A 49029-nucleotide genomic window follows, 5' to 3' on the forward strand; every position below is an offset into this window, starting at 1 on the left:
GCTATGGACCTACAACAACGAACGTCCCAATATGGGCATCGGCGGCGTAACGCCCGCACAGAAACTGAAAATGGCCGCGTGAATTCTACTGACGAGCCCCGTTAAAAACGGGGGGATTACCCCGGCTTTGGGATCGAGGCAAGCGTACAGCAAGGAGATAGTGCGGCTCCAGCGACTCCGTTTTAACCAGAACCGCTCCAGCGGCATCTCGTCAACGCGGTGCGTTACCAGGCATCAGGATTTGAGCTTGCGGTACAGTCACGCTGTCGAGCGCTTCGAGTGCAATCTTCATCAGTTCCTGCTCCAGCAACTGCGCCTGCTCGCTTTGTGTATCTGCAAAAGTGTCGCCGATCCGGATGAGAAGGTCTCCCCAGAGACCCTCCTGCAACGCCACTATCTTGTCCGCAATCCCAGCTTTGCCGAGCAGTTGATCAAGATCAAATATCGACCAGACCCCGGTTTCTTCATCACTGTCATCGAGCAGCGGGTCGATCAGTGCAAATTCGCAGTGCTCAATGTCGATGTCATAATATTGCCGTGCCAAACGGGCCCATGCCGACGGCAGGGTCGCGACTTCATTGCGCCATTGATCTAGCGCGTCTTTATGCATGCTGATGCAATAGATCATACTTATTATCCGCAACGCTTTCTTTTCAGCATCGTAATGCACCAGATCAAAAGCGTACGGTGCGTTCTTGGGCAATGCCGAAGTCGCAGTCGCAAGGATAACTTCACCCGGTGCAGATTTCCGGTCAACCGAACTGGCGACGCGATTAAGAATATCGCGTGTAATTGGCATCGCACGTGTCGGTGCCGTATCACCAGAAACCTTTGCCCGCGCCGATGCTTCTTCAATAAGTGCGAAGATTTTCTCACCCTCGTTCCAGATCGCCCACCGTAGAAGAACGTCACGAACGGCGCATTTCTGCCTGACCCGATCTTCAGCGTGGGCAATACTGTTAAACAGCCATGCCACGTTTTGCGACGCATGCAATTCTCGTCCGACATTACGGATCGGGATTTTGTGTTCTATCAAGTCAATATAGCCGACGACAGTTTCTGCAAACATAAGTCCTCCTTCCCCGAAGCGATGCAATCGCCGGAGCAAAATAGTGTGAAAAGTCGGCCGCGCTTGCCCTTGCAAGCAGCGTCAGATTTTGAAGACAGCAAAGACCGCGACGTTGCGCGCGAACGCACACGACCAGAGCGTCAAAAGGGAAATTGGGAGTTCGGGCGTTAAAGAGCGCCGATCGCGTTGAGAGCGGAAATTATTTCCGCTGTCGAGCCGCCATGCCGACGAGGAATTCAGGGCGCAGATCTTTTAATTGCGAACGAATAGCGATAATGCTCAGCATAGCTTGGCTCCTGTTGTTGGCAGGCTAAGTTAGTCTCCATTCTGGTGTTCCAGCACCGGAATGGAGACGTCTGATCAATCAGACAAGGTGACTATTGCAGGATCTCAAACGCGCTGCAAGGATCCAAAACGAAAAAAGATCCCAATCGAGCATTTTTATCTAAGTCCCGGATATCACCGGCTTTTTCCGTTTCACGAAAATAGTGAAAAAACGTAGTGGCCATCAGACTTTTGCGCTGTGATGAACACCTGAGGAAGCCTGAATGTGGAGCTTGAAAGTTATCCACAGGCTGGGCCGTAGAACCTGTTTCAGCAGCAGGCTGACCTGCACATGTGCCATGAAAAACGATGCCGCGACCACGGATGATCCCAACAATGGGCTGTTTGCTTGCACAGCCTTCAACGATCCCATGTCGCCGCCAATCTCGAGAAATCCGATTCATCCGCAAACGACGTTTCACGAAGTAATGGGGGGACAACAGACAAAAAGCACAAACTACGTTTGTAAAATCGACAGGTTGAATTCCCCTGTCGACAATCTAGCGCTGTTTTTGTCATCCAAGGATGCTACACTGTGGGTTGGCCCTACACTATCGCGCAACCAGTCCGAGGAGCGCGACGTAATCGGCGGCCTTGTGCGAGTTGGCAAAGGCTAAGCAGCTGCCGTCATAGTGCATGAGCGCGCTCAACATGGCCGAGAAGCCGGGCTGTGCAAATTGCCAAACGCGCAGGTGTAAACGCGTGCGATGACAGCTTTGGCAAGCCAGCTTGACGTTCGTATCAGAAGTATGTCGTTGGCATCTGTTTAAGCGCCGACCTTCGAGGCCCCAACCAAGACACCGTTCCGATGATGACCGCCGTCAGACTGGCTTTACGAAAGCGCGTAAGCCACCCAACGTATCTTTTGTCAGTGTGATGGGCGATTTTCCGTATGAATCATGCGGGGAGTCCTATGAATGACGATATGAATCATTCCCAGATATTTGAGATATTGACGGCGGAACCCGTGCGAAGCAGACGGCGGTCGCGTGACTGGTCGGATGACGAGAAGGTGCGGATTGTTGCCGCGTCATTGCAGCCCGGGGCCAACGTCTCGGCGATTGCACGGTCTGAAGGTCTGGATCCTTCGCAGCTTTATGGAAGGCGTCGTAAGGGGTTTGCATCTGGTGTTATTTCGCCAGTAACAGCGGGAACGGACAGCCTGTGTTGAGAGTGTACGCCAGCCCATTGACAACCTCGTGCCTACAACCAGCGTGCTTGGCGGCCAGATCAAAGGATCGATCAGTTCCCATTCTCCCGCCCATCAGATCACTCGGATAGCACAATTCAGCGCGCGTGTATTTCCCACGGTTCGACGCAAAGCGTTTTCCTGCGAGCCATTCGCAAACGCCGTTTACGGCTGAATCGGGAAAATTGCCTCGGATAACGCTTTTCTCGAGTTTTGAATCGGATGACTGCAAATTGTTGCGATTTGAAACGCATTGCCGACAAATCGAAAGGACGTGCCTGCACATTGTACGCCCCGACCGGCCTGCCAGTTCAAACGCGAGATTTCCGATTCAGCTGCAAACGGCGTTTTATCAAGTAATGGGGGGAGAACAGACAAAAAGAATAAACGCCGTTTGTGAAACGAACCAGTGAAATCAGGTGGCCGCAGCTTTGGAAGCCACCTTCATTGTTCCGGGTCGTCAGTACCTTCATGAGGCGTCAAATGCACTTTGCGTCGGAAATCCCAACGCCGCTTAGTGTATCTGACAATGAGATCATCAATGACATCCAATGAAGCATCTTTATCGAAGCCCTGATCTGCCAGCCCGTCAAGCAGCATATCAATCAGCTTCTCCACCCCATCCCGATTACCAGACTTCACCGCTTTGACAATCATAAAATGCAGCAACACCCGAGCAACATCGTCTCGTGTCGGTTTGCGCTCTGCTCTCAGACGAGCCCGATATTCTTTCTGCCGCTCACGCTGCTTGCGCAAGCGTTCTGCCTGCTGCTTGCTCGATGCCATTCCCCCTCCCAATTTCCTACTAATGATTAAAGCATGAGTTCAAAACCTGACGGCGCAAAGCGTTTTTCCTTCATCCTCGCCTGCCCACAAACGGCGTTTGTGCCTGAATCGAAAATCTCGGGTTCAGCAACGTTCGCCCGTAACTCTGCAACGCTCTTCCCAAGTTTTGAATCGGATTACTACAAATCAGACTAAATCTACGTGACTTGCCCGCGATCTCGATTGATGTGTCAACACGTCGTTTTGCCAGCCCCGCAATTCCAGATACAGTGCCGGAAATTCATTGCAACCTATATATCGCTCGAAGGCGGCCACCACATCCACAACGGAATTGACCAATTGGTTCATGAGCAGGGTTTTGCCTGCCATGAATTGGCAATTGCGAAAAATGATCCTGGAACATTGCGATTAAGGCACCCTGTGCAACCGGTTGAAGCAATCATTCCGAATATCGTACCCATCATCAAATCGGACCCGAGAGCAACGGCGAGTTACCCAGACGATATTGATGCCTTCGGCTATGCTCTGAACCATGCTTTCCATGAAACAACGAATGACTCCAACCCCATTTTCAGATCATATCGATAAAAATGCCGCCCCGTTTATGGCAGGGCGGCATGATTAAGTGCGAAATTATCTCAGACTATTCATAGAGATCGCATATTTGGGCGCAATTTCTATATCAATTAGAACTTCACGTTAAACGAAGCATTGAAGCCATTCTGGGTGGTTCCATTGCCGAACTGACCAACATAGCTCACACCCAAGGTCGAAGCTTTGGTAATAGCCACATCAAAGCCTGCTTCCAACAAAGCTGCATCTTTGGCGATTGGCACGCCCTGCACGGTGAATGCATTGCCTCCAATAAAGGCTTGCGTGGATTCCGGCGTGATATCGCCGTATGCATGCCGCCAACCAATGGTGCCGTTAAGATTAGCAGTGGTTGCACCAAGCTGGAACGGCGTAGATGCGCGCACGCCCAGAGTCGTGAATGTCGTATTGGTCGTTTCGCTTTCAACCGCAAGCACGGATGAACCACCCTTTTCGGTAAACCCGTCGGTGCGCAATCTTACATGCGACAGGTTCGCGAATGGCTCTTTGCTTAGTGCAAATACCGTTTAATGTGGAATGTTGAATTCGTGGATACCGGAAGAACGACAATTCTCGTGACAGGCGGAGCTGGCTATATCGGCTCGCACACTTGTGTTCAGCTGATTGAAGCTGGTTATGACGTCGTGATCGTTGATAATTTTGCCAACAGCCATCCGGAAGCCTTGCATCGCATAGAAAAAATCACCGGACGCGCACCACGCCGCGAAGCTGGCGATATTCGTGACCGCGCTTTTCTGGAACAGGTTATACGACAGAATAAATGCACCGCAGTTATTCACTTTGCGGGCCTCAAGGCGGTTGGTGAATCGACCGAAAAGCCCTTATTTTACTATGACTGCAATGTCGTGGGCACCTTGCGCCTGTTGCAGGCTATGGAAGCCACTGGCATCAAGACATTGGTGTTCAGCTCCTCGGCAACCGTATATGGCGAGCCGCAAAAATTGCCGATTGTCGAAAACGAGCTTCTCAATGCGACCAATCCTTATGGCCGTACTAAGCGGGTCATTGAAGACATCCTGCGCGACCTTTATAACAGCGACAATAGCTGGAAGATTGGCATTCTACGCTATTTCAACCCCGTCGGCGCACATGAAAGTGGCCTGATTGGGGAAGATCCCAAAGGGCTTACCAACAATCTTATGCCTATCATCGCGCAGGTCGCGACCGGACATCGCGAAAAGCTCAGCATATGGGGCAACGATTATCCTACCCCTGATGGTACCGGGATTCGGGACTATATTCATGTGGTCGATCTGGCGGCGGGCCATCTCAAGGCGCTTGAAAAACTTGATGAACCACAATGTTTTTCGGTCAATCTGGGTACCGGGCAAGGCCATAGTGTTCTGGAAGTCATTAAGGCATTCGAACATGCCTCAAATCGTGAAATCAAATATGCAATAGCCCCTCGCCGCCCGGGTGACATAGCCGCATACTATGCTGATCCAAGTTTCGCGCGTGATTTTCTCGGATGGTCGGCTGAAAAGAACCTGCGCGAGATGTGTCAGGATATGTGGAAATGGCAATCAAAGAATCCGAACGGGTATGAGTGAGCCCCTTTAAGATCGCATCCGCCGTCTCGGCTTCTCTTTTTCTTTTTTAAACCAAGGCGCAGGTTCTTTTGCCTCGACGTACGGCAGCAAGCGTAAGGGCTGCGGTTGCAGATGGCCCGTAATGACCGGATACACGGAGATTGCTTTTTTCATCACGGTCAAGCTGGCAATATTCGTATAACGTGTCTCTCCCTCCGTTCGACCCAGATGCCCGGTAATGTCTTCCATGATCGACATTTCTATCCCCTTCTGTTTCAGCGTGTTGCTGAAACCATGCCGCAAGGCATGGATTGCGCTACCCCAAAGCTGATCACCAAGCCCCGTTTCCGCTTTCAGCAAAGGGACAAAGCTCTTGTAGAAACGATCACCGGTATCGTTTTTGCGTCTTGGAGCGACCAATTCCGGAAATAAACATCTGTGTCCGAGTTCCTTCAAACGCTTTGCGTAGTCGATAAAACCCAGTCGGATAAGCTCATCTGGCACGGGGAGATCGCGGACTGATTGGAGGTTCTTCAGTCCTCGGAGCTCATTTTCCCGAATTTTGATGGACCAGATACCTTCATCCTTTGCGTAAACCACATCATCGACCATGAGGCCCGTAAATTCGGCGCGTCTTGCGCCCAGATATGCGTAAAGCATTGGCACATAATAAAGGGACGAATGATATACGGTCTGCCCGAACTCCCGCATTTCCTGCGATATGGGCCCGGCACAACCGGTGAACACCGGAATCTGGAAGATCGGTTCAACCTGCTCAGGGCCGGGTTTAGCAGTCAGCGCCCGAACGGATGCGAGGCTGCGTTTCTTCGGCTTGATCCCTTTGAACGTGAACGCCCGTAACATGAAACCTGACGCGACAAGATGGTTCAGGAACTGTTCGAGATTGCCGAGGTGGCGTCTGATGGTCCCGCTAGACAAACCAACCTTGGGTGCTGGCAGGTTGAGCTTTTGCGCGCGGATTACTTCCCGTTCTGTCGCCTCGCGCAATTGCACAGTTGTCATTGCCACGTAACGCGAACTGCTTCCCCATCTGGCAAGGATGTTATTGAAATGCTGGCGCAACGCCGCCAAGTGGGTCTGATTAATGGCACTGCTCGTGAGAACATTGTGCTCGCCCAGAATACCGCAGAAAATGCGAACGACTGTCTTGACGTCCTTTGCCGTGCCTTCGTTCCAGTTCTCACGGTTGTTGGCAATCAGAAGGTCGCACTGCTTCATGAATTGCTTCACTGGCAGGTCCTCCCCAGCAAGCCCCAGCATGTCAGATTCTGATGCAAGAACAGGATTTTCCACTACCGGCTGTGGCTGTGGCTGTGGCTGTGGCTGTGGCTGTGGCTGTGGCTGTGGCTGTGGAATGATATCCGGCACAGGTTCCACATTTACAACCGGAACAATTGGTGCTGGCCGGGCAGGTTCTGGTTCAGCCTGCTCGTCAGGATAATCAATGAGATAGCGATCATCGGTATCGAGAAGAACGTCTGCACGCGCTTTGAAATATTCAGCCTTGGCCTTCTCGAAATTAAGGATCGAATAAGACAGACCATGCTCTTGCATGAGAGCACGCATTTCGTCGACAAAACGCGAAGATTCTGCATCCTGGCGTTCAGCACGATAAGATATCGCGATGCCGTGATGGAGGCTCTGCGGTACCTTCGATTGCTCAAGAAAACGCCACCCCTGACAGCTTTCTTCTTCAAACAAGACACGACGGGTGCCAAATTTTTCCAGAAGCCTGTAAGCCCACCCGACTTCCAGATCGGCGGCCAGATTATCGATCTGATGGAAACCTGTCGGGGTGCGCTGGCCTGCAAATTGCAGGTTCTCCATATGATCATTCATCCGCGCGATTTCGGACTGAAACAATCGTTCGAGGGCTTCTTTCGACATCAATGCACTTCGCGGATTTTCTGCTATTTCAAACAGCATCAGATTAAGCTTGCGGGCCATACGACCCGCCTGCCGATGATCTGATTGTTTAAGGCTGAATGCAAGATGACGCGCGCCGATATGCTCACTCATCCGTGCTGGAAGACGCGGACGCCAGTAAAAAATATTTCCGCGCCGCTGAAGATTTTGGACCTGATGTCTGACTGCCATAAGAAGCTCGCCGTTTGGAGCCACGAGACAAACCGACCAAGGCGAATCGGCATGTGTCATAGCTCTGTGTCACAGTTTCGTGCACATTCGGCGAAATGGAGAAAAGCTTGAGGATTCCCACCGGGGAAAACATTAAGTAAAATCAATAAGTCATTGATTTTACGCATGATTCATGGCTGGGGCGCCTGGATTCGAACCAGGGAATGGCGGTACCAAAAACCGCTGCCTTACCGCTTGGCTACGCCCCAACAAATCAAACCGAAGCAATCGGTTGCGCGGCCTTATAGCCGCTTCGAAACCGGAGCGCAATCGCCTAATCACGAAATCCCGCGCAAGCTTACAGCCCCCGTGAAGTACGTTTTCAACACCAAAGCATGTCGCGCTTTATCCTATTCAAGTGCATGCTTCAAACTCCAGTTTTCACGCATGTCTTTATCCCGAAACCGGTTCCTACTTTCGGGAGACATGCTCCAGGACCCCTGGCCTTCACATAAAGCGAAGCCGTCGATTTGCGTCCCGCTTCAAAGCTGCTACTTCCTATGAAAACTGTGTTCTCGGTGTTCGCTATGCTGTTTCTGTTGATCTCATTTCTCGTGAGCGCCGCCTTGTGCGGCATCGGTCTCTACCTGCTGAACCGGCTCTTGCCCGAGCGATTTCTTGCGGCCCGCATGAGTTCGCGTTCCAACCATACCACGGTGGCCCGCCAAATCGGCGGGCTGGCGCTCATTCCCGCAATCATTGCGACGTTGCTGATCTTCGCCCCGGACCTGGAAGTCAACGCTCAACTGGCGCTCTGTCTTTCGGGAGCATCGCTATTGCTCTGGATCGTAGGAGGGCTGGATGACCGCTACGAGCTCTCGGAAATTGTCCGGCTGGGGTCGCAGTTCACCGCTGCCGGGGTCGTGGTTTACGGTTTGGGACCGGATTTCCGGCTGTTGCCGGAGCTTTTGCCGCACGGGCTGGAGGCTGCGCTCATCGTCATTGCGCTCATGGTAGCGATCAATGTGACCAACTTCATGGATGGTCTCGACCTGATGACCGCCGCGGGCATAGGGATTCCGCTGGCTGGCATCGGCATTCTGGCCGCCCTCGGTCTCGCCGGGCTGGAGAGCGGCGGCATCGCAATTATCGCGGCGGGCGGAATTCTGGGGTTCGCGCTGTTCAACCGCCCGCCAGCCACGATTTTTCTGGGTGATTCAGGAAGCCTGCCGCTTGGGTTGATTACAGGCACGGCGCTGATCCTGCTCGCGCGCGAAACCCATATTGTCGTCGCGCTGATCCTGCCGCTTTATTATATTCTCGACGCAGGCACGACCATCGTGATGCGGTTGAGCCAGGGCGAGAATATCTTGAAAGCGCATTCCAAGCATGCTTACCAGACAGCGAAGCGCTCAGGCTGGAGCGTGCTGAAGGTCGTCGGTCATGTGGCGCTGCTTAATCTGGTTCTCATCGCCTGCGCCGTTGCGTTGCTCGCTCTCGACAACACAATCACGCAGGTCGCCTTCCTGCTCGTGGTAGTCGTCGCGACGCTGGTTCTGCTGCTGGATTTCCGCGGACGCTTCAGGAAGCTATAACGTCGAACAGAACCTTCCGGACCGCATCGATATCGCCGCTTTCCATCGCAATGCGCAGTGCGGCAAGGCTGGCTGGAACATCCACGGCTGCCTTGTTGCCTTTCGGCGCGCGCATGATCTTTGGATGGCGCGTCGGCTGCGCCAATGACGGATCGTAGAAGAGTTCCTCGTACATCTTCTCGCCTTCGCGAATTCCCGTCACCTCGATGGCAATATCGCCATGCGGGTTCTCTTCATTACGAACGGTCAGCCCTGCCAGCAGGATCATGTTCTCTGCCAGATCGCGAATCCTGACCGGTTCGCCCATCTCAAGCAGTACCGTGTCGCCGGATGCGGCGATGCCACCGGACTGCACGATTAGCTCGGCAGCCTCCTTGATCGACATGAAATAGCGGGTCATGTCGTCATGGGTCAGGGTAATCGGACCGCCACTGGCAATCTGCTCGCGGAAAAGCGGAACAACCGAACCGTTCGATCCGAGCACATTGCCAAAACGGACGGAATAGAACGCCTTCTTCTTTCCCGACTGCTCGGCGAGCATACCGCAATAGTATACGACCAGTTCGGCCCAGCGCTTGGTTGCGCCCATCACATTGGTTGGCCGCACTGCCTTGTCGGACGAGATGAGGACCATGCGTTCGACGTCGGTCTCAAGAGCCGCCTGGGCCACTTCCAGCGTGCCGAAAACATTGTTGAAGATGCCGACCAACGGGTTCTTTTCGACAAGCGGCACGTGCTTGTAGGCCGCGCAGTGATAGACCGTATCGACATTGTGGTCGCGAATGGCCTTCTCGACGCATTCGCGGCTGCTCACCGTACCGAGAATCGGCACGATCTCGCAACCGGCTATCTGTCTCAGTTGCCTGTCGATGTTGTAAAGCGCGAACTCGCTTGATTCGAAAAGGACGATGGAGGCGGGGTTCCATTGCGCAATGGTGCGGCAAAGCTGGCTGCCGATCGATCCGCCGGCCCCCGTCACCATGATGCGCCTCCCCTCGACCACTTCACGCAACAGGGCCGCGTCCGGCGGCACCGGCGAGCGTCCGAGCAGGTCGTCGATTTCAACATTGCGCAGCGAGCTAACCAGATACTTGCCTGCCGTCAGATCGGCAATCGGCGGAAGAATGCGCGTATTGACTGGGAGGCGCCCAAGAAGCCGCGCAAAATCCTGACGCTGCTTCTGTTCCAGCCCCGGTTCCGATACGACCACCTGCTTGATGCCGTAGTTTTCGATCAGGGCGGGAATGTCTTCCACACCGTAGACACGCAGTCCCACGATATCCATGCCATTGAGCTGGCCATTAGGATCGACAAAGCCGACAACCAGTGTGTCGCTATGGCTGCGAAGCGCGGTTGCGAGCTGGCGGGCGGGTTCGCCCACGCCAATGATCAATGCGGAACTCGTATAACGTTTGTCGGATTCAGCGCTTCGCAAAAGCCACTTCGCACCGAACCGGCTGGTCGAGATGAAAACAGTGCTCAAAAGCCAATAGAGCAGCGGAACCGAGCGCGGCAGGCCCGCGCTGCCGTAGAGTTCCATGAGGAACACCAGCGCAACCCAGAACAGCGAGGCAATGGCCGTGGCCTGAAAAATCGGCCAGATCGCACGTTCCGCCAGATAGCGGATAATGGCGCGGTAGAGGCCGAAGCGAATGAAAACCGGGATTGCCAGAACGGGCGCGATGAAAATCAGGAACGTTTGTCCCTCGTTCGGCACGAAAACGAAGCCGAGCCGGATGACGAACGCGATATAGGCACTTAGCAACAGCAGAGCGCAGTCGCTCAGCATCAGAATGATCTGTTTGCTGGCGCGGGGCAAAAGCGCCAGTCTCTGCCATGGATATTTCAAACTCATACGCGTGTAATCCCGCTCTCCACGGAGAGAAATACCGGAACGATTCCAGCGCCATAAGGCTATTCATACTACTATTGGGGACTAAAATTTAGTCAATCCCTTCGCGGCTTGCCGCACGTCGTAGCTTCGAAGCATTCAAATTTCTCGCCACCGTTATCATGAGTCCTCCGGCAGGACTATATCAATTGCCGTTTCAGGCGCTTAACAAACATCTTTGGCCAAATTGGGGCCATGTTCCGTCTCGCGGGTTTCTGCATGTCCTGGTCCCAACCCGGTCGCCGCTTTCGGGAGGCCGCCAGAGCGGATGCGCTCACACAGGTTCGCGCTTTCGCTCCATCGCTTTGATTTACCGCATTTGTACGACGCCAGATAATTCCGGCTGACAGCAAAATGCCCTAGGCAATTATCGTACCGCTGCGAATGCTTCGCCAGTTCGTGCCATCCGAATAGGCCATTCCCGCGCCGGAAGGGCGTTCGTTACAAAGACCAGCGCACCAGCGCCAGTGCTCCGGCAGAGGGCAACGCCGCGGCCGCATAGGACGCGGGACAGATCGGACAGTCAACACTAAGCTTCGTCTGCGGCCAGACCGAGCCGATGGCAACATTGCCTGTGGCGTGATCGATCTTGATCGCCTCTCGCCATTGTCCTGCATCGCTGCTCATCTTCACACCGAATCGTTGCTGCCATTCAGCCCCATTTCGGCAAAACCGGCCCAATTGGTCTGATACAGAAGGCTTGCGGTATCGCTAACCGCCTGCTTGTTCACCTTCACCTGATGGCCTGCACCGGCATTGTTGGATAAGCCGGTATCCGACGAGATCGCAAGCCGGTTGACCGCATCGGCAGTGGCATGAACACCCAGCATCGACAGGGACACGTTTTCCGGAACCGATGAAACCCCTTCCAGAGAGGGCCATCAAAAACCATCAGGTGCGCTTCGTCCTCGACATAAGCCTGCCAGCCGATAGCAGGCCTCACGAATAACCATCCGCCATAAATGAAAGATGCTATTGCACCGCCTTTTCCTGCCCATGCCCCGGCAGCAGCCGCAGCCAGGAGATAGCCATCTCCACTGACAGGTGTTCCAGCGCTTCGGCTCGATTCCGCGACTTGACGCTCAGATGCTCGACGGCATCGAGTTGCCGCCATGCCTCATTATGAGGTGACATGTTTGTGCACCTGACTGGGCAGAATATAGGGCATTTTCAGATTTGGGGTTTGGTCCATGAACAGCTCCTCGCAATGGATAATGCGAAGAGCCTAGTTCGTCTGCCCGAAAAGAGGATAAGTCCGGATCAGCTTCCGCGATAGGTGGAATAGGACCACGGGCTGACAAGCAGCGGCACATGGTAGTTTCCATCAACATCGGCGATTGCGAAGCGGATCGGAATTAGGTCAAGAAACGGCGGATTGGCTTGTTCTGCACCGCGTCCCTCAAAATATTCGGCAACATGGAACTGCAACTCGTAAGTGCCGGTGCGCAATTCATCACCGGAAAGCAGAGGCGCGTCCGTGCGTCCGTCGAGATTGGTCACCGTCCGCTTGATGAGTTCAGAAGCGCCGTTTGTGGCAATACGATAAAGCTCGATTCGCATCGCCGCCGCTGGACTGCCGTGGGCAGTGTCGAGAACATGTGTGGAAAGTTTACCCATAATATCCCTCGATAAAGCTCAGGCAGGTTTCGTCGTTTCAATGCGGTAGGCGGCATTGGAGAAGAAAAACTCCTCCAGATTGTCTTCCTTGCCTGCCCGGTCGACAATCAGAAAATCGGATTTCTGCTCAAGCGCCAGTAGCGGGTGGTGCCACACATTGCGCAGATAATTGACGCCCTGATCACCGCGCGCAAGGAAAACACGCGGACGTGCAGGCTTGCCTCCGTCATCCTCGGCGACGATCACAAGGAACGGCCTGCCGTTCAATGGAACGAATGCCTGCGAGCCGAAAGGATGACGTTCCATCATGACGATGTCGATTGGCGCTTCAAACGATTGTCCGCGGAAAATATTGACAAGAACCCTTGCTTCGGTACCAGTAGCTTCGACACGCGCGAGATCGTGGTATCGCTCGGTCGTTCCGTTGTTGATCAGACGAAGCTCAGCTCCTTCTGTCTCGATGACATCACCAAATGGCGCAAAAGCGTCTTTTGTCAGCGGCTCGACCACCAGAGTTTCGACGTGCAAATCATCCTCCCCGTAAAAGCAGATTTCTTCTAACGACAAAGCTTGTTGAAGAGGTCTCTGTCAATTGCGAAGCAGTTTCAACCGAAACAAGAAAAAGCCGGGCCAACGACCCGGCTTTCAACATGCAGAACCGATAAAAATTCAGCGCTTCAAAAGTGACATCACCGCAGGGACACCGCATGCGGCAAGTGCGAGTTTCACGAGATCGCCAACGATAAAGACGCCGAACCCGAAGGCAATCGCCTTTTCCAGACCGAAAAGATAAGCCATCCAGCCTGCACCCATCAAAAGAATGACCGCTTCTGCGAGTAGCATTGCACCGCCGAGAGCGAGAGGGTTACGCGCCAGTCCCTTGTCGGCAGCACGTCCGACGATCCAGGCAGCGGCAAGGTAGGAGAGCAGATAGCCACCTGTCGGACCAACCATATAGGCAAGACCGATGCCCTTCTCCGGCGTTCCGGTGAAAACCGGCATGCCAAGCGCACCTTCGAGCAGATAAAGAGCGACAGTCGCCACGGCGAGCCGCGAACCGTAAAGCGCTGAAATTGCAAAGAGAGCAAAGGTCTGCATCGTCACATTGACATATACCAGATCGACTTTGATCTTGGCAGAAATGGTGAGAACAGCCGTTCCGATCAGCGCAAGCCCGACAAACCAGAAAGCACGGGCCAGTTGTCTTGTCGGCAGATATTCTGCTGCGAGAGAGGCGGTGGCGACGCGAGATTTTGCTCTATGAGGCATATCCAACTCCACTTTTGACGCGGCGACAGACACCAAGATCTGAAATTCTCGGGAACCTGTCCGCTGACGCGATTGTCAGCCCGCGTGACCGTTCACGTTTGCAACCCGACTATATAAGGCCTATGCCGTTTCATCAATCAAACCAAAGAAGAATGGAAGCCGCTTCAATGGCGCTTGTTTTCGACAGCAGTTTCACGCCCCAATATGGGAAGCCGGTTGAACTGAGTAAAGGCATCTTGCGCCTCACCGTCAATAATCCGAGCGCTTTCACCTTTCACGGCACCAACAGCTATCTTATCGGCACAGATACGCTGGCGATCATCGATCCCGGCCCTGAAGATGAGGCGCATTACAACGCCTTGATCGCAGCTATTGCCGGTCGTCCGGTCAGCCATATCTTCGTCAGCCACACCCATCGCGATCATTCACCTTTGGCCCAGCGTCTGAAGGAAAGCCTTGGCGCTCGCACCGTTGCCGAGGGATCGCATCGCCCTGCCCGCCCCTATTATGCGGGCGAAACAAACATGCTTGAGGCAAGCGCCGATACGGAGTTCGTTCCGGATATTGCACTGACCGACGGAAGCACGATCGAAGGTGATGGCTGGGCTCTGGAAGGAATTCATACTCCCGGACATGCCGCCAATCACATGGCGTTCGGCCTGAAAGGAACCGGCATTCTTTTCTCCGCAGACCATGTCATGGCCTGGGCGACGTCCATCGTCGCACCGCCGGACGGCTCGATGAATGACTACATGGTCTCGCTCGAAAAACTGCTGACACGCGACGACAAGGTCTATCTGCCGGGGCATGGCGGCGCCGTGACCAAGCCTGCCGCCTTCGTTCGTGGCCTGCGTGCCCATCGCAAGATGCGTGAACGTGCCATTTTAGAGCGTGTTCTACAGGGGGACCGGACAATCGGCGACATGGTGACAGTGATTTATCGCGAGACTGATCCGCGATTGCACGGTGCGGCAGCGCTGTCCGTGCTCGCACATCTGGAAGATCTGGTCGGGCGTGGGGAAGTCACGACAGATGGCCATCCGTCGCTGGGTAGCATCTATCTTCCCGGCTGATTATTCCACGTCGGCTGGAGCCTTGTTGACCTCGCCTTCCAGCGCCCCCAGAAAATCGGTAATGAAACCGGCATTCTGCCCCATATCGCGCTTGCCATAGCGTGACAGCGAGCGCACATCGACATAGGTAGTTTCGCCTTCGTCGAGCAGGCGGATGACGATATCGCTTTTCAGACCCAGTATGAAACTATGCGCGGTCACGGCAAATCGCGTCGCGTTCTGTTCCGGCGAAGACACATTGCGCGCGATCTCCTGCCACCCGAAAGTCCTCAGAACCGTCTCGACCCCCTGCGCAACGCGGTCCGGTGCGGCTTCATAGCGGCGTCCGACCACATCGGGATAGGCGGTCAACTGGGTCAGCGCATCGCCACTCACGGCCACGGTCAGCGGATTCATCCATTGCAGGCGTGGTGGCATATTGGACGGGAATTGCGGCGGCGTCTCGAAATCCGTGGATATGTCGTAGAGGGGTGGAGAGAGATACCACAGTGCCGTGACCAGTCCGACTGGAAGCAGCACGGCAAAAGCGAATATGCCGCCCCAGAAGGAGCGTGCGCCACCCTTGTCGCCATTGACCCAGAGATTGCGAAAACCTTTAGCCGAGCACAGAAGGGCCAGAGCGGCAAGACCAGTGCTCAATCCGGCAAGCAGCACCAAATCCGGTGTCTCCAGTGTCCAGAAGCGATGCAGAAGAAACGCCATCGCAAGCAGCACGAGCGCAAAAACACCAAGCCGAAGCGCCCATACTGCAGAGCGCGACTGACGCCGCTGGTAGCGAAGTTTTCTCATGCAGTCTCCGAGAACATTTCCAGCTTATACTGAATCATTGGAGCCGCTCTGTCTCTCTGTTTTCACACAGTATGAATAGCAGAGAGATTTTCGATCGGCAAAACTTCGGCGTAGAAATTCAAATGCCCCACCTGGCTTGGACATGGCGGGGCACTTTTCCTGGCGATGTCATTGAGAGCAGCTCCGGTCAAAACTGAGTTGCCGGAACCGCCCGAACTATTTGTTTCGTCGCATTGTCCCACGCAAAACCGCTTCGCACTTTTGCTGGAAATGCTCTAGTAACGCGCATCTTTCGGCTTCTTCATGTTGGGCCAGTCCTTCACCTTGCCTGCGAAGTCGGGACGCGGCATGTGGGTGAAATATTCCGACACATCAATGGCTTCCTGATCGGTCAGCACACAGCCTTGCCCGATGGGCAGATTGTAGTTCTGGGCTGGCGGCATCGCATATTTGACGAACTGCGCCGCCTTGTAAGTCCGGGCCAGTCCGGCTCCGATGTTGAAGCTTTCATCCCCCCAGAGCGGCGGGAAGATATAGTCACCGGCCTGGTCCTTCATGCCTTCGCCACCCGCGCCATGACAGGTCGAGCATTGTGCGGCATAGATTCTGGCGCCATTGACTGGATCGGGAACAAGGCTTTCATCGATGGGACCGGCATTGCGGATCGCCACTTTGGTGCCCTTTTTCACATCCTGCCGCAGCCAGTCCATATAGGCGACCATCGCCTTCATGTCGGCCCCCTCAGGCGGTAGCGGTTTGCCGTTCATCGAACGCTGGAAGCAGCCATTGATGCGCATCACCAGATCGACTTCCTTGCCTGCACGGGGCATGACGGCGGGATAGAAGTTGCTGCTGTTGATATAGGAAGCGACATTATCCATCTTGCCCTGCCCCATGTGGCAGGAGTTGCAGTTGAGGCCATTGCCGACATTGTCGGGCAGAAGCCGCGCGGTTTCGTTGAGCAACCGCTTGCCATGCATGATTTCAGGCGCGTTCGGTTGCTTGAGAATGTCACGGTCCGGCGGGATGACATAGGTTCCGACCTGATTTTTATCCTTGTCCAGAACCGCATAGGCTTTGGGAGCCGGGGCATCCAGCGAAGGCCGCAGGTGATTGAAGAGGAATGCGCCGCCCGTTACTGCCACGGCAAAACTGGCACCAAGAACGACAATCGTACTGGTTTTCATTGCTTGTTCTCCGGAACGTAATGGACGGGCTTGTGAGCGATTTCACGCCGCATACGCGCGATATCCTGCTCCGTTATGGCAGCGCCGTGGTTGCCCCAGCCGTTGCGAATGAAGTTCAGGATTTCGGCGACCTGCCAGTTTGGAAGATTGGCAAAGCCCGGCATGGTGAAAGCCATCTTGTCCGCTGGCGTGTCAGGCGTCCTGCCCCCGGTCAAAGTGACCTGAATGAGCGAGCTTGGATCATCGGCAAAGACAATCGAATTGCCAGCAAGCGCCGGATAGATGCGCGGTGCACCCTTGCCGTCCATACGATGGCAGACCGAACATTGCTCGACATAGGACAGAGCGCCCGGTGCACTGAAATCTCCCACCTTGAGGGCCGCCGTCGTCACATCTTCCTTCTGTTGCCATTCACGTTCGCGTCCTTCGCTTGGTGGCAGCGACTTCAAATAACGGGCAATTGCGCGCAAATCATCTTCCGCAAGATATTGGGTCGAATGCTGCACGACATCGGCCATCGAGCCGAACGCCGCTGTGCGATCGGTACGCCCGGTCTTGAGGAAGGTGACGATCTCGTCTTCAGCCCATGTCGAAAGACCGGTATCCTGATCGCGCAGGTTTTTCGCATACCAGCCTTCCAGAACCGAACCGGACAGGAACTTGCCCTTCGGATCGTTCTTCACCGCTTTTTCTTCATAGGCGAGACCACGTGGCGTATGGCACGCGCCGCAATGACCGAGCCCCTCGACCAGATAAGCGCCGCGTGCGATCACCGGATCGGTGTCGGCTGCAATCTCAAACGAACGCGAATTTCGAAAGAAAAGCTGCCAGTAGGCGAGCGGCCAGCGCATATTGGTCGGCCACGGCAAAGTGCTGGGCTGGTTATCCTGTTGTACCGGCTCCACCTTCGACATGAAGAACGCTTAAAGCGCCTTCATGTCCTCGTCATTCACGACCGTATAGGAAACAAAGGGCATTGCCGGATAAAGATGGACATTATCCTGACGCACCCCCTGCCGTACGGCGCGCTCGAAGTCGGCATAGCTGTAGCCACCGATACCGGTTTTGCTGTCTGGCGTGATGTTCGTGGAATAAATCGTGCCAAGCGGCGTCTGCATGCCAAGCCCGCCCGCAAACGCCTTGCCTCCCGGAGCCGTATGGCACGCAGCGCAGTCTCCCGCATGGGCGACATACTCGCCTTTTTCGATCAAAGCCTTGTCGGTGACATCGACGGCGGCTTCGTGTTTCGCCGTCAGCCAATGGGGTGTTGAAAGCGCAAAGAGCCAAGCTGCGGCTTGCGCACCCGCGCCGCCGACCGCCGCTTTCCAGATCAGTTTCATGTGCCCTCCGACACCAATTCCCTTGTGATGAGGAGAACGTCGAAGATTCGGGATGAAAGAGCATTGACCGCGATCAAAACCTGTCGGGGGAATATTTAGCGATCTACAAAAGCAATAGCTAATGCACGTTTGGCGTGCTTGATAGATTAGGCAAATCGCATTAGGGGCAGCACCCTCCAGGGGCGCAATTCAATCTGATTACGGCAGATTGGCGCTCCAATTGTTTGTTCAGCACGCATCTGATCCGAAAACCGTTTTGCACTTTTCGGGATGCGTTCTTAGCCTGCAAAGATCACCAGCTTTAAGAATAAGTGAGAAAAAGCTAGGTAAATCAAATAAAAAGGCATTGCAGCAACCGCTAACAGAAGGCATGATTGTGTATGTGGGGCTTATATTGCAATCGTCGGAGAGGACGGAATGGATCGCGCCCTTCAAAATGGCAACCAGTCATCGGACGGCACAACCGCAGAGGATGCGATGACGCTTGAAGCCGTCGAACTGGAGTTTGCGCTTGGAGCCATCGACGTCCTGATCGAAGGTTTTGATTCCGCGCTCGCCAAGGCCGCAGAACGCGTTGGCGGCGAAGTTCTGTTCAATATGCCTGCTCTCGACACCAGCGAAGCACAACGCATAGGTGCAATTGCCATTGCGGGGCAACCGGAAGATCAGGTTATCTTCGTCACATTGCGCAACGACGGCACGACATTGTCCGTTGAACCGCCCACGGGCGAAAATGCCGTTTTTGAAAGCCTTGGCCGCAACTACGCCGCCGTCATGAAAAGTCTTTCCCCGAAGGAGAAAGTCAACGGCGCCTGAACGGGGTTATTTCGGCGCTACAGGCTTTGGAACGTCCGCGTGAAGGTTGTGCGGTGCGACCGGATTGAGCGTCATGGTCGTCTCGACCTCCTTGAGACGCACAAATTTCATCCCCTTCGCTTTCAGGGCCAGCACGCCTTTGACTACGCCCTCACCCGCCGAACGCGACGGCTGGTTGATATGCGAAATGATGACGTCACCATCCCGGGCGGCGGCGATGCGGCGCTCGACCGCAGGCGCCATCAGGGAGGCACCCTGATCGCCATTCAATGAATAACCGCCGATCTTGTAGCCCATGCTTGCCGCCAGCTTGACGGCATCGGTCGAATAACGGGCAGTCGCATCGCGATACCAGACGGGCTTCGACATTCCTGCATCCGTGATTGCCGTCGCACCGGCGTCGATCTCCAGATGGACCGCCTCGAGCGAGCCCGCCGTCTTGATCCCGTACATCCTCGGCTCATTGGTGATGGCCGGAATATGCATCGCACCATGATTTTCGATATCGAAAAGATCGGCATTGGCTTTCAGAACCGCCACGGCGGCAGGGTTCTGTTTTATCCATCGGCCTGTCACGAAGATCGTTGCCGGAATCCGGTTCTGAACCAGCATGTCGAGTATACGGTGGTCGGTCTTGCCCATGCAGGCATCAAGGGTCAACGCCACCTGCGGTGACGCGGCACCGCCGCGCGCAATATGCAATTGCGGTTCGACAATCCTGATCGTGTCCTGGCGGGCCTTGTTCTGCGCGCGCTCCTGCGGCGAGATATCATAGGCGCTGGCCGTGCTGGTCGCGATGAGGATGGCGGCTCCAGCCGCGGCGATACAACGAAACATGATTACGTTTTCTAAAAATTGCTTGGCCACCGGGGCATTACTCCGGCAGCTAAGCCAAATTGTGGCGTCCTGTCAAACCTTGCGCACAGCCGACTGCGCAGCCGCAAGACGGGCAATCGGCACCCGGAACGGCGAACAGGAAACATAGTCGAGACCTGTCTTTTCGCAGAAGGCGATCGACGCCGGATCACCACCATGCTCGCCGCAGATGCCGAGCTTCAGTTTTTCGCGGGTCTTACGTCCGCGTTCAGCGGCGATTTCCACCAGTTCACCAACGCCTTCGAGATCGAGCGACACGAACGGGTCCTGTTCGATCACACCACGCTGCTGATAGGAGGTCAGGAACGACGACGCATCGTCGCGTGAAATGCCGAATGTCGTTTGCGTCAAATCATTGGTGCCAAACGAGAAGAACTCAGCCGTTTCGGCGATTTCGGCAGCGCGCAAAGCCGCACGCGGCAGTTCGATCATCGTGCCGACCATATAGTCGATTTTGACGCCCGCCTCTGCCATGACTTCCTTGGCAACTGCATCGATGCGCGCCTTGACGAAATCGAGTTCGGCTTTCAGACCAACCAGAGGCACCATCACTTCCGGCACCACGTGCTCGCCGGTTTTTTTGCCTGCTTCGACGGCAGCTTCAAAAATCGCCCGGGCCTGCATTTCCGCGATTTCCGGATAGGATACAGCCAGACGGCAGCCGCGATGGCCCAGCATCGGGTTGAATTCATGCAGGGCATCCGCGCGTTCGCGCAGCTTTGTCGCATCGACACCCATCGACCGGGCAACCTCTGCGACTTCCTCGTCCGTATGCGGCAGGAACTCGTGCAATGGCGGATCAAGCAGACGGATCGTAACCGGGAGCCCCTTCATGATCTCGAAAAGTTCGACGAAATCCGAACGCTGCATCGGCAAAAGCTTTGCGAGAGCCGTGCGGCGGCCTTCTTCATTGTCGGAAAGGATCATTTCGCGCATGGCGACAATGCGGCTTCCATCGAAGAACATGTGTTCAGTCCGGCAGAGGCCTATGCCTTCCGCACCAAACGAACGCGCCGTGCGGGCATCCGCCGGGGTTTCTGCATTGGCGCGAACCTTCATCCGGCGGGTCCGGTCAGCCCATTCCATCAGCCTGCCGAAATCGCCGGAAAGCTCGGGCTGCAACATGGCGACAGCGCCTTTCAGGACCTGCCCGGTGCCACCATCGACGGTGACGACATCGCCCTTCTTGAAAGTCTGGCCTGCTGCTAGCATGACGCCATTGCGATAGTCAACGCGAAGCGACCCCGCACCGGAAACGCATGGCTTGCCCATGCCGCGTGCGACGACAGCTGCGTGACTGGTCATGCCGCCGCGCGTCGTCAGAATGCCTTCTGCCGCGTGCATGCCGTGAATATCTTCCGGGCTGGTCTCGATGCGAACGAGAATGACCTTACGGCCCTCCGACTTTGCCTGTTCGGCTTCTTCCGAAGAGAAGACGATTTCGCCTGTTGCAGCGCCCGGCGACGCCGGGAGGCCCTGACCAATGATCTGGCGCTCCGCACGCGGGTCAATGGTCGGGTGCAGAAGCTGGTCAAGCGCTGCCGGATCGACGCGCAGAACCGCTTCTTCCTCGGAAATGAGGCCTTCGCCTGCCATTTCGACGGCCATCTTCAACGCTGCCTTTGCAGTGCGCTTGCCCGAACGGGTTTGGAGCATCCACAATTTGCCGCGTTCGATAGTGAATTCGAGGTCCTGCATGTCGCGATAATGCTGTTCCAGCCGGTTAGCGACCTTGAGGAATTCAGCGAAGGCTTCCGGCATTACCTTTTCGAGCGACGGCTTGTCGGAACCGGCCGCAATGCGCGCTTCTTCCGTGATGTTCTGCGGCGTGCGAATACCGGCAACGACATCTTCACCCTGCGCATTGACGAGGAACTCACCATAAAGTCTCTTCTCGCCTGTCGAAGGATTGCGTGTGAAGGCAACGCCAGTCGCAGAGGTTTCACCCATATTGCCGAACACCATCGCCTGCACATTAACCGCCGTGCCCCAGGCCGCCGGGATATTGTGCAAACGACGATAGGTGATGGCGCGCGCATTCATCCAGCTTGAGAAAACGGCGCCTATAGCGCCCCAGAGCTGTTCGCGTGGGTCTTGCGGGAAAGGCTGGCCGAGTTCTTCCTCGACCTTAGCCTTGTAAGAGGCGATGACCCCCTTCCAGTCTTCGGCCGTCAGCGCCGTATCGACCTCAATGCCGAGATCGGCCTTCTTGTCTTCGAGAATTTCTTCAAAGAAGCCATGATCAACACCCAGCACGACATCCGAATACATCTGGATGAAGCGACGGTAGCTGTCATAAGCAAAACGCTCGTCACCCGCTTCGCGGGCGATAGCCTGCACCGTCTCGTCGTTGAGCCCTAGATTGAGCACCGTATCCATCATGCCCGGCATAGAAGCACGGGCGCCAGAACGCACCGACACCAGAAGCGGCTTTTCGGCATCGCCGAAATTACGCCCCGTCACTTTCGCAATATGGGCCAGAGCCGCCTGAACCTGATCATTGAGCTCGGATGGATAAGACCGGTCGTGATCGTAATAATAGGTGCAGACTTCGGTCGTGATGGTAAAGCCTGGAGGTACCGGAAGACCAAGGCTGCTCATTTCAGCCAGGTTTGCTCCCTTGCCACCGAGAAGATTGCGGTCGCTTGCCGCGCCTTCTGCCTTGCCGTCGCCGAACGTGTACACCCACTTCGCCATCATGGCCTCCTTACTGCAGGATAGGTTCATGAAAGGCTTGCAACAATTACAAGCACTCCTGGAACCAGCTCCTCGTTGCTTATGCGATAGGAAAGGCTGCTGCCAACCAAAAAAGCCCAACCGCGACAATAGAATCGATTAAACGCGAAATCAGCGCGGTAAAGGTTCAAATTGGGACGACGAGAAAGCAGAAAAATCATTATTGCGCCACCAATTGTGCTCAATCGTTCGCACAGCCGGAGAAGTAAATTTCAACAGCGCGGAACGTTCCATCGGTGCGTTTACATTGCACAACAACGTCAACCGAAATCTCCAACATACGTCGGATGTCAGCGCGTTCGAGTGCGCTTCCCCCTTCCGATTCCTTGACTAGTAAAGTCAGTTGCTCGAAGGCAAGTCTGGCAGAATCTGCATGAACTGTTGTGATGGATCCTGGATGGCCCGAGTTGATATTGCGAATATAATAAAACGCGCTTCCGTCTCTCAGTTCCTGCAGCAATATTCGATCGGGACGCATTCGCAGACACGATTCGAGTAATTCCTTCGGACCTGCATTCGATACCCCCTGCGAGCCCTTTGAATAAAACAGACGCACCTGATTTGGTTGGGAAATTATAAGTTCCGCGCTGTCTTCAATCGAAATGACACGCTCGTGTTGTGGAATATGCTTGATAAGAGCTTTTGAAAGAGTGGTTTTTGCGGACCCTGTCGCACCAGAGATAATGATATTTTTCCGCGCGATAACAGCTTGACGAAGAAACTCCTTGAATTGCCCCCTTTTGTAGAGTTCTCGTAAACGTTCTTGTTCTTTTGAAAGGGCACGAAAGCTTGTTTGCGTATGAGAGAAAAAGCCATTGGCGTCCAGATCATCAAGCGTAAAATCAAGCGATGATGGTTTGCGGATTGTGATGCTGACCGTTCCTTTCGTGGTGGCGGGTGGAATGATAATTTGAATTCGCTCGCCAGCTGGAAGTGTTGCCGAAAGTATCGGTCGCGTTTCATTGATGGTTTGATGGGAAAAGCTCGCCACCGCCCGGGCAAGGCGCATGAGTTTTTCAAAGGAAAGCCCAGGAAGATCGTGTATCTGCCAACCACCCGGCCCTTCCGTCAGCACCTGACCCGGATGATTGACAATGATCTCATACAACGAGCAATCATCCAGGAAGACCGCAAGAGGCTTTAGAAGTTCACGAACGACGGTGATGTCCTGGGCTTCAGCCATTTGTCCACCTATTTTGTCACAAGCGTCGATGGCGGTTGGAAATCACCCAAAGCCGCCCGATCGAGAATGCGATTTCCAGGTTCGGTTACACGGAGCTGGTAAACGCCTGCAAAATCGAGATCGCGAGCGACAAAGATGGAGACCAATTCCCCCTGATGTTTGTGGAGTGTCGGGGCAATATTAATTGATTGCTCCACTGCAATGGCAGCAGCCTGTTTGCCGGCATCCGCGGTATTTTGTGCATCAAAATTGCCGTCTTGCAGACGACTGCTCGCGTAACTTGTCGCATCGCCGACGACGGAAAGGAGAAGCGCACTGCCGAAGCGCTCCCACCAATGCGTATCGACCTGCCCACCAACGCCAGCGCGGCCAAGCGCATCGGTTGCTGGCGAGGCAAGCGTAACGATCACACCTTGAGGCGTTTTCGCCCTATTCCAAAGCACAAACAGACGTTTTTGACCCCGTTGGAGACCACCACGATATTCCCCGACAAGCTGGGTTCCTTTTTCCATCAGCACCACGCGGCCGTTATCGGATAAAACGTCGCGGTTGATCACACAGCTTGCAAAGCCCGGCTGATCCGAGGCAAGTGCCGTTTCGAGCACACAAGGGATGGAAGTCCCCATGGCGATGATGAAATCACGATTTGCGAGCATACCGGCGCGCGAACCCTCAAGTCGGGTCGGCCGCAGCAGATTTTCGAACCGTTGTTCATCGGCATTCTGCTGGTTCTGGCCAATAAAATTGCCGTCGATCGGTATAAAATTCCTATCTTCTACCGCATTATTACCGTTCCCCCCTCCGCCTCGTGAGGGCGAATTTTTCTGCCCTCCGCTATAAGCCATGACGGGCGCACGACGGGCGGCATCAAGCAATTCGTCCACTTCGGGCATAGGTTCTTCAAGGACCGGTGTTGGCAGTTTTACCTCCGGCTTTTCTTCAACCGGTTCTGTCTTTTCTCTTGCCGCCTCAAAGGGTGTTGTTTGGCGGATCACGACGCGCTCGGTCTGGCTATTGTTATCCTTTGTTTTGCTTCCAGATGTCGACCAAAGAGCAAAGCCAATGAACAACACAATGGCGAGTGCAACAGCCCCGCGCTTGAGAACAGGATTATTGTCGATGCGTGTAGCCGTAACCGTTTCGGCGCGCTCACCAGGGATCTTGTCTTCCTCATTCTCGGCCATCTTACTCACTTCCCCTGTCCCGCCAGATCCGGTTTCACGATGCGTTCAACGGACGGAGACGTCGTGTTTGTGGCAGGGTTGATGCCAACCCGGTCATAGGCTTCATTGAATACGCACAGCACATCTTTGCCCCGTCGCAGAATGAATTTGCGGCTTAACGTATGGACCATGACCAGATTGCCATCGACAGTTTTGGGCACGAGGCTCTCCGAACCGTCAGAATTTTCCATATAGATTGCAGGCATTTCCTGATTACCCGCAAAGGAGAATGTTGTGATTTTACCGTTGTCGTAGACGCTTTGCGGCTCCAGTGCCTTTGCCCCCTGTGCGGAGTAGCGCCAATTGCGCGGACCATATGCCTCGTGAAGCGACAGCACATTATCAGCATCTCTGGCTTGGGCTGTGCGCGCCTGAGCCGCAGCTTGCTGGCGACGCAGTTCAGCTTCGTCGTGTGGATATCGGAATTTCACGTAAAAGTAAGTATTCTCTCCGACTTCTACCGAACCCTCCCGCACCTTAAGTTCCATCTGGTAACTGCGCGTAGACCCGTCCCGACGTGTCGTTACAACGGAGATATTGGTAACCGGCTGGTTTTCTCGTGGTTTTAAAAACAGGATATTACCGGCTGGTGCGACTTCCCAGGCGACGCTGTTGCCAAGCGCCACATGTGCAATTTCCTCATCCCGGGCAAACTCGACTTGAACCGAGGAGCGCAAGGATCCGATGATCCTTGTGATATTGTAGGGCTGATAACTGACAAAACGGACACGACTGTCCTGCGATGCTGTTGTTGGTATCTCCAACGCGAGGACACTGGAAGCGGATGAAGCCAGAAAAAATGTGACAATGATTGGAAAACGCATCAATCGATTGCCTCCGGATCTGCACGATATTCACTAACCGCGAAACCAAGCGGGTTCACCAGTCGGTCTGTCGATGACATGGGAGCGTTGGCGTAGGAATAGGTAAGGGTCGCAACAAAATGAGTTGTCCGGACTTCTTCACCGCGCGTTAGGCTACGTATGTAGCGTACCGACACCACGTTTTGATTGATGAGCGCGATGGAGACGATGTTAATCCGCACCGTGGCAGAGCGGCCATAGACATTTTGTGGTGATTGCGGGTTGCTGCCGCGATAAGTGGCCGCAAACCGCGCCTGTTCTGCCTGTGTGGATAGAAGCGCAATTGTTCGAAAATTTTCCTGGGATTCGCTCCAGACGTAGCCTTCGCGTCCACGAACATATTTTGCTGCAAAATATTTGGTCACGGCTTCGTCGTAAGTACCAGCAGTCGCCGACAGCGCGGAAACGACATCAACGATCCCGGTGGAATTGTCGACGCGAACCACGAAAGGTTCGACAGTTTTCAGCGGCGCAAGGCTTGCAACTGCAAGGATTGATATGCCAGCAACAATTCCGGCCGCAATTGCGATCGACCAGGCCAAGCGATTTGAACGCTCAACCTCGATCATGCGGTCTTGATCAAAGCGACGCGCTTTTTCGAAATAGCTTTTGAGATTGTCTGTCGTGACCATCAATCCTCGCAATCGCCGAAAGAGGCATCAATATCGAAATGATCAAAAGCCCTGGATGGTTTGCGCTCATCAACAAAGCGCGGGATGGATTCCGCTTTGGACTTCGGCAGTGCACTCGATCTTTCCCATTGCCACATTGCGCGGTTCAGAGGTCTTCGCGCATTTCCATCGCATTTCGGCAAGGGATTTGTCAGCGACGCACAACTGACAAGTGCGAGCGCGATCCCGAGAAACAAGGTCGGTTTGATTACTGACAAATACCTGTTTTTCATCGCCGCAGACGAGGTCATAAGCAGGTCTCCTTCGCTCACAATGCTCTTCTCATCATGCGTGTGCCGCGAGCCACAAACCCCGCGCTCCGCGACGTTGCCTTGGCAAGCAATCCTTCATGCGCATCGCGTGAAGCTGTGTAGCCATAAGCCAGAGACGCTCCGCCGGAAGCTAGAGCCGAAGCGATGCCTGGAAGCTGATAAAAGACATAAAGAGCGGCAATGCCGATGGCACAAAGCGCGATGGGACGCATCAATACGTCGGAATAGCCATCGATTGCTGTAAAAGTTGTGTCGAGACATGCAATCAGCAGCGCTCCAACAGCGACGACAAGAACCTGAAGAATGACAAAATTTGCCACTTGTCCGATCCAGGCCTCTGTGAAGCGTCGCGTCGACTGGAACATGGCAAATGCAATGAAGATTGGGCCGATCGCCAGCACGATGGCTAGTGCCAATCGCGCATATAGTGAAACGACATAGCCTATTCCTGCGACAAGAAAGCTGACGGCAATCACCAATAATCCGCCAACGCCCGTTACAATATCGATGGGCCAGGAGGATCGTTTCCAGATGTCTGTCGCTGAGTTCTGTCCTTTATCCAGCAGACGATCGAAGGTCGATGCGCTCGGCGCCGCACCGGAATTAAGCGCTTGCGAAATCTCGCGCGGCAGCTGTTCGAAAAAAATATTGGTGACATAGCTCTGGTATTCGCTGGCGTTCTTGACCAGCGTCACGATGATCGCAAGCTTGATTGCGCGAAAAGCAAAATCCAGGATGGGTTCATGCACCGAACCGCGCAAGATAAGATAACCAAACAGGATAACGTAAAGGGTCACGGCAGCGGTAAGCGGGCCGGAAACCCATTCGGCAATATTCGACGTCCCATCGGATATGAACATTTCCAACGGGCGTTTGAATTGTCCATCAATAAACTCGAACACGTGATACACGGTGCTAGCCTCCAAGCGCCTTGCGCATATTCTGGAAACGCAACTTGCTATTGGCCGCTTCGGCATTCATGCAGTTAACCGTATTGCGCAACTCACCTGGATTATTGCGACACTTGTCGAGAATGCGTGACAGTATTCCGTGATCGGCCAGCAATTCTTCGACCGTGTAGGTTGCTTCAGCTTTCTCTCCACATGCGGACAGGAGGATGAAGGCTGTCAGGATCAGCACATTTTTCATTTCAGCGCCTCCTTCATGGCATCCATGCGACGGTGCCAATCTTCTGCCTTGCGCTGATCATCAACCTGCGTTTGCGCCTGCTGAACCATGCGCAAACCTTCCATACGCAGCACATCGGTTTGCACAAAGGCTTGCTCGGCCAGGAGCCTTGCTTGCAAATCGGCAATTTCCTTGGCTTCACTTGCCGTGGAAATTTTCTGACGAAGTTCATCAATTCCTTCGATGCGTTTTGTGGCTGCGTCGTAAATTTTCTGACCAATCCCCATCTGGCCGGCATTTTTGTTCTGCACACGGGACAGTTCTGTTGCGTAAAAATCATCAGCAGAAGTTTTGTAGGTCGTATTTTTGTCGAGGAATTTTGAGGCCGCATCGTTCAACGCCCCACTGCCATTGCCTTCGAATAATCCTTCTACGGCAGCAAATTCCGGCGGGAGGGCTTTTCGGATCGCTGGATCATTGAGAACCTGTGCGACATCCGCCATATCTGTCAGCTTGTTGAAAGAGGTATAAAGCTCTTCGGCCTTCTCAATCTGCTGATGAAGAGCATCGAGCTGCGATTTCAACTGCGCGATACTTTCCAGATGTTTGGCGATCGCTGTTTGATCAATGACAGGGATGCCCTGCCCCATTGCAGCTTCTGTCGACAAGGTCAGCACTGCAGCCATCATTGCACAAAAACGTCTATAGGAAGCCATCAACTTGCACTCCTTCTTTGCTGGAAAACTGGAAGCCAGTCTGCAGGATCGTTTCCGATTTCAGCGCGGATCGTATCGACGAGCTCGACATTTCCGGTACGACCGGAAAGAACAGCCAGTTCATCATCAAGGCCGTTCAGGTCGAGCTCTGCAACGACGCTGTTGTGACCCTGTTTCAACAAGAATTGCCGGCTTTCGACTGATAATTCGCGCGCAATCAGTTCGTATTCACGTTCGGTAAGCTTGAACCCATCGACATAGTCAGCGTGATTACCGCGCGAATTCGGGAGGAAAATCTGCGTGGGACATTGCTCGATGATCGTATGAGCAATTGGAGAGACAATCGCATCCCGCGGGCTTTGTGTTGCAAACAGCATCAGACCATTTTGCTTGCGGATGGTTTTGAGCTTGTTTTGCACCAGATCGCGAAAGCCATCGTCCTGCAGCGCTTTCCAGAATTCATCGATGACGATGAGTATGCGCCTTCCGTCAATCAGCTGTTCGACACGATGAAACAGATAGGCCATTAGGGGCGTGCGGATTTCTTCATGGTCGAGAAACTCCGTCATGTCGTAGCCGACGAACTTCCCACCTCTTCCTGCCCTCATCGGGGCAAATTCGTTGAGGCCAATATCGTCATCGTCATTGTCGAACACCCAGCCAAGCGGCCCTTCGCGTTCCCAACGGCGAAGCCTGGCAGCGATCCCTTCAGGATCAGTATTGTTCAAGAATGTGCGTAGTGCACCAATCGTTCGTCGCTCTCTAGGCAGATCTGATAGGCCATCGATCGCAGCAGCGATGTCACGCAGTTCGGTTACGGTCAAATCTCGAACGTTGGAGCGAACAAGTTTGCCAACCCATAAAGCAAGGAACACTTTATTTTCAGGCGTGAGCCCGAGCGCCTTTAAAGGAGCGCATCCGGTCGGACTACCATTTTTAAGCGGAAGATATGTTCCGCCGGCGGCCCGCACATAAAGGTCGGCTCCACGATCCTTGTCGAAGAACACAACATGAGGATCGTGTTTTTCGAGTTGAGAAAGCATGAAGTTGATGATGACCGTCTTACCGGTACCCGATGGTCCGCACATGAAGGTATTGCCGAGATCGCCGTAATGAAAATTGAAATAGAACGGTGACCCGGAAGCCGTCTTCAATAGCGCGACAGCTGGCCCCCATTCGTTATTGTCTTTCTGACCGATCGGATACGAATGATAGGGTGAAAGCGCTGCAAAATTACGCGATGTAATCGCCCCGGACCGTGCACGGTAGCGGAAATTCCCAGGAAGCTGTGCCCACCAGGCGGCCTCCAATCCAAGATCTTCGCGTGCAACGACGGCCCCACCGCTCGTAATACTTGCCCGCGCCTTGGCGAGGTTGTCGGCGAGATCTTTGACGGAGGAAGCAAAGACGGCAAGCGAAAGATGATGCCCGCCCAGAACAAATCGATTTGATTCAAGGTCGTCCATCGCTCGGTCGAGATCACCAATCTGGGATGCTGCTTTGTCACCACTGCTAAGCATCTGATTTTGCTTACGACCCAGGATCTGTCGAGCATCTGATTTGGAGGTGAATGCAAAGGATTGCGTCAGGATAAATTCAAATGGACTAGAGAGCACTCCATCGAGCATGCCTGTTCTGGTGCGAGCTGGATATTCTTTGAAACTCAGTATACCGGCATAACGGTTTTCAGCCTCGTGCCGGATCTCGACAGTTTCTCGCCCGATGATAACGCGGTCAGAGTAAATAGCGGAAGAAACTGGTCCTTCCGTCAACGGAACGGGCTCGCGCCTACCACCAACCAGTTGGTGCAAAACTTCGCTCAGTTGTGAATACACAAGCCCGCCGCGCTCATAGAGCGAAAGCACACGCGGCTGAAACCGCTCCAGGCCTGCAGTCACATCAATGACCTTGTCCTGGAGATCTTTTAATGCCTCCTCCTCAAGTTCGACATTTTGCGTCCGTCTTAGCTTTGAAAAAAATCGGGTCGTTTTATCTCCCCCGTGACGGGCCGGCGACCAGAGCAATGTGAGATAAAGGTCGTTACGAAAAAGGTTTTCGCCAGCCATCTTGAGGCGATATTTTTCGTTAAGAACGTTCGAAAACGCTGCCGAAAATTCTCCATCGGGATAACAGTCATTCCGCCGCCTGATAACATGCGTCCATAAGGCTAGCCGCTCATCAGCGATGTTGCGATAAAGGGTGTTGAGGTCACGGTGTAATCCATTCAAATCGAGCACATCTGCCGTTTCGAATGACACTCCTTCCAGTGCGATCATCACCATCAGCGTTCCGGCGTTAAGAGCAATCGTCGTCTCATCGACATGACGGACGTAAGGAATGTAGATTTCCGGTCGAAGTTCTCGGACCTTTAGCTTCATGATGTCAGGCAAGGTTGAGATCCCTTTCATCATATTGACGCATCAGGCAAAGCGGAGATAGCGTTGACCCACCCCAATATCCGCTATTGCGAGATCGACCACGCGTATCCACCCATGCGAGCACAATGCGAAACATGTTATGGTCGTGTTTGATGAGAGCTCGAAAAACGAAATGGAAAACGATGCCGACAAGGGCATAGGAAATCGAGCCAGCAAGAAGATAGAATATCGTCGTTGCCATGACGTTGATGCCCATGGCCTCCATTGTCACGCCAGCAACCATAGCGGGTCGGGTGCAGGCAAGAAACAACGTGTCTTCCTCCAAGATTGGCTCAACACTTGTCATCGCTCAGCTTCCGACGATGGTGCCAACGAGCTCGGATGAGCCAGCAATGATGCCAATCCCGATGATCCAGTAGCCTGCCCGACGCAAATCCATGTAACCAAACATCCAGGCGATGGCGATCACGATTACCGCAATTGTCGCCAGCAGTCTGAATATGTTGCCGGTTAGAAGATCAACGATGTTTTGGAGAATGGTCTCGATGCCAGCGGCTTGTGCTAATGCAGGCTCGCTCACTATCGGCACAATGGCAGCAGCCATAACACAAGAGGCGACAATTGGACGGAGGCGGCAATAGAAATTCATTCGCTTTGCTCCTTTGGGTTGTTCTGAAACACGAGAACCGACAAATTGCGTGGGCTCCTGAAGACATCCCACGAGGATAGAGATGGGACGGAAGCTGCTTCCTCCGGGGCGTTATTGGCCGCACTTTGCCCGCTTTTGCTTGTCACAGCGCCAACAGATGTTTCATGCACCCCGCCCCGTTGCTCCACGGCATTTTCGATGACGAGCTTGGCCATGCTTGGCCGCAGTTGTTTAATTTTCTGGAAGACCTGTTCGTCGTATCGGACCATTTCACCGATCGAGGCGTCGCCACGCCCATACCAGGATCTCAGCATCCGTTTTTCAGCCCTTACCGGGTCGAAATTTTCCTCGATTGCATGGCGATAATAGCCGTCAAGAAGATGAGCGGTTGTCTTGAGATTCAAACAGGGATCGAAAGCATCAGCGATCGATAGGTTTGATTTTCCCAAGTCCTCAAGGCTGATACCGCTCAGACCAAGCTGAATGTCCTGCTGCTCGGCGACAAGTGTTGTTGCAACCTCGATCGCTTCGGCTTTTGTCGCTGGCTGCTGCTTGAGCGGCAAACCGCTGTTGATGCGAATGTTAAAAGGGGCAAAACCACTTTCCAGGCTGACAACACCGGCAAGCGTTTCGGGCGAAACAAAAGCTGCGCAAGTTTGAGCGAGAATGAGAAACGAAACAGGCATGGCTTAGTACCACACTCTGTGCTTACCCAAGTGATCGATGGTCACATCGATATAACGGGGTTTTTCGCGAACGAATGGCCGGGTGGTTACATATGCCAAGCATTGATTGCGGCTATTGTTTCGCTGCATTCGCGGCGAGATGACCGTCGTTTCCGTGGCGGCGATGCCTCTTTCATTCCTGCAAAAAGCGCCGTCCACGACCTGAAGAGATGTTGAGATACATGTCGCCGCACGTCCACCTGCACTTTGGCCGGCAAATAGACGATATCCGGCTTGACAATAATACGGCTCATAGCGCGGCCGCGAACTTTTGAAATCAACACCATTGCAAGTGGGAAATGAATGGCCTCTTGCCAGCCAACTCCAAAGTTTCTGGATAGGCGGTCGGCATCCGGAATATTGCGTTGGGCCGCCGGGATTGGATAAACACAGGATAACTTGGCATCCCCAGCTTTCGGCGCGAGCGTCGGGGACTTGAATGAGGTATAGTGAACCGCAACCCATAAGCCCTGTCGCAAATTTTAAGAGAAAGCTTCTCATGCTCATAACTCCGTTATCGACCGTCTTTCGACGTTATGATGAAGTAATGTCATCAGCACTCATACTAATCAAATAATGCATAGTTAAAAAAATGGCAAGCTTTTTAAGTGATCGATGGCAAAGTCAGGCACTGGCGGTCTTTGCGGTTCGTGAAATTCTCGAAAAACCGCTCGCGGATGAATCACCTCAATCCCGCATCAAGCAGATTGGAATGGTGAACATCCTCTATATGATGCATCAGGCTCATGAGCCATTAACCCTTGCAAATGTTATGTTTTTTACAGGAATGACCCGTGGCGGCGTCATTGAAACGATGGACACTCTTGTACAACGCGGCATTCTGACCGAGACAATGGGCAAGAATTCCATGGGCAGAGGCACAGCGCGACAGTTCGAGTTTGCGCCTGAGGTTTTTGCGCAAATTCGTTCTGTTGGTTAGGCTCCCTCATTTTTACTGATAAAATTAATATAGAAAAAACGGTACGGAAGTCGAACTGACCAGCATTCACGACAGCTTCCATTTACACAACTGCTGAATATTTTGGTCGGTTCGGTGAGTTTAACGACGGTTGATTTGTGATCACCACTGACACGCACTTTTGTTTAATATTATCGACACCTAGCTTCAAAATTGAAGTCAGCCTGCACATAACGGAATTTCATTCTCTTCTAAATATTTTTTCTGGACGGAAACCAGTATATACTATTTTCTTTAATTAACGATAATATATAACAATAGATAATTGATCGAATTCCATAAAACTCAACAACGCCATTGGCCGAAATGAAAATAGAAATTCCATTTTTCTCATACTTCATTACGGCCTTTCCATTTGAAAACACAAATGAAGTCGAGTGTCGTTCAGTCGATACCGAGAGACAAAATGGTTTAATCTTGTCTGTTATTACCCTCGACACACCAACAGCATCTACCGAACGAATGAAACCCTCAATACTCAATTCGTGCATTGCAAACCCTTTCCATATTCTGGATCGCGCTTCAAAGCCGACTATAATCCGAGTTCTGCTGCCTTCTTTTTCGCCTTCATTCCGAATTCGCGCACTACCTTAACGGTATTTATATCGAAGTCGCGCTCGAGGTAGGCGTGAAACGCCACAAAACTTCTGAAACCTTCTTCATCTTCAAGAGGCACCAAGATCCCAGTCACCAAACGGAATCGCTTTAGAAAATTAAGAAAGCTCTGGCTTCGAATATCCCTGTAGCGGTCGTAGGTGCTATCCCAGACGAAAGCGCGATTACCACCAATTAATTGTGCAAGCAGGACATCACTCTCAATCCAGTTCAGACGCTTATATTCACGCATGACATCCAACGGAATGGTACAGTATGTTGGGTCGAGCAACAGCGATTCCTTGGTTGATTTGTGGCAGGAAAGAATGACAGCATCAAAACCTAAGACGGCACAACTCTTGTCAATCGCCCCAAAAAATTGTTCAGGAGACTGCGCATTCGCAATCGACTCGCTGAGCCTATGAAAACGGGCGGCATTAAAAAGCGGTGCGCGCGATCCACCGTTCGTATTGGCTCCGTGTTTTGTCGCTAATGGAAATGGCCCACTGCCCTGTGGCGCAAACCCATGCGACTTGTTGAATACCGATATTTCGGAGTGACGAATTGCTTCAACAACCGCATGCGTTTTCTTCGTCGCACCTAGCTTGATACGTGAATTTCGCAGATGAGTTACGACTGTGGTTTCCGCAACCCCCAGAATAATAGAGATTTCCCATCGTGTTTTTCCCTCCGCGGTCCAATACAACACAATTCTCTCCTGTGAGGTCAGCAGCTTCCGATTGGATTTCTTGAATACCCCATCTTTTTGCAACTGTTTTACCTTTAACTGTCGAGCGAAACAGAAGCCCGTGACCTAGAGATCATTGAATATTCTCTCATATCTTCCAGGAAAAAGACTGCAGAAATCCTTTTGAACTACAAATCCACTGCCAGCTAAATTCGTTCAAAGAAATATCGCTCTAAGCTACGGTGCCGCAAGACCGACCACATGCGTTTGATTATTATAGTAGGTGGCTTTGATCGTGAAAATTTGGATTGCTAGATTGCATGAGACTCACAGCTATCTTTGCGAGAAATTTGCGGCTTTGTCGTCAAGAATCTGGCCTTACTCAAGAACGCTTGGCCGAGTTCGCTGGCCTTGATCGAAACTTCATTGGCAAACTCGAACGAGAAGAATGCTCTCCCACCTTGGAGACCATTGAGGCATTGTCTCTTGCCCTGCAAATTAATGCGGAACGCCTCATTGAGCGCCCCTTCCTAACGCCACAAAAATAAAGGTGATTGGGCCGCTATTTCCTTATTTATCAACCTTCTGCTGTCGGCGGAGTAGATCGTTCGGCTCGACCGCAAGGGCATCGGCCAGCATCGCGAGCGTTAAAATGGTCGGATTGCGCTTCCCCGCTTCCAGCCCACTAATATAGGCACGTGTCTTCGCCGCACGGAAGCTCAATTCTTCCTGCGACAGGCGGCGTTCTCGCCGAATTCTCTGAACATTGAGACCAACAACCGAGCGTATGTCCATCTGACGACGGTTGCAGTGGCGTACACTATATGACGACACACTATAATGAACATTCCGCTTGACACGCAGTCGACGTAAGGACTTTAATGTACATTATATGGAACAATGTTCTTATAATTGGAACAAAATATGAGTAGCAATCTCTCGCTTGAAAAAGGCCTTCTGATCCTCAATTTGCTCAAAGACGCACGTGAACCCTTAGGTGTGCGGGAAATTGCACGACGGCTCGAATTGACACCCTCAGTTGCCCAAAGGCTGCTGAATACATTGGCCGCGCAAGGTCACGTGGAACAAGAAAACAATCGCCGCTACCAAATTGGTTACGCTGTGCTTGGGCTTGCGCAGCATGTTTTTCAACGCAGCAGACTTCTGAAACTTGCGGAAATAGAACTCAAACAGCTGGCGGCTGGCGGATGTTTCAACGGCTTCCTTGGCGTTAGACGCGGATCTGCTGGCGTTTATGTACTCGCCGTACAATCCGACAGTCCTGTCGTCATTCGCGCCCATCCTGGTGAGTCGATGGCGCTTCACTCAACCGCTCTCGGCAAGGCTTTGCTATTCGGTATGAGCGATAGGTTGATTGCAGATCTGCTTGGCCATGAACCGCTCCGGCGCCTTACAGAACGAACAGTCGTGGAAGTAGACAAATTGGTTGAGCAACTACGTCTTGGACGCTCGCTCGGGTACGCCACGGCCATGTCGGAGAATCTAGAGGGAGTCATTTCGGTTGGAGCTCCAATTTATGACGCGGCGGGCTCGGTAGCAGCCGCAATAAGTATCGCATTTCCGCGTGCGGTCTACCCAAAGGTCAAGATCAGCGACGTAGCGGATAAGATAGTTACGGCTGCGGATCGTATCTCGAAAGGATTGGGTTTTGAAGAAACGTAAATTTTGAGGAGGAAAGGATAGCCAATGTTACTACACGAAGAACGTCTTCAAACAGCAATGATCAAACATGATCTAGCGGCAATAGTGGCTACGTCACCAGAAAATGTCCTTTACACAAGTGGTTTCTGGTGTCTGCCACAATGGATCAGGCGCGGACCGCAGGCCTTCGTGTTACGTCAAGCGAAAACGGACATTCAATCCTCGGTTGTCATCACTGGAACTTCCACACTCGATCTCCTCGCCGATCAAAACGTTGATACGAAAGTCCGTAGATTCGGCTCCTTCACTGTCGATACTGCCTCTTCAACGGAACTCGACGCGGTAAGTTTTAGACAGAAAGAACTCTTCAATCTGCCTGACGACAGCAATGCAATTGATGCCCTTATAACAGAAATCCGCTTACAAAGGCTGTTGAAGGCCCGCATTGGCCTTGATGAAAGCGGATTATTGCCTGGCGATATGGAGAAGCTGCGTAGCGAGCTCCCCGACGTCAACTGGATTAACGCCGCTGCGCTGTTCCGATGGGTTCGGGCGGTCAAGACTTCTGAAGAGATTGAAAGACTCACGACCGTCGGCGCGATTACCGAGAGATCCATTGCTTCTGCGCTTAAAGTTGCGACCGTCGGCGCGACAGAACATGATCTCGCCAGAGTATTTCACGGCCAGACGGTCGAGGAAGATGGCTTTCCGGTTTTGGGTTGTATCGGTTTTGGCGAGCGTAGCGCATTGATGAATGTCCAGCCTTCAGATCGTGCACTCAAGGCTGGCGATATGATCCGTTTCGATGTCGGCGGCCACTTCAGGCACTATCGTGCGGATATTGCGCGAAATGTCAGCTTTGGAGAGCCATCGCAGGAAGTTCGGACCAAGTACAATGCGCTGAACAGAGGCGTTCAGCGAGGCATTGAGCAAATCCGCCCAGGCGTTTCCGTATCGAAGATCTTTGAAATCGTTGTCGATACGGTACGCGCAGAGGGCATCCCTCATTACCAACGCAGTCATGTTGGCCATGGCATCGGTCTGGATGGATATGATCTTCCGCTTCTTGCCGCAGGCAGCTCCGATATCCTTGAGGAGGGAATGGTTCTCTGTATCGAGACGCCGTATTACGAACTGGGACATATTGGCCTTCAGGTCGAGGATATGCTTGTCGTCCGTTCGGGCGGCGCGGAATTGCTGACCAACAATGGCGACAGCCTGATGGTGCTGTGATGATGAACAGGATCGCAGCATATTCCTGCTATCGATGCGGTAACGAATTTCCGATCGACATGCCGATCGATTCACGCGGTTGCCCGTCATGTCTGGAAATCGCTCCTTCAAATCTGAAAGTGCTTTATCGTGCTCCCACTCCTGCAACCTCGACCGTTAAGGGAATAGCCCGGCTGCCTTCGCTCTGGCGTTATGCTGAAAGGCTCCCTTTTGATGAGAGCTCCGCTGTCTCTCTGGGCGAAGGTCTGACACCACTCCTTCGATCGGAACGGATCGGTGCAGTGATCGGCGTGCCAAATCTTTTCATCAAGAACGAGGGCTACAATCCAACTTGGTCACATAAGGATCGGTTCTCAACCGTCGCGGTAACGGCCGCGGTAGAGGCAGGTGCATCAGTCGTCGCAACGAGTTCAAGCGGAAACGCTGGTGCATCGCTCGCCGCTTATGCAGCGCGCGCGGGACTTGAGTGCATCGTTGCGACCATTGCGGGTTCTGCGGGGCCCATGCTCTCGCAAATCCAGAAATATGGCGCCAAAATCGTGCCCTTCGAAAACAAGCAGGAGCGCTGGCCGTTTCTCGCCAAGGGTGTCGAACGCTATGGTTGGTTTGCAACGTCGCCTTACAGACATCCAGTTGTCGGCAGCCATCCGATCGGCATCGAGGGGTACAAAACCCTCGCCTACGAAATAATCGAACAGTTCAATGGGAAAGTGCCGGACTGGTGCGCGTTTCCGGTCTGCTATGGCGACGCGATCGCGGGCGCCTGGCTCGGATTTCACGAGTTGATGCTAGACGGATTGATCGCCCGGATGCCGCGCCTGCTTGCGGCGGAAGCGCATGGCTCTCTCGCCACAGCGCTTGAGACTCGAAGCGACCAGATACCCGACATGGCCGCTTCGTTCAATGCGCTCGCCGTTTCGGTTGGAGCGACAAGAAGCACATACCAGGCCCTCAAGGCGCTACGCGCTTCCAACGGCACCGCCATTCCCGTCGCCAATGACGGTCTGGTCGCCTTTCAAGAGCGAATTGCCGCGAGCGAAGGCGTATTTTTGGAGCTTTCTTCCGTGATGCCGCTCGCTGCTATCGCGACAGCACGACGTCGAAACATAATCCGCGGAGATGAAAGCGCTGTCGCGGTTGTCACGGCTTCTGGTCTGAAGGACATCGACAAATCCATTTCGGAAAAGCCTCTCCCGCGCTTCAGCAATATCGAAGACGCCCTCAGGCATTGCGACATCTAGCAAAGAAATACCGATACGCCCGCAATTCCACTAATCAAATTGAAGGGGAAGGAAAATGAGACGACGGGAATTTCTGGCTGCAACAGCCTTCTTTATCGGAGCCGGCCATCGTTTGGCATGGTCGGCTACCAAACCTTATCCCGCGGACAATCCGATGCTGATCGTCGGCTTCGCAGCCGGTGGCGCGGGCGATATCGCATCTCGTGTCGTGACCAGTTATGTGAAGCGGGAGCGCGGTCTCGTTGCGACACCGGACTTTCGGCCCGGCGCAGGCGGAACAATCGCAACCGACCAGGTGCGAAGAGCATCGCCGGATGGCTCCGTCCTGTCGTTATATTCAGTCAGCCCGGTACTGGTCGCACCCCACCTGCAGAAAGTTCCGTACGACGCGACAAAGGACTTCACCTATATTGCGAGCTATGCTGGGATTTCCGTTCCCTGTTTTGTGCGAAAAGACAGTCCGCATCAGACCTGGGATCAATTGCTGGATTTTTGCCGTAACAACCCATCGAAGTTGAAGTGGGCCACCGCCGCACCGCGGGGACTTGCCCATATCGCGACAGACGCCGCGTTCCGCAAGGAGAAAGCGAAAGCGACATTCGTTCCCTTTCGCGGAGGCGCCGATGCTGTAACCGCACTCCTTGGCGGGCACATCGATATGGTTGTGTCGTCAGATTTCGGACCGCATCTGGCGGCGGGATCTGTACGTTTGCTGGCTGAAACCAGTCCGAACCCGCAAGCGAGCCCGAAAGGCATCGTCAGTTTTGCAGAGCGGGGTTATCCAATCGCCATTCCCGCTTCATACGGTCTGTTCGGGCCCGCCGGGATGCCTTCCGACATCGTCTCCTGGTGGGAAGAGGCAATCGGCGAAATGGTGTCTAGCCCGATGTATGCGGACTTTCTAAAACTCATCAATGGCTATCCTCTGTTTCAGAAGAGTGAAGAATTCACGAGCATGGTCAAGGAGGCATATACCAGGATCGGAAGTCAGATTGAAACGATGGAGGAGCATTTATGAACCCGGCTCGTTTCGTTCCCTACGCACTTTCTGGAATCGGGCTTGGAGCCGCAGCAAGTGGACTTCGCATGCACCTTTGGGAGAGTGGCGAACCTGCGGCAGGTCTGTTTCCCTTCCTGGCCGCCCTGCTGTTGATTGTCACGAGCCTGCTTTGCACGACCCAGGGCGTCGTGCCCGACGAAGACCCAATCGAGATTCCACGCGTCATCGCCTATTGCGTGGCACTCGCTCTCTTCTGCGTCTTGCTCGAAGTCCTCGGGTTTGTCGCCGCGGCGTTCCTGTTCCTCTCAGGAGTCCTGTTGTTCATCGAGCGCATGAAATGGCAGATTGCCGGTTTGCTCTCGGCCGCTGTCGCCGTGGCAACCTGGGTCCTGTTTGAAATTCTTCTCTCGGTCCCCCTACCGCACGGCATTTGGAGGCTATAAATGATCGATTCCCTTTCCCAACTCATGATGGGCCTCGGCATTGCTCTAGAACCAACCAATATCGCGGTAGCGCTTCTTGGCGCCGTCCTAGGGACCGCGGTTGGCGTCCTACCTGGTCTAGGGCCTTCCGCGACGGTTAGCTTATTGTTGCCCATTACCATGGTACTGGATCAAACAAGCGCTATTATCCTGCTCGCCGGCATCTACTATGGATCGCAATATGGTGGTTCGATAACCTCCGTCCTGATGCGGGTCCCCGGAGAAGCCTCAAGCGTGATGACGTGCTTCGACGGCTATCCCATGGCCAAACAGGGCCGAGCCGGCGCCGCTCTCGGCATCAGCGCATTTGGAAGCTTTATCGCAGGCATTTCCGCGACTCTCGCGATTGCGATTATTGGGCCTGCCTTTACCAAGGTTGCACTTGCTTTCGGACCGGTCGAGAAGTCATCGATCGTCCTGTTGGGCCTTGTGCTAGCGGCAAGCGTTGGCGAGGGGCCGCGTATCCGCGCGTGGACGATGGTGGCGCTCGGTCTGCTTCTCTCAACCGTTGGCGTCGATCTGATTTCCGGAGCGGAACGTTTCACTTTTGAAGTCAGTTACCTGCGTGATGGCTTCAACATCGCCATACTGGCCATGGGCCTGTTTGGCATGAGCGAGGTCCTGATGCTGATCCAACAGAAAGAAGCGCACGAAGCCACGAGAATGCCTTCTTATCGGTTGCGCGACCTTCTGCCGAATCGGAAAGACTGGAAAGCCTCGAACGGACCGATTGCGCGTGGTACGGTTCTCGGCTTTTTCCTGGGGCTTTTGCCGGGCGGCGGTGCGCTCGTCGCCGGCTTTGCGAGTTACCTCATGGAGAAGAAACTCTCCCGCTCACCTGAGCGGTTCGGCAAAGGGGCGATCGAAGGTGTCGCGGGACCCGAAAGTGCTAACAACGCTGCGGCACAGGCGAGCTTTATTCCCATGCTTTGCCTCGGTATCCCAGCAAATGCGGTGATCGGCATCATCATGGGAGCGCTTCTGATGCAAAATGTCGTTCCAGGACCCCAGATTATCTCGGAACATCCGCAACTCTTCTGGGGGATCGTCGCCAGCATGTTAATCGGCAACGCAATGCTCGTCGTTCTCAACGTTCCTATGATCCGCGTTTTTGTCCTTTTGCTGAAGGTTCCTCAGGCCGTTCTGGCACCGCTGATCGTTCTGTTCTGTGTCATAGGCGCGTTTAGCCTGAACAACAGCATGTTCGACGTCGGCGTCGTGATTGGATGCGGATTTGTAGCCTACGGGTTGCGTAAGGCCGGTTTCGACATGGCCCCTCTCCTGCTGGCCTTTCTGCTCGGCTCCCTACTTGAGGAAAATCTGCGTCAGAGCCTTATTCTCGGCGAAGGTAGCCCTATGATTTTCACCGAAAGCCCGATCAGCATCTGCCTGATCCTGTTCACGCTGGCCATTCTGATCATTCCAATGATCAAGAACATTGGCGTCTGGTTCGTCCGCCGGCCCTCGTGAAAAAAGGAGCTACGACGTCAAACCGTCGCGCCGCCATCGATCTCCGAACGCTTGATCACTTTAACAGCATATTGACGCGGCCCGAATTCTGCGAGCCAATCATATGCGACTACAACGCGAGAGGCCCAATCAATATGCAGCATGAACATCTCAAGACGATCGAACAACGGCTTTTATGGCTGTCACACTGGATGATTCATCATGCCAACCACATCCGTCCAAAGGAGGACGGGATCAAGGTTGGCGGGCATCAGGCGTCGTCCGCTTCTCTGGTATCAATTATGACGGCGCTTTATTTCTCCGCACTGCGCCCGCAGGACCGCGTTGCCGTCAAACCCCACGCCTCACCTGTTTTTCATGCCATCCAGTATCTGATGGGCAACCAGACGCGAGAGAAAATGGAAAACTTTCGGGGGTTCCATGGGGCACAAAGCTATCCCAGCCGCACCAAAGACATCGATGACGTTGATTTCTCGACTGGCTCTGTCGGCCTCGGTGTCGCGATCACGTCCTTTGCTTCCATGATTCAGGACTACATTACATCGAAGAACTGGAGCAAAGACTTATGCCTTAGCCGGATGATCGCATTGGTCGGAGATGCCGAACTCGATGAAGGCAATGTCTATGAATGCCTGCAGGAGGGTTGGAAACACGGCTTGCGCAACACTTGGTGGATCATCGACTACAACCGGCAATCACTCGACGGCATCGTTCAGGAAGGCTTGTTTCGACGGATCGAAGACATTTTCAACGCTTTCGGCTGGGACGTTATCAGGATCAAATATGGCGCATTGCAACGCGCGGCCTTCGAGGAACCCGGTGGGGAGCGGCTCCGAGAATGGATCGACAATTGCCCAAATCAGCTTTATTCGGCGCTGACCTTCATGGGCGGAGCCGTCTGGCGCAGGCGTCTCATGGACGATCTCGGCGATCAGGGCGATGTCACCGCTCTGATCGAAAAGCGCAACGACGTCGAACTCGCCGAACTTATGGAAAATCTCGGCGGCAATTGCGTGAGCACCATGGCCGGGACATTTGCCGAGATCGATCATGACCGACCGGTGTGCTTTCTAGCATATACTATCAAAGGATGGGGCACCCCGATCGCCGGACATAAGGACAATCACGGCGGCCTTATGACAAAGGCCCAGATGGCTGAATGGCAAACGCATATGGGCGTTCCTGAAGGGCAGGAATGGGATCGATGGGCAACGGTCGAGGATCCGCAGCAGTTGCAGACGCTTCTAGACACAGTGCCATTTTTTGCCAATGGTCGGCGACGTTACCACGACGCTCCCATTGTGGTACCAGCGATCCCGACAAGCGCCGAGCGAGAAATCTCGACACAGATGGCTTTTGGCAAAATCCTGGACGAATTGTCGAAAACAGACTCGGAACTAGCCGCGCGAATTGTAACGATGTCACCCGATGTTACAGGAACGACCAACCTTGGGCCATGGGTCAACCGGCGCAAACTGTTTGCCCGCGAAAAGCGCCCTGATACTTTCATCGATCATAAAATACCTTCAACCGCAAAATGGGAATTCACCCCGGCTGGCCAGCATATTGAACTCGGCATTGCGGAAATGAATCTCTTCCTGCTGTTGGGCGCGGCAGGCCTTTCACACTCTCTTTTCGGCAAGCGCCTTCTACCGATCGGAACTGTCTACGACCCATTCGTAGGGCGCGGCTTGGATGCCTTGAATTACGCCTGCTATCAGGATGCACGATTCATCATCGTGGGAACGCCTTCCGGTGTGACATTGGCGCCTGAAGGTGGCGCGCATCAATCGATTGGATCTCCACTCATCGGGATGTCGCAGGATGGGCTTGCTGCTTTCGAGCCAGCTTTCGCCGACGAACTTGCTGTTATTATGAACTGGGCATTCGACTATATGCAGCGCGACGGAAGCGGCGATCCCGATGAACGGACCTGGCTTAGAGACGAAACCGGTGGGTCGGTCTATCTGCGCCTTTCAACCAATCCGATCGAGCAGCCGACCAAGCGGATCGATGATCGATTCCGACAAGGCGCGATTGACGGTGCCTATTGGCTGCGTGAACCTGGACCGAATTGCGACGTGGTCATCGCCTACCAGGGTGTGATCGCGCCCGAGGCTATCAAGGCTGCTGGCATCATCGGTGAAGGGCGGCGCGATATCGGCGTGTTGGCAGTTACATCTGCCGACCGGCTTCATGCGGGCTGGACCGCCGCACAACGCGCGCGTGCCCGGGGTCTCACGCAAGCTGAGTGCCACGTCGAAAAACTGATGAACGATGTCCCCCCACACTGCAAATTCGTTACCGTTATCGATGGGCATCCCGCGACCCTGTCCTGGCTCGGTTCGGTTACCGGTCATAAGACGATTCCGCTCGGTGTCGAGCATTTCGGTCAGACAGGAACGATTGGCGACCTTTACAGCCATTTTGGTATCGACGCGCGTGGGATCGTCGATAAGGTGAATGGCCTCACCCATGGTAAACCCTTACTGGGTGCGGTTGCCTGAGACGACCTGCTATTGCGATGTATGACTTGACCGAAGCGCCAAACTTCTACTGCTTAAGGCGCTTCACGGCTAATTCACTTCAAAATAAAAACTACTGGTCAGAATTCGAGACCGTATCCATTCGTACGCAGCGTAACGAAATCGTTTACTCATGTTCAAGTTGCGGCTCGGTGATAACTTCCACAATCCTGCGAGACCGAATGAAGCCGCCCAAATCTCCATTCATTCCATTGAAAAGTTCTACGAGTGCCCTTTGGTTTATTGGACATGTACGCAGTTCAATGATCTTCATATCGGGCAACAGTTGGTCTCTATCATCGTCTCTAATCAACGACGCGCGGAAGGTTACCAGATCCTCTCGCGCTTCTGCCTGCGAACTGTAGAACTGTCCCGCGGATTGATTAGGATCATCACCGTAAGTGTACGTATAAAGGGCGAAGCTATATTCGATTTCATGTTCGATATTAGCCATTGTCACGATTTCCAATTGAAGCATTTGCGGTACGCCCCCGCTCAATGCTCATTGACCCCTTGGTGATCGGGGAGTTGCAAACCGTGTTAGGCGGCCCTGTGGCCTTTAGCCGGAGGCCTGTTGCATACGCCACAGGCTCCCCGACCAGAAGGTCAAGGAGTGTGATGTTGTAACGGCCAACACCAACCGCTAACAGAGGTTTGCACGCCCCAAGGCAGCGCGTCACTGCCTTATGTTCACTCTAATATAACTGCCATCAGTTGTCTCTATTTTTTTGCCAACTACATCGCTCATCGACGAGCATCAATCGCGTCCAATCAATAGAATGAGCACCAACAGTGTTCATCACAAATGCACAATGCCGCGCCGCGAGAGGCTTATTAAATTGGACACAAGCCGACCTGGCGCGACGCCTCTCGATTAGTGTCGTTTCCGTTCGCGCCGTATGCGGCGTTCACGCCCCATTGATTTTTCAATTGCAGCGATCTGAGGCCGATCCTCGGCGGTCAAATGAGCTCACCGAAGAGTACCTGACGAGCTCATTGTGAGGCCTTGATGCGGGCGGCATAGGCCCATGGCATCAGGGCATCGATGTCCTTGGCGAGGTGGCCGTTTGCGAGGCGGGTGAAGAGATCGCACAGATAGGCGTAGGGCTAAACGCCGTTCATTTTACAAGTGCCGATCAGGCTGGCAAACCGGGCCCAATTGCGGCCCCCTTCATCGTGCCCCGCAAAGAGCGCGTTGCGGCGGTTCATGGCGGGTCGGCGGATCGCGTTTTCCACCAGGTTGGAATCGATATCGACGTGGCCGTCGTCCAGGAACAGCCGGAAGCCGTCCTGCCGCGTCAGCATATAGGCCAGGGCTTTTCCGAGGTCAGACTTGCGTGAGACGCGCTTGGCTTGCGCTGCCAGCCAGGTGAAGAACTCGTCCACCAGCGGGAGGGACAGGTCCTGTCGAACTGCCCGGCGATATTCGGGATCTGAGCCCCGGATACTGTCTTCGATCTTGTAGAGCGCGGCAATCTGCACCAGCGCCTCGTCGACGATGGGCGATCCACTCTTTGGCGTGGCCTTGATCAGCTTTCTGCGCCCGTGCGCCCAACAGAAAGCCAGCTTCAAGGGATCGCCACCCACCCGGTCCGACGTGGCGAGGTGAGAGTAACCACCGTAGGCATCCACCTGGATTGTCCCGTTAAACCCGTCGAGGATTTCAGCGGCATATTCTCCTTTACGCCCAGGTCGATAATGGAACACCACGCCCGACGGCGCGGAGCCATTCCAGCCGCGATCGTCACGCAACACGGCCCATAGATAGCCGGTCTTCGTCTTGCCCCGCCCCGGATCCAACACCGGAGCCGTGGTCTCATCGACATAGAGCCGCGTGCTTTCCCACAGCAGCCGTTTGGCCATGTGGTCGACCACCGGTGCGATTTCGCTGCCCGTGCGCCCCATCCAATCGGCCAGGACCGTGCGGTCTATCGGCACCCCGTGTCGCGCCATGACCTCGGCCTGCCGGTTGAGCGGCATATGTTCGGAATGCTTGGAGACGACAATCTCAGCCAGAAGGGCTTCCGTCGGCCAGCTCCCTTCCAGCAGATGCGCTGGCGCTCTGGCCTGGATGACGCCCGTTCGACCCTTGGGGCATGCGTATTTCGGGCGGATCGTGACGATCACCTCGTAGCGCGCCGGAATCCGGTCGAGCCGTTCCGTCCGATCCTCGCCGATCCGGACCATGTTGCCGCAACCGCAGGGACAAACGATGCTCTCGGGCTCGATCACTCTCTCGACCCGCGGCAGGTGTTCGGGCAGCGCCCGGGCCTTACGCTCCTTGCGAGGAGCGACTTTTTCCGGATCGGATGCGCTGGCTTCGATCTTTTTCTCGACGGCGGCAATCCGCGCCTGTGTTTCGGCGATTGCCGTTTCAAGGTCTTCCAGCGCCAGTTCCATCTGCGCCGGATCGAGCTTTTCCGATTTCGGCCCGAACTTCGTGCGCCGATAGTCGTGAACCTGACCTTCAAGCTTCTCGACCAGTTCCTTCAGCTCGGCGATGAAGGCGTCCTTTTCGGCAACCACAGCCTGCTCGTGCTGACGTGCAGCACGCTCGACCGACAGTTCGAACTGCATCGCCGCAAACGCCTTCACCACCTCTGGCGGAAGGTCCGGAAACAGGCTGAGATCAAGGGGCGACGACATGCGGTCTTATAGTAAGACAGCACAAAAAATCCAAATAAAACAATGCAAAGGCAGCGGGATATTCACCCTGCCGCCGACGGCGCGCTCACCCGTTGCGCTATGACTCGCCGCCAGTCGAGCCCCTCGAATAACGCTTCGTATTGCCCCCTGGAAAGACGCATCGTCCCATCCTGCACCTTGGGCCAGGCAAAGCTTCCATGTTCAAGAATTTTGTAGGTCAGCACCATTCCGGTGCCATCCCACACCAGGATTTTGAGACGATCACCGCGCTTCGACCGGAAGATCACCGTAACCCCGGAATGCGGGTCGAGCTTCAACTCGGTCTGCACCATCAGAGCCAGCGCCTGATGCCCGCAGCGGAAGTCCACCGGCCGCGTTGCAATCAGGATCGGCAGTCGTTGGCCCGCGACGATCATGCCGTCCCTCGCATGGCGCGCACCAGAGCGGCCACACGTTCAACCGGCACATCGCCGGGAACCCGCATCACAACGTCCGGGCCGATCGTGAGCGTCAAGACTGACGAAACCGCCTCCCGCAGTTTCGGCGGCGCCAAAACATTCACCGCCTCGCTCGGCTCTGCCGCAATCGCCAAAGGCACAAACGCAGGCTCGGCATCGCCGCTCTCCGACAGGCCCGGCATAGACTCAAAAGGCAGCGTCAGAATGCCCTCGCGCACTTGCCGGCGCCACAAGGAAAGCTGGTGCGGAACAACGTCATGACGGCGCGCGACATCAACAACACGAACACCAGGCTCAAGGCTTTCCGCCACGATCCGCGCCTTCACATCATCTGGCCAACGCCGGTTTCCGCGGCGCGGCTCGACAACTTCGTAGCGCCCAACAAATCCATCATCTGCCATGCAAATCTTTAGATAGTCCTGGAAACCTTCTTGCACGCCCGGCCAGCCTCAAAATACAGCCAATCCAATGGGGCGGAGACGGCGCTTACTTCGCGCCTTTGAAAAGGGAGGAAGTTTCAGCTATGCATTTTTCGTCGCGCCCAGTTCATATAAGTCCAGGCTTCCTCGCCCTCTGACTTAACTTCCGTAATCTGCGTAGGCTCTAGTTTTATAACCGTCGGCCATCCCGGCAGGTTTTTCAGCCATTTATCGGCATAGACTGTCGGCTGGTAGCGATAGCCCTCATCAGCCATGATGGCGACAATTTTCTTATTGGGAGTTTTTTTTGCGTACCAACTTCCCACAAGAGCAGCAGCACCGCTGGTAGGACCAACATAGAGGGCACATTTACGATACAATCGGCGAGTTTCAGCAAAGGCTTGTAGAGCACCCACCCAATGAACATCATCAACCAAACAGTGATCAAGGTTCTCCGGCACGATACTGTTTCCAAGCCCCCTCAATAAGCGCGGGCCAGCTTTCTGCCCAAACAAAACGCTATTGTTCGTGTCAACCGCTATCGCACGCAATTGAGGATAAACTCGACGAAGATATCGTGTTGCGCCACAGAGCGATCCCCCAGATCCAACACAGCCGACCAGACAATCAACTTGCCCCAGACGATCCACAATGACTTCCGCCAGACGCGAATAGGCTGCAGGATTATCAGGATTGTCGTATTGTTTCGGCCAGAACGTATCCGGCTTGTCTTCAAGCACACGGTGTAGTTCTGAAAGACGACCCTCCTGGTTGCCTGTTCCCCCCGGGTCCTCAACCAGCCTCACTGAAGTGCCGAGTTGTTCCAATCGGGTTTTAAAACCACGATCCATAAGGCTTGTAGAGCTGACAATTGTAAGATGATAACCACGAACTGCGGACAACATAGCTGAACTGCCCCCCATTTCGACCGGACAGTCGGCATAAGCAGAAAGGCTCAAGCACAGGCTTGGGTATAGGCTTATGTCTAACGAGTATCGACACGTTGAATTGCTGACGGGTGATGTTCGC

46 protein-coding genes, 1 tRNA gene and 3 pseudogenes are annotated in these 49029 nt (G+C 54.0%); 14 read left to right on the forward strand and 36 right to left on the reverse strand.

The annotated features are described in order from the left end of the window. Positions 1-211: 211 nt before the first annotated feature. Positions 212-1069 carry a hypothetical protein gene (locus ACS5UA_RS20805; protein ID WP_443101739.1) on the reverse strand — a complete coding sequence of 286 codons (858 nt, stop codon included), beginning with the start codon at positions 1067-1069 and terminating at the stop codon, positions 212-214. Between the two features lie 1249 nt (positions 1070-2318). Between ACS5UA_RS20805 and ACS5UA_RS20810 the strand changes: the two genes are divergently transcribed. Then, on the forward strand, positions 2319-2564 hold the full coding sequence (locus ACS5UA_RS20810) for a transposase (RefSeq protein ID WP_443101762.1): 246 nt from the start codon (positions 2319-2321) through the stop codon (positions 2562-2564). A 462-nt stretch (positions 2565-3026) separates the two neighbouring features. On the opposite strand, the gene ACS5UA_RS20815 is transcribed toward ACS5UA_RS20810, so the two are convergent. Both ACS5UA_RS20815 and ACS5UA_RS20820 read right to left on the reverse strand, forming a co-directional pair. Beyond that, positions 3027-3368 (reverse strand): hypothetical protein, encoded by a 342-nt coding sequence (locus ACS5UA_RS20815; RefSeq protein WP_443101740.1) that lies wholly within the window; start codon positions 3366-3368, stop codon positions 3027-3029. A gap of 686 nt (positions 3369-4054) precedes the next feature. Then, positions 4055-4453: pseudogene (locus ACS5UA_RS20820) on the reverse strand (autotransporter outer membrane beta-barrel domain-containing protein); the annotation flags it as partial. A gap of 54 nt (positions 4454-4507) precedes the next feature. Between ACS5UA_RS20820 and galE the strand changes: the two are divergent. After that, entirely contained in the window at positions 4508-5530 is a 1023-nt protein-coding gene (gene galE, locus ACS5UA_RS20825) for a UDP-glucose 4-epimerase GalE (RefSeq protein WP_443101741.1), read from the forward strand. Between the two features lie 6 nt (positions 5531-5536). Here the strand turns inward: galE and ACS5UA_RS20830 are convergent, their stop codons facing one another. Both ACS5UA_RS20830 and ACS5UA_RS20835 read right to left on the reverse strand, forming a co-directional pair. Continuing rightward, entirely contained in the window at positions 5537-7627 is a 2091-nt protein-coding gene (locus ACS5UA_RS20830) for a DUF6538 domain-containing protein (RefSeq protein WP_443101742.1), read from the reverse strand. 173 nt (positions 7628-7800) lie between these two features. After that, a tRNA-Gln gene (locus tag ACS5UA_RS20835) sits at positions 7801-7875 on the reverse strand. Positions 7876-8193: 318 nt separating this feature from the next. Between ACS5UA_RS20835 and ACS5UA_RS20840 the strand changes: the two genes are divergently transcribed. Then, positions 8194-9201: an MraY family glycosyltransferase gene (locus tag ACS5UA_RS20840; RefSeq protein WP_443101743.1), complete on the forward strand. Its 1008-nt coding sequence runs from the start codon at positions 8194-8196 to the stop codon at positions 9199-9201. Here the strand turns inward: ACS5UA_RS20840 and ACS5UA_RS20845 are convergent. The 5 genes and pseudogenes from ACS5UA_RS20845 to ACS5UA_RS20865 all read right to left on the reverse strand — a co-directional run bounded on the left by ACS5UA_RS20845 (position 9188) and on the right by ACS5UA_RS20865 (position 13978). Beyond that, positions 9188-11056 (reverse strand): polysaccharide biosynthesis protein, encoded by a 1869-nt coding sequence (locus ACS5UA_RS20845; RefSeq protein WP_443101744.1) that lies wholly within the window; start codon positions 11054-11056, stop codon positions 9188-9190. The genes ACS5UA_RS20840 and ACS5UA_RS20845 overlap by 14 nt on opposite strands. 395 nt (positions 11057-11451) lie before the next feature. Further along, positions 11452-12284: pseudogene (locus ACS5UA_RS20850) on the reverse strand (DUF2793 domain-containing protein). A gap of 68 nt (positions 12285-12352) precedes the next feature. After that, on the reverse strand, positions 12353-12709 hold the full coding sequence (gene uraH, locus ACS5UA_RS20855; RefSeq protein ID WP_151662765.1) for a hydroxyisourate hydrolase: 357 nt from the start codon (positions 12707-12709) through the stop codon (positions 12353-12355). An 18-nt stretch (positions 12710-12727) separates the two neighbouring features. Beyond that, entirely contained in the window at positions 12728-13237 is a 510-nt protein-coding gene (locus ACS5UA_RS20860) for an ureidoglycolate lyase (RefSeq protein WP_151662764.1), read from the reverse strand. Between the two features lie 141 nt (positions 13238-13378). Next, a complete protein-coding gene (locus ACS5UA_RS20865) occupies positions 13379-13978 on the reverse strand; it encodes a biotin transporter BioY (RefSeq protein ID WP_443101745.1) in 600 nt (199 codons plus the stop codon). 167 nt (positions 13979-14145) lie between these two features. Here ACS5UA_RS20865 and ACS5UA_RS20870 point away from each other — a divergent pair, with 167 nt between their 5' ends. After that, the gene (locus ACS5UA_RS20870; RefSeq protein WP_443101746.1) at positions 14146-15051 is read left to right on the forward strand and encodes an MBL fold metallo-hydrolase; all 906 of its coding nucleotides are present in this window, start codon (positions 14146-14148) and stop codon (positions 15049-15051) included. Here the strand turns inward: ACS5UA_RS20870 and ACS5UA_RS20875 are convergent, their stop codons facing one another. From ACS5UA_RS20875 to ACS5UA_RS20890, 4 genes are all read right to left on the reverse strand, one after another. Further along, entirely contained in the window at positions 15052-15840 is a 789-nt protein-coding gene (locus tag ACS5UA_RS20875; protein WP_094513438.1) for a DUF1499 domain-containing protein, read from the reverse strand. 275 nt (positions 15841-16115) lie between these two features. Then, a complete protein-coding gene (locus tag ACS5UA_RS20880; protein ID WP_443101747.1) occupies positions 16116-17027 on the reverse strand; it encodes a c-type cytochrome in 912 nt (303 codons plus the stop codon). Continuing rightward, the gene (locus ACS5UA_RS20885) at positions 17024-17941 is read right to left on the reverse strand and encodes a c-type cytochrome (RefSeq protein WP_443101748.1); all 918 of its coding nucleotides are present in this window, start codon (positions 17939-17941) and stop codon (positions 17024-17026) included. Before ACS5UA_RS20885 ends, ACS5UA_RS20880 begins: the two co-directional genes overlap by 4 nt. 9 nt (positions 17942-17950) lie before the next feature. After that, entirely contained in the window at positions 17951-18367 is a 417-nt protein-coding gene (locus tag ACS5UA_RS20890) for a hypothetical protein (protein ID WP_443101749.1), read from the reverse strand. Positions 18368-18784: 417 nt separating this feature from the next. On the opposite strand from ACS5UA_RS20890, the gene ACS5UA_RS20895 reads away from it, so the two are divergent. Beyond that, the gene (locus tag ACS5UA_RS20895) at positions 18785-19183 is read left to right on the forward strand and encodes a hypothetical protein (RefSeq protein WP_094513442.1); all 399 of its coding nucleotides are present in this window, start codon (positions 18785-18787) and stop codon (positions 19181-19183) included. A 6-nt stretch (positions 19184-19189) separates the two neighbouring features. Here ACS5UA_RS20895 and ACS5UA_RS20900 read toward each other — a convergent pair whose 3' ends face one another. The 15 genes from ACS5UA_RS20900 to ACS5UA_RS20970 form a co-directional block, all read right to left on the reverse strand. After that, positions 19190-20020, reverse strand: coding sequence for a polysaccharide deacetylase family protein (locus ACS5UA_RS20900; protein ID WP_443101750.1), 831 nt, complete (start codon positions 20018-20020; stop codon positions 19190-19192). A 72-nt stretch (positions 20021-20092) separates the two neighbouring features. Continuing rightward, positions 20093-22756, reverse strand: a complete 2664-nt coding sequence (gene ppdK, locus ACS5UA_RS20905) for a pyruvate, phosphate dikinase (RefSeq protein WP_443101751.1) — start codon at positions 22754-22756, stop codon at positions 20093-20095. A gap of 220 nt (positions 22757-22976) precedes the next feature. Further along, the gene (virB11, locus tag ACS5UA_RS20910; RefSeq protein ID WP_443101752.1) at positions 22977-23978 is read right to left on the reverse strand and encodes a P-type DNA transfer ATPase VirB11; all 1002 of its coding nucleotides are present in this window, start codon (positions 23976-23978) and stop codon (positions 22977-22979) included. Between the two features lie 8 nt (positions 23979-23986). After that, positions 23987-25162 carry a type IV secretion system protein VirB10 gene (gene virB10, locus ACS5UA_RS20915; protein WP_443101753.1) on the reverse strand — a complete coding sequence of 392 codons (1176 nt, stop codon included), beginning with the start codon at positions 25160-25162 and terminating at the stop codon, positions 23987-23989. 5 nt (positions 25163-25167) lie between these two features. Beyond that, complete coding sequence (gene virB9 / locus ACS5UA_RS20920; RefSeq protein ID WP_443101754.1) at positions 25168-26025, reverse strand: P-type conjugative transfer protein VirB9; 858 nt, start codon at positions 26023-26025, stop codon at positions 25168-25170. Next, the gene (locus tag ACS5UA_RS20925) at positions 26025-26696 is read right to left on the reverse strand and encodes a virB8 family protein (RefSeq protein ID WP_151609766.1); all 672 of its coding nucleotides are present in this window, start codon (positions 26694-26696) and stop codon (positions 26025-26027) included. The genes virB9 and ACS5UA_RS20925 overlap by 1 nt, the downstream gene beginning before the upstream one ends. Continuing rightward, positions 26696-26968, reverse strand: coding sequence for a hypothetical protein (locus ACS5UA_RS20930; protein WP_151664061.1), 273 nt, complete (start codon positions 26966-26968; stop codon positions 26696-26698). Before ACS5UA_RS20930 ends, ACS5UA_RS20925 begins: the two co-directional genes overlap by 1 nt. Before the next feature lie 35 nt (positions 26969-27003). Next, on the reverse strand, positions 27004-27918 hold the full coding sequence (locus ACS5UA_RS20935) for a type IV secretion system protein (protein WP_443101763.1): 915 nt from the start codon (positions 27916-27918) through the stop codon (positions 27004-27006). Between the two features lie 4 nt (positions 27919-27922). Continuing rightward, on the reverse strand, positions 27923-28156 hold the full coding sequence (locus tag ACS5UA_RS20940; RefSeq protein ID WP_443101755.1) for an EexN family lipoprotein: 234 nt from the start codon (positions 28154-28156) through the stop codon (positions 27923-27925). Next, complete coding sequence (gene virB5, locus ACS5UA_RS20945) at positions 28153-28851, reverse strand: P-type DNA transfer protein VirB5 (protein WP_443101756.1); 699 nt, start codon at positions 28849-28851, stop codon at positions 28153-28155. Before virB5 ends, ACS5UA_RS20940 begins: the two co-directional genes overlap by 4 nt. Then, the gene (locus tag ACS5UA_RS20950; protein WP_443101764.1) at positions 28851-31259 is read right to left on the reverse strand and encodes a VirB4 family type IV secretion/conjugal transfer ATPase; all 2409 of its coding nucleotides are present in this window, start codon (positions 31257-31259) and stop codon (positions 28851-28853) included. The genes virB5 and ACS5UA_RS20950 overlap by 1 nt, the downstream gene beginning before the upstream one ends. Then, complete coding sequence (locus ACS5UA_RS20955; RefSeq protein ID WP_040129690.1) at positions 31234-31575, reverse strand: type IV secretion system protein VirB3; 342 nt, start codon at positions 31573-31575, stop codon at positions 31234-31236. The genes ACS5UA_RS20950 and ACS5UA_RS20955 overlap by 26 nt, the downstream gene beginning before the upstream one ends. A 3-nt stretch (positions 31576-31578) precedes the next feature. Continuing rightward, positions 31579-31878 (reverse strand): TrbC/VirB2 family protein, encoded by a 300-nt coding sequence (locus tag ACS5UA_RS20960; protein ID WP_012090930.1) that lies wholly within the window; start codon positions 31876-31878, stop codon positions 31579-31581. Further along, positions 31875-32564: a type IV secretion system protein VirB1 gene (locus ACS5UA_RS20965; RefSeq protein ID WP_112701392.1), complete on the reverse strand. Its 690-nt coding sequence runs from the start codon at positions 32562-32564 to the stop codon at positions 31875-31877. Before ACS5UA_RS20965 ends, ACS5UA_RS20960 begins: the two co-directional genes overlap by 4 nt. A 3-nt stretch (positions 32565-32567) precedes the next feature. Next, positions 32568-33104: a hypothetical protein gene (locus ACS5UA_RS20970; protein ID WP_443101757.1), complete on the reverse strand. Its 537-nt coding sequence runs from the start codon at positions 33102-33104 to the stop codon at positions 32568-32570. A gap of 91 nt (positions 33105-33195) precedes the next feature. Here ACS5UA_RS20970 and ACS5UA_RS20975 point away from each other — a divergent pair, with 91 nt between their 5' ends. Further along, a complete protein-coding gene (locus ACS5UA_RS20975) occupies positions 33196-33543 on the forward strand; it encodes a transcriptional regulator (protein ID WP_443101758.1) in 348 nt (115 codons plus the stop codon). Between the two features lie 571 nt (positions 33544-34114). Here ACS5UA_RS20975 and ACS5UA_RS20980 read toward each other — a convergent pair. Beyond that, a complete protein-coding gene (locus ACS5UA_RS20980; protein WP_443101759.1) occupies positions 34115-34948 on the reverse strand; it encodes a LuxR C-terminal-related transcriptional regulator in 834 nt (277 codons plus the stop codon). A 236-nt stretch (positions 34949-35184) separates the two neighbouring features. Here ACS5UA_RS20980 and ACS5UA_RS20985 point away from each other — a divergent pair, with 236 nt between their 5' ends. Continuing rightward, complete coding sequence (locus ACS5UA_RS20985) at positions 35185-35412, forward strand: helix-turn-helix domain-containing protein (RefSeq protein ID WP_012090924.1); 228 nt, start codon at positions 35185-35187, stop codon at positions 35410-35412. Between the two features lie 22 nt (positions 35413-35434). Here the strand turns inward: ACS5UA_RS20985 and ACS5UA_RS20990 are convergent, their stop codons facing one another. After that, complete coding sequence (locus tag ACS5UA_RS20990) at positions 35435-35659, reverse strand: helix-turn-helix domain-containing protein (RefSeq protein WP_040129697.1); 225 nt, start codon at positions 35657-35659, stop codon at positions 35435-35437. A 129-nt stretch (positions 35660-35788) separates the two neighbouring features. Between ACS5UA_RS20990 and ACS5UA_RS20995 the strand changes: the two genes are divergently transcribed. The 7 genes from ACS5UA_RS20995 to ACS5UA_RS21025 all read left to right on the forward strand — a co-directional run bounded on the left by ACS5UA_RS20995 (position 35789) and on the right by ACS5UA_RS21025 (position 44459). Beyond that, on the forward strand, positions 35789-36547 hold the full coding sequence (locus tag ACS5UA_RS20995; protein WP_012090922.1) for an IclR family transcriptional regulator: 759 nt from the start codon (positions 35789-35791) through the stop codon (positions 36545-36547). 24 nt (positions 36548-36571) lie between these two features. After that, a complete protein-coding gene (locus tag ACS5UA_RS21000; RefSeq protein WP_012090921.1) occupies positions 36572-37759 on the forward strand; it encodes a M24 family metallopeptidase in 1188 nt (395 codons plus the stop codon). Continuing rightward, positions 37759-39000, forward strand: a complete 1242-nt coding sequence (locus ACS5UA_RS21005; RefSeq protein WP_443101760.1) for a pyridoxal-phosphate dependent enzyme — start codon at positions 37759-37761, stop codon at positions 38998-39000. Before ACS5UA_RS21000 ends, ACS5UA_RS21005 begins: the two co-directional genes overlap by 1 nt. A gap of 55 nt (positions 39001-39055) precedes the next feature. Further along, complete coding sequence (locus ACS5UA_RS21010; protein ID WP_040129699.1) at positions 39056-40018, forward strand: tripartite tricarboxylate transporter substrate binding protein; 963 nt, start codon at positions 39056-39058, stop codon at positions 40016-40018. Then, positions 40015-40443, forward strand: coding sequence for a tripartite tricarboxylate transporter TctB family protein (locus ACS5UA_RS21015; protein WP_012090918.1), 429 nt, complete (start codon positions 40015-40017; stop codon positions 40441-40443). The genes ACS5UA_RS21010 and ACS5UA_RS21015 overlap by 4 nt, the downstream gene beginning before the upstream one ends. Continuing rightward, complete coding sequence (locus ACS5UA_RS21020) at positions 40444-41952, forward strand: tripartite tricarboxylate transporter permease (RefSeq protein WP_443101761.1); 1509 nt, start codon at positions 40444-40446, stop codon at positions 41950-41952. 134 nt (positions 41953-42086) lie between these two features. Continuing rightward, a complete protein-coding gene (locus tag ACS5UA_RS21025; protein ID WP_012090916.1) occupies positions 42087-44459 on the forward strand; it encodes a transketolase in 2373 nt (790 codons plus the stop codon). A 145-nt stretch (positions 44460-44604) separates the two neighbouring features. Here the strand turns inward: ACS5UA_RS21025 and ACS5UA_RS21030 are convergent, their stop codons facing one another. The 5 genes and pseudogenes from ACS5UA_RS21030 to ACS5UA_RS21050 all read right to left on the reverse strand — a co-directional run bounded on the left by ACS5UA_RS21030 (position 44605) and on the right by ACS5UA_RS21050 (position 48959). Beyond that, a complete protein-coding gene (locus tag ACS5UA_RS21030; protein ID WP_040129701.1) occupies positions 44605-44931 on the reverse strand; it encodes a hypothetical protein in 327 nt (108 codons plus the stop codon). A 539-nt stretch (positions 44932-45470) separates the two neighbouring features. Further along, a pseudogene (gene tnpC, locus ACS5UA_RS21035) lies at positions 45471-47123 on the reverse strand (IS66 family transposase). Between the two features lie 62 nt (positions 47124-47185). Next, on the reverse strand, positions 47186-47539 hold the full coding sequence (gene tnpB / locus ACS5UA_RS21040; protein ID WP_012090913.1) for an IS66 family insertion sequence element accessory protein TnpB: 354 nt from the start codon (positions 47537-47539) through the stop codon (positions 47186-47188). Further along, the gene (gene tnpA, locus ACS5UA_RS21045; protein WP_094513458.1) at positions 47536-47982 is read right to left on the reverse strand and encodes an IS66-like element accessory protein TnpA; all 447 of its coding nucleotides are present in this window, start codon (positions 47980-47982) and stop codon (positions 47536-47538) included. Before tnpA ends, tnpB begins: the two co-directional genes overlap by 4 nt. Before the next feature lie 116 nt (positions 47983-48098). Beyond that, positions 48099-48959: a PLP-dependent cysteine synthase family protein gene (locus tag ACS5UA_RS21050; protein ID WP_443101765.1), complete on the reverse strand. Its 861-nt coding sequence runs from the start codon at positions 48957-48959 to the stop codon at positions 48099-48101. Positions 48960-49029 lie beyond the last annotated feature (70 nt).

The organism is Brucella sp. RRSP16 (genome assembly GCF_052246815.1).
GTDB classification, from domain to species: Bacteria; Pseudomonadota; Alphaproteobacteria; order Rhizobiales; family Rhizobiaceae; genus Brucella; species Brucella intermedia.

Excerpts from the sequence above, each read along its gene's own strand:
- ACS5UA_RS20805 (WP_443101739.1), bottom strand. The coding sequence starts at position 1,069 with ATGTTTGCAGAAACTGTCGTCGGCTATATTGACTTGATAGAACACAAA.
- ACS5UA_RS20810 (WP_443101762.1), top strand. The coding sequence starts at position 2,319 with ATGAATCATTCCCAGATATTTGAGATATTGACGGCGGAACCCGTGCGA.
- ACS5UA_RS20815 (WP_443101740.1), bottom strand. The coding sequence starts at position 3,368 with ATGGCATCGAGCAAGCAGCAGGCAGAACGCTTGCGCAAGCAGCGTGAG.
- ACS5UA_RS20830 (WP_443101742.1), bottom strand. The coding sequence starts at position 7,627 with ATGGCAGTCAGACATCAGGTCCAAAATCTTCAGCGGCGCGGAAATATT.
- ACS5UA_RS20840 (WP_443101743.1), top strand. The coding sequence starts at position 8,194 with ATGCTGTTTCTGTTGATCTCATTTCTCGTGAGCGCCGCCTTGTGCGGC.
- ACS5UA_RS20845 (WP_443101744.1), bottom strand. The coding sequence starts at position 11,056 with ATGAGTTTGAAATATCCATGGCAGAGACTGGCGCTTTTGCCCCGCGCC.
- uraH (WP_151662765.1), bottom strand. The coding sequence starts at position 12,709 with ATGGGTAAACTTTCCACACATGTTCTCGACACTGCCCACGGCAGTCCA.
- ACS5UA_RS20865 (WP_443101745.1), bottom strand. The coding sequence starts at position 13,978 with ATGCCTCATAGAGCAAAATCTCGCGTCGCCACCGCCTCTCTCGCAGCA.
- ACS5UA_RS20870 (WP_443101746.1), top strand. The coding sequence starts at position 14,146 with ATGGCGCTTGTTTTCGACAGCAGTTTCACGCCCCAATATGGGAAGCCG.
- ACS5UA_RS20875 (WP_094513438.1), bottom strand. The coding sequence starts at position 15,840 with ATGAGAAAACTTCGCTACCAGCGGCGTCAGTCGCGCTCTGCAGTATGG.
- ACS5UA_RS20880 (WP_443101747.1), bottom strand. The coding sequence starts at position 17,027 with ATGAAAACCAGTACGATTGTCGTTCTTGGTGCCAGTTTTGCCGTGGCA.
- ACS5UA_RS20885 (WP_443101748.1), bottom strand. The coding sequence starts at position 17,941 with ATGTCGAAGGTGGAGCCGGTACAACAGGATAACCAGCCCAGCACTTTG.
- ACS5UA_RS20890 (WP_443101749.1), bottom strand. The coding sequence starts at position 18,367 with ATGAAACTGATCTGGAAAGCGGCGGTCGGCGGCGCGGGTGCGCAAGCC.
- ACS5UA_RS20895 (WP_094513442.1), top strand. The coding sequence starts at position 18,785 with ATGGATCGCGCCCTTCAAAATGGCAACCAGTCATCGGACGGCACAACC.
- ACS5UA_RS20900 (WP_443101750.1), bottom strand. The coding sequence starts at position 20,020 with ATGTTTCGTTGTATCGCCGCGGCTGGAGCCGCCATCCTCATCGCGACC.
- ppdK (WP_443101751.1), bottom strand. The coding sequence starts at position 22,756 with ATGGCGAAGTGGGTGTACACGTTCGGCGACGGCAAGGCAGAAGGCGCG.
- virB11 (WP_443101752.1), bottom strand. The coding sequence starts at position 23,978 with ATGGCTGAAGCCCAGGACATCACCGTCGTTCGTGAACTTCTAAAGCCT.
- virB10 (WP_443101753.1), bottom strand. The coding sequence starts at position 25,162 with ATGGCCGAGAATGAGGAAGACAAGATCCCTGGTGAGCGCGCCGAAACG.
- virB9 (WP_443101754.1), bottom strand. The coding sequence starts at position 26,025 with ATGCGTTTTCCAATCATTGTCACATTTTTTCTGGCTTCATCCGCTTCC.
- ACS5UA_RS20925 (WP_151609766.1), bottom strand. The coding sequence starts at position 26,696 with ATGGTCACGACAGACAATCTCAAAAGCTATTTCGAAAAAGCGCGTCGC.
- ACS5UA_RS20930 (WP_151664061.1), bottom strand. The coding sequence starts at position 26,968 with ATGAAAAACAGGTATTTGTCAGTAATCAAACCGACCTTGTTTCTCGGG.
- ACS5UA_RS20940 (WP_443101755.1), bottom strand. The coding sequence starts at position 28,156 with ATGAAAAATGTGCTGATCCTGACAGCCTTCATCCTCCTGTCCGCATGT.
- virB5 (WP_443101756.1), bottom strand. The coding sequence starts at position 28,851 with ATGGCTTCCTATAGACGTTTTTGTGCAATGATGGCTGCAGTGCTGACC.
- ACS5UA_RS20950 (WP_443101764.1), bottom strand. The coding sequence starts at position 31,259 with ATGAAAGGGATCTCAACCTTGCCTGACATCATGAAGCTAAAGGTCCGA.
- ACS5UA_RS20955 (WP_040129690.1), bottom strand. The coding sequence starts at position 31,575 with ATGACAAGTGTTGAGCCAATCTTGGAGGAAGACACGTTGTTTCTTGCC.
- ACS5UA_RS20960 (WP_012090930.1), bottom strand. The coding sequence starts at position 31,878 with ATGAATTTCTATTGCCGCCTCCGTCCAATTGTCGCCTCTTGTGTTATG.
- ACS5UA_RS20965 (WP_112701392.1), bottom strand. The coding sequence starts at position 32,564 with ATGCCTGTTTCGTTTCTCATTCTCGCTCAAACTTGCGCAGCTTTTGTT.
- ACS5UA_RS20970 (WP_443101757.1), bottom strand. The coding sequence starts at position 33,104 with ATGAGAAGCTTTCTCTTAAAATTTGCGACAGGGCTTATGGGTTGCGGT.
- ACS5UA_RS20975 (WP_443101758.1), top strand. The coding sequence starts at position 33,196 with ATGGCAAGCTTTTTAAGTGATCGATGGCAAAGTCAGGCACTGGCGGTC.
- ACS5UA_RS20985 (WP_012090924.1), top strand. The coding sequence starts at position 35,185 with ATGAGACTCACAGCTATCTTTGCGAGAAATTTGCGGCTTTGTCGTCAA.
- ACS5UA_RS20990 (WP_040129697.1), bottom strand. The coding sequence starts at position 35,659 with ATGGACATACGCTCGGTTGTTGGTCTCAATGTTCAGAGAATTCGGCGA.
- ACS5UA_RS20995 (WP_012090922.1), top strand. The coding sequence starts at position 35,789 with ATGAGTAGCAATCTCTCGCTTGAAAAAGGCCTTCTGATCCTCAATTTG.
- ACS5UA_RS21000 (WP_012090921.1), top strand. The coding sequence starts at position 36,572 with ATGTTACTACACGAAGAACGTCTTCAAACAGCAATGATCAAACATGAT.
- ACS5UA_RS21005 (WP_443101760.1), top strand. The coding sequence starts at position 37,759 with ATGATGAACAGGATCGCAGCATATTCCTGCTATCGATGCGGTAACGAA.
- ACS5UA_RS21010 (WP_040129699.1), top strand. The coding sequence starts at position 39,056 with ATGAGACGACGGGAATTTCTGGCTGCAACAGCCTTCTTTATCGGAGCC.
- ACS5UA_RS21015 (WP_012090918.1), top strand. The coding sequence starts at position 40,015 with ATGAACCCGGCTCGTTTCGTTCCCTACGCACTTTCTGGAATCGGGCTT.
- ACS5UA_RS21020 (WP_443101761.1), top strand. The coding sequence starts at position 40,444 with ATGATCGATTCCCTTTCCCAACTCATGATGGGCCTCGGCATTGCTCTA.
- ACS5UA_RS21025 (WP_012090916.1), top strand. The coding sequence starts at position 42,087 with ATGCAGCATGAACATCTCAAGACGATCGAACAACGGCTTTTATGGCTG.
- ACS5UA_RS21030 (WP_040129701.1), bottom strand. The coding sequence starts at position 44,931 with ATGGCTAATATCGAACATGAAATCGAATATAGCTTCGCCCTTTATACG.
- tnpB (WP_012090913.1), bottom strand. The coding sequence starts at position 47,539 with ATGATCGTCGCGGGCCAACGACTGCCGATCCTGATTGCAACGCGGCCG.
- tnpA (WP_094513458.1), bottom strand. The coding sequence starts at position 47,982 with ATGGCAGATGATGGATTTGTTGGGCGCTACGAAGTTGTCGAGCCGCGC.